General features: G+C 33.8%; 51 protein-coding genes (1 of these 51 running past the window's edge). 31 read left to right on the top strand and 20 right to left on the bottom strand.

Annotated elements, in window-relative coordinates; genetic code table 11:
• The 5 genes from SB689_RS10725 to SB689_RS10705 all read right to left on the bottom strand — a co-directional run.
• Positions 1-676: the 5' portion of a hypothetical protein gene (locus SB689_RS10725; RefSeq protein WP_410692114.1), read on the bottom strand. It extends 593 nt beyond the left edge of the window; the window shows 676 of its 1,269 coding nt (coding positions 1-676); its start codon is at positions 674-676; the stop codon falls past the left edge of the window.
• A 1-nt stretch (position 677) separates the two neighbouring features.
• Positions 678-1,601: a glycosyltransferase family 2 protein gene (locus tag SB689_RS10720; RefSeq protein ID WP_410692113.1), complete on the bottom strand. Its 924-nt coding sequence runs from the start codon at positions 1,599-1,601 to the stop codon at positions 678-680.
• A gap of 196 nt (positions 1,602-1,797) precedes the next feature.
• Positions 1,798-6,504 carry a T9SS type A sorting domain-containing protein gene (locus tag SB689_RS10715; RefSeq protein ID WP_410692112.1) on the bottom strand — a complete coding sequence of 1,569 codons (4,707 nt, stop codon included), beginning with the start codon at positions 6,502-6,504 and terminating at the stop codon, positions 1,798-1,800.
• 14 nt (positions 6,505-6,518) lie between these two features.
• Positions 6,519-6,803 (bottom strand): hypothetical protein, encoded by a 285-nt coding sequence (locus SB689_RS10710; protein ID WP_410692111.1) that lies wholly within the window; start codon positions 6,801-6,803, stop codon positions 6,519-6,521.
• A 480-nt stretch (positions 6,804-7,283) separates the two neighbouring features.
• Positions 7,284-8,420: an EpsG family protein gene (locus SB689_RS10705; protein ID WP_410692110.1), complete on the bottom strand. Its 1,137-nt coding sequence runs from the start codon at positions 8,418-8,420 to the stop codon at positions 7,284-7,286.
• Between the two features lie 219 nt (positions 8,421-8,639).
• Here SB689_RS10705 and SB689_RS10700 point away from each other — a divergent pair, with 219 nt between their 5' ends.
• The 5 genes from SB689_RS10700 to SB689_RS10680 are packed head-to-tail and all read left to right on the top strand — an operon-like array spanning position 8,640 to position 15,270.
• Positions 8,640-12,293, top strand: a complete 3,654-nt coding sequence (locus SB689_RS10700; protein WP_410692109.1) for an MMPL family transporter — start codon at positions 8,640-8,642, stop codon at positions 12,291-12,293.
• A gap of 41 nt (positions 12,294-12,334) precedes the next feature.
• On the top strand, positions 12,335-13,249 hold the full coding sequence (locus SB689_RS10695; protein ID WP_410692108.1) for a dialkylrecorsinol condensing enzyme DarA: 915 nt from the start codon (positions 12,335-12,337) through the stop codon (positions 13,247-13,249).
• Between the two features lies 1 nt (position 13,250).
• Positions 13,251-14,390, top strand: coding sequence for a beta-ketoacyl-ACP synthase III (locus SB689_RS10690; protein ID WP_410692107.1), 1,140 nt, complete (start codon positions 13,251-13,253; stop codon positions 14,388-14,390).
• Positions 14,390-14,821, top strand: a complete 432-nt coding sequence (locus SB689_RS10685; RefSeq protein ID WP_410692106.1) for a hypothetical protein — start codon at positions 14,390-14,392, stop codon at positions 14,819-14,821. The genes SB689_RS10690 and SB689_RS10685 overlap by 1 nt, the downstream gene beginning before the upstream one ends.
• Before the next feature lie 5 nt (positions 14,822-14,826).
• On the top strand, positions 14,827-15,270 hold the full coding sequence (locus SB689_RS10680) for an ABC transporter permease (RefSeq protein WP_410692105.1): 444 nt from the start codon (positions 14,827-14,829) through the stop codon (positions 15,268-15,270).
• Between the two features lie 247 nt (positions 15,271-15,517).
• On the opposite strand, the gene SB689_RS10675 is transcribed toward SB689_RS10680, so the two are convergent.
• On the bottom strand, positions 15,518-18,430 hold the full coding sequence (locus SB689_RS10675; protein WP_410692104.1) for a M16 family metallopeptidase: 2,913 nt from the start codon (positions 18,428-18,430) through the stop codon (positions 15,518-15,520).
• Between the two features lie 249 nt (positions 18,431-18,679).
• Here SB689_RS10675 and SB689_RS10670 point away from each other — a divergent pair, with 249 nt between their 5' ends.
• The 17 genes from SB689_RS10670 (at position 18,680) to SB689_RS10590 (ending at position 31,748) form a co-directional block, all read left to right on the top strand.
• Positions 18,680-19,084, top strand: a complete 405-nt coding sequence (locus SB689_RS10670; RefSeq protein WP_410692102.1) for a hypothetical protein — start codon at positions 18,680-18,682, stop codon at positions 19,082-19,084.
• Positions 19,085-19,140: 56 nt separating this feature from the next.
• Positions 19,141-20,136: a BtrH N-terminal domain-containing protein gene (locus SB689_RS10665; RefSeq protein ID WP_410692101.1), complete on the top strand. Its 996-nt coding sequence runs from the start codon at positions 19,141-19,143 to the stop codon at positions 20,134-20,136.
• A gap of 1 nt (position 20,137) precedes the next feature.
• Positions 20,138-20,893 (top strand): ABC transporter ATP-binding protein, encoded by a 756-nt coding sequence (locus tag SB689_RS10660; protein WP_066754571.1) that lies wholly within the window; start codon positions 20,138-20,140, stop codon positions 20,891-20,893.
• Positions 20,880-22,151: an ABC transporter permease gene (locus SB689_RS10655; RefSeq protein WP_410692100.1), complete on the top strand. Its 1,272-nt coding sequence runs from the start codon at positions 20,880-20,882 to the stop codon at positions 22,149-22,151. Before SB689_RS10660 ends, SB689_RS10655 begins: the two co-directional genes overlap by 14 nt.
• On the top strand, positions 22,126-22,566 hold the full coding sequence (locus SB689_RS10650) for an acyl-CoA thioesterase (RefSeq protein ID WP_072411195.1): 441 nt from the start codon (positions 22,126-22,128) through the stop codon (positions 22,564-22,566). Before SB689_RS10655 ends, SB689_RS10650 begins: the two co-directional genes overlap by 26 nt.
• Positions 22,563-23,732, top strand: coding sequence for a beta-ketoacyl synthase N-terminal-like domain-containing protein (locus SB689_RS10645; protein WP_410692099.1), 1,170 nt, complete (start codon positions 22,563-22,565; stop codon positions 23,730-23,732). The genes SB689_RS10650 and SB689_RS10645 overlap by 4 nt, the downstream gene beginning before the upstream one ends.
• A gap of 4 nt (positions 23,733-23,736) precedes the next feature.
• The gene (locus tag SB689_RS10640; RefSeq protein WP_410692098.1) at positions 23,737-24,276 is read left to right on the top strand and encodes a 3-oxoacyl-ACP synthase; all 540 of its coding nucleotides are present in this window, start codon (positions 23,737-23,739) and stop codon (positions 24,274-24,276) included.
• A gap of 88 nt (positions 24,277-24,364) precedes the next feature.
• Entirely contained in the window at positions 24,365-24,622 is a 258-nt protein-coding gene (locus SB689_RS10635; protein ID WP_072411202.1) for a phosphopantetheine-binding protein, read from the top strand.
• 87 nt (positions 24,623-24,709) lie between these two features.
• The gene (locus tag SB689_RS10630; protein WP_410692097.1) at positions 24,710-25,909 is read left to right on the top strand and encodes a beta-ketoacyl-[acyl-carrier-protein] synthase family protein; all 1,200 of its coding nucleotides are present in this window, start codon (positions 24,710-24,712) and stop codon (positions 25,907-25,909) included.
• Positions 25,906-26,967, top strand: a complete 1,062-nt coding sequence (locus tag SB689_RS10625) for a beta-ketoacyl synthase N-terminal-like domain-containing protein (RefSeq protein WP_410692096.1) — start codon at positions 25,906-25,908, stop codon at positions 26,965-26,967. Before SB689_RS10630 ends, SB689_RS10625 begins: the two co-directional genes overlap by 4 nt.
• 153 nt (positions 26,968-27,120) lie before the next feature.
• The gene (locus tag SB689_RS10620) at positions 27,121-27,876 is read left to right on the top strand and encodes a polysaccharide deacetylase family protein (protein ID WP_410692095.1); all 756 of its coding nucleotides are present in this window, start codon (positions 27,121-27,123) and stop codon (positions 27,874-27,876) included.
• Positions 27,869-28,495 carry a LolA family protein gene (locus tag SB689_RS10615; RefSeq protein WP_410692094.1) on the top strand — a complete coding sequence of 209 codons (627 nt, stop codon included), beginning with the start codon at positions 27,869-27,871 and terminating at the stop codon, positions 28,493-28,495. Before SB689_RS10620 ends, SB689_RS10615 begins: the two co-directional genes overlap by 8 nt.
• Complete coding sequence (locus SB689_RS10610; protein ID WP_410692093.1) at positions 28,461-29,096, top strand: hypothetical protein; 636 nt, start codon at positions 28,461-28,463, stop codon at positions 29,094-29,096. Before SB689_RS10615 ends, SB689_RS10610 begins: the two co-directional genes overlap by 35 nt.
• Positions 29,097-29,104: 8 nt before the next feature.
• A complete protein-coding gene (locus tag SB689_RS10605; protein ID WP_410692092.1) occupies positions 29,105-29,713 on the top strand; it encodes a porin family protein in 609 nt (202 codons plus the stop codon).
• Positions 29,714-29,717: 4 nt separating this feature from the next.
• Complete coding sequence (locus tag SB689_RS10600; RefSeq protein ID WP_410692091.1) at positions 29,718-30,098, top strand: 3-hydroxyacyl-ACP dehydratase; 381 nt, start codon at positions 29,718-29,720, stop codon at positions 30,096-30,098.
• Complete coding sequence (locus tag SB689_RS10595) at positions 30,095-30,571, top strand: hypothetical protein (RefSeq protein ID WP_410692090.1); 477 nt, start codon at positions 30,095-30,097, stop codon at positions 30,569-30,571. Before SB689_RS10600 ends, SB689_RS10595 begins: the two co-directional genes overlap by 4 nt.
• Positions 30,572-30,575: 4 nt before the next feature.
• Positions 30,576-31,748 carry a DUF2062 domain-containing protein gene (locus SB689_RS10590; RefSeq protein WP_410692089.1) on the top strand — a complete coding sequence of 391 codons (1,173 nt, stop codon included), beginning with the start codon at positions 30,576-30,578 and terminating at the stop codon, positions 31,746-31,748.
• 77 nt (positions 31,749-31,825) lie between these two features.
• Here SB689_RS10590 and SB689_RS10585 read toward each other — a convergent pair whose 3' ends face one another.
• The 10 genes from SB689_RS10585 to hutH all read right to left on the bottom strand — a co-directional run bounded on the left by SB689_RS10585 (position 31,826) and on the right by hutH (position 44,112).
• Positions 31,826-33,838, bottom strand: coding sequence for an FG-GAP-like repeat-containing protein (locus tag SB689_RS10585; protein ID WP_410692088.1), 2,013 nt, complete (start codon positions 33,836-33,838; stop codon positions 31,826-31,828).
• Between the two features lie 25 nt (positions 33,839-33,863).
• Positions 33,864-34,955: a hypothetical protein gene (locus SB689_RS10580; protein ID WP_410692087.1), complete on the bottom strand. Its 1,092-nt coding sequence runs from the start codon at positions 34,953-34,955 to the stop codon at positions 33,864-33,866.
• Between the two features lie 259 nt (positions 34,956-35,214).
• The gene (locus tag SB689_RS10575) at positions 35,215-35,580 is read right to left on the bottom strand and encodes a hypothetical protein (protein ID WP_410692086.1); all 366 of its coding nucleotides are present in this window, start codon (positions 35,578-35,580) and stop codon (positions 35,215-35,217) included.
• Positions 35,577-37,232 (bottom strand): C45 family autoproteolytic acyltransferase/hydolase, encoded by a 1,656-nt coding sequence (locus SB689_RS10570; RefSeq protein WP_410692140.1) that lies wholly within the window; start codon positions 37,230-37,232, stop codon positions 35,577-35,579. The genes SB689_RS10575 and SB689_RS10570 overlap by 4 nt, the downstream gene beginning before the upstream one ends.
• Before the next feature lie 103 nt (positions 37,233-37,335).
• Complete coding sequence (locus SB689_RS10565) at positions 37,336-38,871, bottom strand: phytoene desaturase family protein (protein WP_410692085.1); 1,536 nt, start codon at positions 38,869-38,871, stop codon at positions 37,336-37,338.
• Between the two features lie 162 nt (positions 38,872-39,033).
• Positions 39,034-39,918, bottom strand: a complete 885-nt coding sequence (locus tag SB689_RS10560) for a lipid A biosynthesis acyltransferase (RefSeq protein WP_410692083.1) — start codon at positions 39,916-39,918, stop codon at positions 39,034-39,036.
• Between the two features lie 136 nt (positions 39,919-40,054).
• Positions 40,055-40,309 carry an acyl carrier protein gene (locus SB689_RS10555; RefSeq protein ID WP_066759632.1) on the bottom strand — a complete coding sequence of 85 codons (255 nt, stop codon included), beginning with the start codon at positions 40,307-40,309 and terminating at the stop codon, positions 40,055-40,057.
• A 4-nt stretch (positions 40,310-40,313) separates the two neighbouring features.
• Complete coding sequence (locus SB689_RS10550; protein WP_410692082.1) at positions 40,314-41,534, bottom strand: beta-ketoacyl-[acyl-carrier-protein] synthase family protein; 1,221 nt, start codon at positions 41,532-41,534, stop codon at positions 40,314-40,316.
• 88 nt (positions 41,535-41,622) lie between these two features.
• The gene (fabG, locus tag SB689_RS10545) at positions 41,623-42,354 is read right to left on the bottom strand and encodes a 3-oxoacyl-ACP reductase FabG (RefSeq protein ID WP_410692081.1); all 732 of its coding nucleotides are present in this window, start codon (positions 42,352-42,354) and stop codon (positions 41,623-41,625) included.
• 240 nt (positions 42,355-42,594) lie between these two features.
• Positions 42,595-44,112 (bottom strand): HAL/PAL/TAL family ammonia-lyase, encoded by a 1,518-nt coding sequence (gene hutH / locus SB689_RS10540; protein WP_410692080.1) that lies wholly within the window; start codon positions 44,110-44,112, stop codon positions 42,595-42,597.
• A 98-nt stretch (positions 44,113-44,210) separates the two neighbouring features.
• Here hutH and SB689_RS10535 point away from each other — a divergent pair, with 98 nt between their 5' ends.
• On the top strand, positions 44,211-45,461 hold the full coding sequence (locus SB689_RS10535) for an NAD(P)/FAD-dependent oxidoreductase (RefSeq protein WP_410692079.1): 1,251 nt from the start codon (positions 44,211-44,213) through the stop codon (positions 45,459-45,461).
• 33 nt (positions 45,462-45,494) lie between these two features.
• Here SB689_RS10535 and SB689_RS10530 read toward each other — a convergent pair whose 3' ends face one another.
• The 4 genes from SB689_RS10530 to SB689_RS10515 all read right to left on the bottom strand — a co-directional run bounded on the left by SB689_RS10530 (position 45,495) and on the right by SB689_RS10515 (position 50,056).
• A complete protein-coding gene (locus tag SB689_RS10530) occupies positions 45,495-46,106 on the bottom strand; it encodes a hypothetical protein (protein ID WP_410692078.1) in 612 nt (203 codons plus the stop codon).
• Positions 46,107-46,164: 58 nt separating this feature from the next.
• Positions 46,165-46,764 carry a hypothetical protein gene (locus tag SB689_RS10525; RefSeq protein ID WP_410692077.1) on the bottom strand — a complete coding sequence of 200 codons (600 nt, stop codon included), beginning with the start codon at positions 46,762-46,764 and terminating at the stop codon, positions 46,165-46,167.
• A 9-nt stretch (positions 46,765-46,773) separates the two neighbouring features.
• Positions 46,774-48,066, bottom strand: coding sequence for a phenylacetate--CoA ligase family protein (locus SB689_RS10520; protein WP_410692076.1), 1,293 nt, complete (start codon positions 48,064-48,066; stop codon positions 46,774-46,776).
• A gap of 310 nt (positions 48,067-48,376) precedes the next feature.
• The gene (locus SB689_RS10515; RefSeq protein ID WP_410692074.1) at positions 48,377-50,056 is read right to left on the bottom strand and encodes a M23 family metallopeptidase; all 1,680 of its coding nucleotides are present in this window, start codon (positions 50,054-50,056) and stop codon (positions 48,377-48,379) included.
• 324 nt (positions 50,057-50,380) lie between these two features.
• Between SB689_RS10515 and ileS the strand changes: the two genes are divergently transcribed.
• The 8 genes from ileS to SB689_RS10475 all read left to right on the top strand — a co-directional run bounded on the left by ileS (position 50,381) and on the right by SB689_RS10475 (position 57,666).
• Positions 50,381-53,767: an isoleucine--tRNA ligase gene (gene ileS, locus SB689_RS10510; protein WP_410692073.1), complete on the top strand. Its 3,387-nt coding sequence runs from the start codon at positions 50,381-50,383 to the stop codon at positions 53,765-53,767.
• 59 nt (positions 53,768-53,826) lie between these two features.
• Complete coding sequence (locus tag SB689_RS10505; protein WP_066754506.1) at positions 53,827-54,207, top strand: TraR/DksA family transcriptional regulator; 381 nt, start codon at positions 53,827-53,829, stop codon at positions 54,205-54,207.
• 80 nt (positions 54,208-54,287) lie between these two features.
• Complete coding sequence (locus tag SB689_RS10500; RefSeq protein ID WP_410692072.1) at positions 54,288-54,533, top strand: DUF6576 domain-containing protein; 246 nt, start codon at positions 54,288-54,290, stop codon at positions 54,531-54,533.
• Positions 54,534-54,551: 18 nt separating this feature from the next.
• Positions 54,552-54,740: a hypothetical protein gene (locus SB689_RS10495; protein WP_054512790.1), complete on the top strand. Its 189-nt coding sequence runs from the start codon at positions 54,552-54,554 to the stop codon at positions 54,738-54,740.
• On the top strand, positions 54,740-55,378 hold the full coding sequence (locus SB689_RS10490; protein WP_410692071.1) for a lipoprotein signal peptidase: 639 nt from the start codon (positions 54,740-54,742) through the stop codon (positions 55,376-55,378). Before SB689_RS10495 ends, SB689_RS10490 begins: the two co-directional genes overlap by 1 nt.
• 15 nt (positions 55,379-55,393) lie before the next feature.
• Positions 55,394-56,038 (top strand): vancomycin high temperature exclusion protein, encoded by a 645-nt coding sequence (locus SB689_RS10485; RefSeq protein ID WP_410692070.1) that lies wholly within the window; start codon positions 55,394-55,396, stop codon positions 56,036-56,038.
• A 227-nt stretch (positions 56,039-56,265) separates the two neighbouring features.
• Positions 56,266-57,234, top strand: a complete 969-nt coding sequence (gene trpS / locus SB689_RS10480; RefSeq protein WP_410692069.1) for a tryptophan--tRNA ligase — start codon at positions 56,266-56,268, stop codon at positions 57,232-57,234.
• A gap of 69 nt (positions 57,235-57,303) precedes the next feature.
• Positions 57,304-57,666, top strand: coding sequence for a hypothetical protein (locus SB689_RS10475; protein WP_410692068.1), 363 nt, complete (start codon positions 57,304-57,306; stop codon positions 57,664-57,666).
• Positions 57,667-57,671: the final 5 nt, after the last annotated feature.

Below are 57,671 nucleotides of genomic sequence, written 5' to 3'. Positions count from 1 at the left end.
TAAATTCGAATCCCGTGAACCAAAATTTCACAAAAAACAATAGTGAAAATATACTTATATATTTTTTGATGCTATAATCACCTTTATTTTTCTCAAAATAGAAAAGGGAGTAAACAAAAGGCAGGAAATATACCCAATTACACCACCAGGTACTTTTACCGTATAAAAATATCCAGTAATTTGGAAGTATTAGCAGGAAGCTTATAACACATGTTGCTAATCCAAATTTCCTTTTTACCCAAACCAAAATTAAGGTTAACAATACACTTAATGATAAAGAATTCAGCATTCTGAAGATTAAAATCTCGACATTATTATCTAAGCCAAAAATTTTATCAAAAACGCTATATAGTATTGCCTGTCCTCCAATTTGAGACTTGTAAGCCCAATAATAATACTTTTTAGGGTGCTCATTATTCACAAATTTGGCGTAAGATTTCTTACCAGCCAGATTTCTTGAAGAAAAGTCATGATCCGTGTAAAAAATCCCAGTAAAACCTCCATCTTCAAAAATTCCTCCTTGCTGGGAATTCAAAAGTTTCCCGATGATCAACATTTCAGAGACCTCAGCTTTACTATATTCAAATCTCTCTTTTGGAATAAGATGGAATAAGTTGAATTGAATATTACAGAAAAATAAAAAAATGAAAAGAAGATAAATAAATTTATTTTTCATGTCATTTTGTGCTATTAAATCTTACTTTAAAGTTCTTTTTATCAATTATACTAATATTATCCAGAATAAGACCCGTCATAAAAGAAAGCAATGAAACAATGATCAACATTATAGAGAATATAAGAGTTGGAACCTTGTAAACATATTTATATTCAAAATATTCTTTTATAGGCACAACCATAAATAATAGACCAATAACAAATAAAATAGCAGATACTGCCCCGAAAAAAAGAAGCGGCTTGTAGAGTCTTACCAGATTAAAAAATAATTTTATCACCTTAAACCCATCGGTAAAAGTATTCAGTTTTGATACACTTCCTTCCGGACGGTCTCTGTAGTCTATCGAATATTCTTCTATCGCCAACTCATAATTAAGAGAATAGATAGAAAGATCGGTTTCCAGTTCGAATCCTTTTATAGTACTGGCGTAATTTTTTACAAATTTTTTCGAAAAAATTCTATAACCTGATAATATATCTTTTAACTGCGAACCAAAAAACACATTGATAAGGCCTCTTACCAAGTTGTTTCCAAAATTATGAAATGCTCTTTTGTTTTGATTCTTATAACTATTGTTAGAGAGCCTGTCTCCAACCAACATATCGCAGTTATTTTCAGTAAATTGATTTAGCATTTCCTGCACACAATCTACAGGATAAGTATCATCACCATCAATCATGATATAAATATCGGCCTCTATTTCTCTAAACATTTTGAAGACAACATTTGCCTTCCCTTGTTTCTTTTCGTATTGTACAATTGCTCCGGCTTCCTTTGCGATTGCTGCTGTTCCATCCTTTGAATTATTATCATAGACATAAATTTCAGCATTTGGAAGAAAGGTTTTGAAGTCACTTACAACTTTCCCAATGGTTAAAGCCTCATTATAACAGGGAACGAGTACGGCTATTTTAGGAGACTCCATTAGCAAAATAATGTTTTTTGTTGAGGGATTTTCACGGATCCATGCTTTATTCCGCCAAAGATATTTTTTTTCATCATCATTATATTTAATAAATTTTTGGTAAAAATAATAAAAAACTATCGAAAGTTATTTAAATTAATATAAATAAAACTGCCTCATATTATTGAGGCAGTTCATATTTTACAGTATTAAATTATTATTCTTTAATAATCTTTACTACAGTTTCGGCATTATTAATTCTTATTAAATAAACTCCCTGCGTTAAAGAAGACAAATCTGTTTGTTTATTTACAAATTGACCTTGCTTTACAAGTTGTCCAGAAGCATTATAAATCTGATAATAATATTCCTTATCATTAGCATTAATATACAAGATGCTCTTCACAGGATTAGGGAAAACAGTAAGTTTGTTGTTGTCTTTCTGTATTTCTTCTATCTGCTTTTTAGCAAAAGTATTTACAGCCTTACCGGTTGTTTTTTCAGAAACTTCCAAAACACCTGGTTCATATCTTCCTATTTCACCATTTGCACTATTTCTTACTTTTGCGCAACGGCAAGACATGGCTGCTTGCGGATTAAATGCATTTCCTACTGTTAAATTAACATCTCTGTAATTAAATAGCATACCAATAGCCTGTCCTGAGTAGACATCTGTAGGAGATGAAGTCCAAATTCCAGAATAAGCAAATCTCAATTGTACGTTTCCATCATCCACTTTAAATTGTGGAGGTAATTGTTTATCCATTAAATAAAGATCTTTCCCTCCCTCTAAACCACGTATTCCGTTATTAGGGAAATTTCCAATATTATAACGGCTGTTATTAAATATCATACCATAACGGGTAGCTGGAGATGTAGAGATTATTGCTGCAACTCCCGGATATGCCTGAGTTGTTTGAGAATATGCTGCTTGATATCCAACAGTCACTGATGGAGCTATTCCATATTTTCCCTGACCCGGGCTTTGATAACCGTTTTGGTAACCATTATAATACCAAGGATTATTTCCGTGAGAAAAAGGCCATTTAGTATAAAAATAATTTGTTCCTAAATCTGGTTCCTCAGAGTGTGTCGAAGCAGCAAATGTATCTGGTATTCTCCATCCGTCTGGACATGGGTCATAAGGGGATTTTTCTGTAGCATGCCCCCATCTTTCTGTAAATTGCCCGTTTTCATCTGATACCCAATCCCGAACATTTTGGTATGTATTGGATGCATTACCAGCATTACGGTATAAGAAAAATAACGGATTTTTTACTGAATAATCAAGCACTTTCTTAATTTTATCTTTCTTTGAATCTCCTGCTAAAATACCCGAAGAATATTCTGCATATTCTTTTGTGTAATTGGCTGTATAGTTAATATTGTTTATTCCTGTTGTATAAGGTATAACAGCATTCCCATTAGAATCCATGGTTATGGGACCATTTTGCGTACTGATTGGATATCTGCTTAAACCACTATTTTGATTAAGTCCAGCTCCAAAATTATAGTTCGCGCCTGGGTTAAACATAACCGGAATAGGGTCTTTTCTTCCCCACTGATAATGTAACCCTCCTGTATTAGCAATATTAACAACGCTACTATAGCTTCCCGAGCCACCCATAGTATTAGATGGGAACATTTTTAACGCTCCTAAATCCCTATCCATAAACGTAGTTTCCAAGGGTACACCAATACTCATTACAGGTTTTACAAATGCATCATTTACAGATAAAACCCCTCCGTTTCCAAGTGTTTCTGTCTTATAGTTCAACGTATCGATTACTGTTTCAGGCGCCCAAATATGCCAACTCCAAACTATAGGATCCTGATGTTTTCCGCCTACCCATTGGGTTGGAGAATCTCCTAGATGGAAAGCTACAACTGCATTACCATATCTCATATCTCTTAAAGTAACTCTAAGTTTAGACGACTCTTTCGTACCTTCAACTATTTGCACGTTTTCTATTAAATCAGTACTGTTAGTCCATACTACAGAGGCCGACATACGGTTTCCTGTAGGAAATGTCCCATCTTTTCTAATATGCAATTTTTGCATTGCATATGCTTTACTCAAAGGGATATCGATAACACGATCTTTTTCTGAAGCTTTTACAGGCAAGGAACTATTTGTATATTCTATATAACTATTAGGCTCTTTTGTCCATTTTTTTAATGTTTCTAATGAGTATTCTCCATTTTGATTGTCCGTAAAAAAAGTTGTCTCAAAAATTTCAGGCATGTAAGCATTATTAGGATCTTTGATACATCTTACACCGCTAGTCTCATATGCACTTCCATAATGTGAAATAGTATTTAGGCTATATGCTCCAAAATTTGTTGGCCTTTGAGCGTTCCCAGGATCTGAAAGGTACGTTAAAGCTCTAGCACTATACCAAGGTCCCCCTCCAGCAGCAGGTGCTCCAAGTGAGAAAGTGGACGAACTTAACGAACCGTCTGATGAGCCATCCTGATACTTTATTTCAGGTGTTAACATTAATCCTGATACTACACCACTACCATCCTTTAGACTAGCTTGATTAGGATAATATTCATAATTTCCATTAATCGGAATTAATCCTAAATTACGAGTAGAGCCTGTAAAATCGTATCCTAATCCGGGATATATTTTTATCCCTGGAAATTTATCACTTGAAGTTGATGAGCTAGAAGTGAAAGTATCATTATCATTAGCTCCCACGTTACGACCCCAAGGTGACGATTTATTATAATTGGTAGGACTACCTATATTATCATAAAATGATGGAACTCTCCAATTACAAGGACAAGGGTCATAAGGAGACTTCATTGCATAACGTACACTTTCTTCTCCCACTGAATTATCATTCCAGTTACTATACTTTCCTCCTCGAGTATCACCCCAAAGATCCCACGCAACATTCAGTTTAGTATCATCAGTATTATACTCGTTTCTATATTTTTGCTTTGAGAACCATGTTGTACGATTTTGAGGATACCATGAAAAAGGTCCCGTTTGAACCAACATATTCTCACCATTACTGTCTACATACTCCCCTAGTTTTCTGATATATAAAGGAGGAATAATCATGTGAATAGGATTCTGAACAGAATATCGAATATTACCATTAGGAGTGTCAAATCCTGTATTATTTTGAGAATATACGTTTCCTCTATATTTAACAGGCAATATGGACGTAGAACCCGTTAAATAAACAGCTGCCGAACCTCTTACATTTCCTACTTCTCCAGAAATCTCATAAGAACTTCCATCTTTATTAGTAAAAGAAGGGAAAGGATCTTTTCTTCCCCATTGATATTGCAATCCTTGAGATTTGTGCCAATCATTACCTGTAAAGTTTGCATTAGTTGCTCCTAAATTCCTATCCATCCATTTCCAATCTGTTACCAGATTTCCATTTTTATCTTTTTCAAAATCATGATGATAAGTACTTCCACTAATTCTAGGATCATCTGTTACCCAGACGTGCCATGTCCAGTAAACTTTATCATTAACTCTATATGAAACTACTGCATTTCCTTCTTTAAGTTTATTAACTAAAATTTTAATTCTAGCATTTTCACCAACTCCTTCTAATGCAACAGATTTTATTAAACCTGGCTGATCTTCCCAATAAAGTCCGGCTTTAGCTATTCCATTATCTGGAATCTTAGTATAATTACCTTGCTCATCCTTCATAAACTCACCTCCTTTTGCCCACATTTCATAAGCTTTTTTCACAGGTATATAGAGACCATCAACATCAACATTATTACGTTTCTCATCTTTTCCAGTGAAAATATATGTATTTGGAGCCTTAGTCCAGTCTACCACACTATAATCAGATGCAGCTCCATTATTTATTGTAAAACAATGTGGAGCACCTTCGGAAGTGTCATTATAATTAGGAGCATCTCCAAAAACACCTGTATATTTAATGAATTTTGAAATCTCTTTCTCAACATCTTCCATCGATCTAACCGTTTCATATGTATTCTGAAAGCTCTCTACGAAACTGTTTCGTAATGCTCCCATTCCATACAATGTCATTTCAGAAGTATTCTTAACAATTAAGTTTTCAGAACCAGGTCCTCTACGACCATGCCCCTGATCATTCCCATATCCAAAATATGCTGGTCCATAATTACTGTGCGCTGGTACGCTGTAGAAGCTTCCGTCGCTTTTGTAAATTCTAAGCCCGGTTTTCATACTAGATACAATTACAACAGGAGTCTGGTCAGGAATGAATTCAGACAACTTATCATGAATAGTATTAATTAGGGTAAAATATCTACTTTGTGGACTATCAGGATTCCTAAAATCATGGAAACCTGGTCCATTTGGTTCATCAGGCCACTGGCTAAATTTTAGAAGAAACCCGTTTGCTGAAAACTTTCCTGCAAACATATATACCGGATCTGTATAACTGTATAAATATGGGCTTGGATGCCCTGCATTATTATTATAAATAAATTCCGGAGTGCTACCTAAAGTATCATTTACAACTCCTTGATTTAATAATTTTATTGCTTTTACACCGTTTGGATCACTAATTAATGTTGAAGGATTTTTAAGAGAGAATACAACATCATTCTTCTTATTGTCCATTGGTAGAATAGCACTAAGTTTATTCCAAGAATTTGCAGAAGTTACCCTGTCTTTTACCCCTGTAACCTTTCCGTTGGCATCGGTAATTACTGTACCATCTTTTTTGGGTGTTAAAAGAATAGTGTATTCATTTTCATCAAGATCACAATTGGCAGGAGCATAATCCCCTTGTTTATAGTGACTGACGGTTTTATCCCACACAACACTGTTGAAGTTGCTAAGATTGGTATCAGAAGTTAATTCAATTTTTAGATTGTAAGAACTTACTGCTGATGCAGGTAACTCCAAAGTCGCTTTCAGGCTCTCGTTGTACTGATTGTAAGAATAAAGCATTTTACTCCACCCTATCACCCAGTTTCCTTGAGAGTCCTGATACTTTTGATAGATAATTTCACATGGTCACTCATGAATGGCTTTGTGAGTTTACCTTCAATAATAACCAATCCCTTCTGGTTCACATTCTGTGAAACAACAATAAGAGGATCTAAATCATAAGAACTCGGTGGAGTTTTATATTTGGATCCAATAGTTTTCTCATTAAGCTCTGGAACGACAATTGTCCGTGAAAAAGCATGAGACGATGCAATACAAAAGACTGCAGCAAAAATCTTTAATGTCGATTTTTTTTTCATACGTATTGAATTAAAAGTGTTTTTTTTTGAAACTAGAATAATATTTAATCCGCCTAAGAAGACATATAGCATTTTACAGACATGTTATATTCACAACATGAATTAATCCCACTAATGGAAAAAAAGAATTATCCGAAAAATAGTTATTTGAAATTTCTTAAATCAAATATTAGAACTTTGAATAATTTTCATTTGAAATGAAAATACTAGAATGTTGCAATATCGATAATTGCTTAATGCTTGGAAGCATGTGTTGATTTTTCATAATTTGTGCTTTAAAATTTATTGTGTTTTTAATTTGAAATCTTACAAAACAAGATTTCAAATGCAAATATGTGCATTTTTCCAAAAACTCACAATAGGCAGAAGTAAATATAAAAAAATCACATATTCAGATTATTTCCTTGTAATTTTTTATCATATTGTAATTTTTTAGAAAAAATTTTATCCTAAATAAGCGTTTAAAGATCACAAAAGACTTTAAGGAAGCAGGAAGTTTCTGTAAAGCTCCGCCGTAAATCTACCCGCAACAATATTTCTAAAGCTAGAAAAGACTAAAAAGTTAAAAATAACCAATGACATGATAAAGACATATATCGTTGATCTTGTACTTTTGGAAACCACATACATAGAATTGGGAATGATCACAAAACCAAAACCTGTAAATGCTCCAACCAATCTGGAAGAAAAAACAGGGTTATTTCTAAATATAAAATAAAAGCATATTCCAACAAGAGCATAATTCCTATGATACTCATAATATGGGTACTTTTCAACCATTTTAGTGTCAAAGAAAAATAAGAAGAATGTAAGAATGGCAGTCATTACTTCGGGGATACCAATACCTCCATTAAGTCTTTCTGCAGTTTCTTCCATATAAGCATTAAAACCACCAATCACTACACTGTCAGACGCAATACTATCCATAAAACTACCCAAAACACGATACACTTCAAATGGAGACATCACTATAGATACCAGTATTGCACCAAGCATAATTCCCTTATTCACAGGAATACGGGCAACCCAGTACATAGGTAAAAATGCATAACAGACATTATGAACCCCTCCGGCAAGATAAATACACAAAAGGTAATAGAAAAGTTTTTTTTCTTTTATAAATCGTATAGCAAAATATACCATAAATACCCCTAAATTTTGTCGCATCTGTCCACATTCCCCAATAAAAAATCCGGGAATAAACGTAAAAAGGATAAATGTAAATGGGTAAAATGTATTATCTTCTACATATCTTGCCTTGAAAAATATTGCAAAAATTGCAATAACAAGCGTAAGTATATAAAATGGTGCATTGAAAATATTAAGCAAAATCTTATTAACCAATGAGTATAACCACTCTACAGCTACCTGCTGTGGCGGATCTAGGTGGAGTCCTTTCAGGAAAATACTTTCATAACTAAGGGTATCCGTATATACATAAATAGCCCTATAACTTCCATAATCTGCACCGGCATCTCTTAAACCTGCAATAATTATCAAATAACCACATAAAATATATAGGTATTTACTTTCAACTTTACCACGAAATACCTCTTGGTAACTGAAAATAATCAGAAAGAAAAGTGCTATTAGAAAATACGGGTGTAATAAACTCATTATTTTAATCTATGTGTGTGTTAAAACATATAAAAAACCAAGTTTTTACTTGAAAAGTTTTTATTATATTTTTTTTCATCAATTGGGAACTTCTGCAAAAGTAGATTTTTTTTTTATTTCGTCAAGAATATTTATTCATTGTAAGCTAAAACTTTATATATTAAATCTTTTGAACTTATACTTAAAAAATTAAATTTGCAAACTTGATTTCATAATGCAATGCATCGTTTTTTTATATTTTTATATTATCTCATTTCCAGGAACAAAGCGCTTTCAGTATTTATTGCTCTAAGCATTGCCGTGATATGTGGATTTTTCGCCTCAAAAATTAATTTCGAGGAAGATATCAATCAGATAATCCCGAAAAACGAAAAATCTGATCTTACCGCAAAAGTTCTTAAACAACTTAATTTTTCAGACAAAATCATTGTCATCATTGAAAATACGTCTAAAGAAGATAATTTCCAGCTCTCCGAGACTGCCGATACTTTTTTAACTAAAATTGAACCTTTACAAAAATACATTGGCTCTGTTCAGGGAAAAGTAAACGATAATGAAATTTCTGAAACGTTTGATTTCGTCAATCAAAACCTTCCTTTATTTTTAAATGAAAACGATTACAAGGAAATTGAAAGAAAACTTCAAAAGGACAGTATCGCAAAACAGGTAGAAAATAATTATGTGTCACTGGTGTCCCCGACAAGTTTGGTGACTAAAGATTTTATTAAAAAAGATCCGCTTGGCATCACATTTTTAGGAATCAAAAAACTGAACGCTTTAAATATCAGCAAAGATTTCAAACTTGAAGATAATTACATCGTCACCAAAGACGGAAAAAACCTTTTGCTTTTTATTGAACCTAAAAATAAAAGTAACGATACTAAAAATAACGAAACATTTGTCAATCAATTAAATGAAATAAAAGACAACCTCAACAAACAGTTCAAAGGAAAAACTGAGCTTAGTTATTTTGGTTCGCCAGTAATTGCTGTTGCCAATGCTCAACAGATCAAAAAAGACATTCAAAATACGGTCATGATCTCTATGACGGTGCTTTTGATTTTGTTGATTTACTATTTCAGGAATTTCTTTACACCAATTATTGTTTTTCTTCCGACTGTATTTTCTGTTTTATTGGCTTTGTTGATTTTATATTTTACTAAAGACAAAATTTCAGCAATTTCATTAAGTGTCGGTGCCATTTTGATTGGAATTACGATAGATTACGCGCTTCATATTCTCACTCATTACAAGCATAACAATAATATTGAAGAGCTTTACAAAGAAATCACACAACCGATTATATTAAGTAGCGCAACAACTGCCGTTTCGTTTCTATGTTTGGTTTTTGTACGTTCTGAAGCGTTGAAAGATCTCGGACTTTTCGCTGCGATTACCGTTATTTTGTCTTCAATTACAGCATTAATTATCGTTCCTCAACTTTATAAACCTAAAGAAAAGGATGAAAAAGTCAGCACCAATTTTATTGATAGAATCGGTTCGTATCCGTATGAGAAGAATAAGCCTTTAATTATTGGCTGTTCCATCATTATTATTGCCTGTATATTTGGGTTCAGACATGTTGGTTTTAATGAAGATATTGGCGACCTGAATTACATTCCAAAAGATTTAAAAATAAGTGAAGCGAAGTTGGAGAAACTTTCAGACATTACTTCAAAATCTATTTACACAATTTCTTATGGAAATTCTGAGAATGAAGCCTTGTCAAGAAATTCTCAACTTTCTCAATTCCTTGAAAAAGAGAAGAAAGACGGAAAAATTTTAAGCTATAACTCCATTGGAAATGTTGTTTTATCCGAAAAAGATCAACAAAAGAAAATTGAAATCTGGAAAAAATTCTGGGACAACCATAAAAAAGATCAAACTATTTCTGAATTAATTAATAATGGAAACAAATTTGGTTTCAACAGCTCTGCATTTGATCAGTTCAATGATAATTTGAATAAAAACTACTCTACTTTAAGCTTAAAAGACTACGAAAAGATAAAGGCATTACAAATTTCTGAGTTTTTAAGTAATGAAAATGGCTTCTACACTGTTTCTAATGTAGTGAAAGTAGATGAAACCAAAAGAGACGCCTTCATTAAAGATGTTGAAAAAAGTCACGAAGCTTTAGCAATTGACCGTCAGCAGATGAATGAGAACTTTTTAGGTTTACTGAAAAGAGATTTCAACACGTTGATTAATTATTCATTATTAGCCATCGTCTTAACAATCATTGTTTTCTTCAGAAACTTTGAATTAACGGTTCTCACAATGTTCCCAATTGTTTTAACAGGAGTTGTGACCGCAGGAATTCTCTATTTCTTAGGATTAGAATTAAATATTTTCAGCACCGTTGTTTGTACCTTAGTTTTCGGAGTTGGAGACGATTTCAGTATTTTCCTTACGAAAGCCATGCAAAAAGAGCATACGACAGGAAAAAATGAACTTCCAACGTACAGAATTTCAATTATTTTGGCTGTTTTCACAACAATTTTATCCATTGGATCTTTGATTTTCGCAAAACATCCGGCTTTACATTCTTTAGCCTTGGTTGCGCTGATCGGAATGTTCTCCGTAATCATCATCACCTCAACGTTATATCCGTTCTGGTTTAGATTATTAATCACAAACAGACAAAAAAAAGGACTTTCTCCCATTACTTTCAGATTGTTTTTACGTTCTGTGATCTCGTTCTTTTATTACGGTTTAGGCGGACTGTTCTTTTCTTTCTTCGGACATTTCTTCGTGAGAAAAGCAAAAGGAAAAACGTTGAGTACCATTAAAAAATCTATTGCTTTATTTTTAAAATCGGTTTTACATCTTAGTCCGTTTGTAAAGAAAACGGTAATTAAAAATCCGCTTGAAGATTTCAGCAAACCTTCTGTTATTATTGCGAATCATACTTCATTCTTAGATACTTTGGCGCTTGCAATGGCGACGCACAAAATCGTTTATTTAGTGAATGATTGGGTGTATGAATCTCCCGTTTTTGGAAAATTAGTAAAAGCTCTAGGTTTCTTCCCCGTTTCTCAAGGTATCGAAAACGGAATGGAGCAACTTCGAGAAAAAATAAATGAGGGCTATTCTTTAATGGTGTTTCCGGAAGCCGAACGTTCTTATACGAATGATGTAAAAAGATTTCATAAAGGAGCATTTTATATTGCTGAAGAATTTGGTTTGGATGTCGTTCCTGTTTATATCCATGGAAATTCTGAAGTTTTGCCAAAAGGCGACTTCATTATTTACGACGGAAGCATTACCGTAAAAGTTGGTGACAGAATTCATAATGACGATCTTAGTTTTGGTAAAAATTATTCGGAAAGAACGAAAAAAATAAATGCCTATTTCAGAGATGAATTTGCAAAACTGAGAAATGAAATTGAAGATGAAAATTATTTCAAAAAGAAATTATTTTTAAGCTTTTTATACAAAGAAACAGAAGTTGTAGATGAACTGAAAAAAGATTTCAAAACCAATAAATCTGTTTATTTTGAATTGAATAAACACATTCCAAAAGATGCAGTAATTCTACATATAGCAGATGATTTCGGGCAAAAAGATGTTTTATTGACTCTGCAACAAGCAAGCAGAAAAATATTCAGTTTAATTAATGATCATGAAAAACGTGAGATTGCAAAACAGAATTACATTGTAAAGAGAAGAAAGATTAATTATATCAACAATATTTCAGAAATGAATAAAAAAACAAACGTACTTTTAATTTCTGACGAAAATTTTAATCTAAAAGATATTCCCGAGCTTCCGGAAACTATTATTTTAATGAATATTAAAAACTCTTCATTTGAAAATGATAATTACGAGCTTGAATTCAGTTCTGAATCAATAAAAGTATTTAGACATAAATAATAAATATGAAAAGCATATTTTTGTAACCGATAAAAAAACTAATGCAAAAAAATATACTTGTAATCTATTATTCACAAACCGGACAATTGGAGGATATTGTAAAGAATGTCGCCCAACCGTTTGAAAATAATAAAGAAGAATATAATGTTACGTATTATAATATTCAGTTAAAGGAAGATTTTGCTTTTCCTTGGTCGAGTGATGTATTTTTCAATACATTTCCGGAGTCTTATTTACAGATTCCGAGCGAGATACATCCGCCTTCGGAAAATATTCTGAATAAAAAATATGATCTCATTATTTTTGGATATCAGGTTTGGTATTTAACGCCGTCCATTCCTATTATTTCTTTCCTGAAAAGTGGTTACGCAGAAAATATATTGAAAAACACGCCTGTTGTTACCATTTCTGCAACAAGAAATATGTGGATGCTTTCTCAGGAAAAACTGAAGGTTTATTTAAAAGACATGAAAGCCCAGCTTGTAGGAAATATTGCTTTGGTAGACAGACACGATAATTATACAAGTGTATTAACCATTTTACGCTGGCTGACAACCGGACAAAAAGAAAAATCAGGATTGCTTCCCGCAGCCGGAGTTTCAGACGAAGAAATTAAAGGTTCTGTAAAATATGGCGAGGTAATTGAAAGACATTTAAAAAACAATGATCTGAACAATCTTCAACCTGATTTGATCAATAACGGAGCCGTAGAAATCCGTCCTTTTTTGGTAAGAGTAGAAAAGGTAGGAAACAAGATCTTCACCGTTTGGTCTAACCTGATTATCAAGAAAAAAGAAAAACGACCATTGCTGATAAAATTCTTTAAGGTATATTTGATGGCAGCAATCTGGGTAATTTCACCCGTAGTTTTAGTTTTACACCTGTTGACGACCCCTATATTTTGGGTTAAAAGACAGAAACAAAAAAAATATTTACAAGGAATTAATTTAAAATAGAATGTACGACGTATTTATAACAAAAGCCTCAACATATTTACCGAATGAGCCGGTTTCTAATGATGAAATGGAAACGTATCTAGGGTATATAAATGACGCCAAATCAAAAGCTAAGTCATTGATTTTAAGAAACAATAAAATCACAACAAGATATTACGCTTTAGATAAAGAAGGAAATCCTACACATACCAATGCTCAGATCACAGCAAAAGCAATTGAAGGTCTTTTTGATGAAAATTTCAAAAAAGAAGACATGAAATTACTGTCTGTAGGAACAACTTCACCAGACCAGATTCAGCCGTCACACGCTTCTATGGTTCATGGTGAATTAAACATTGGAAAATCTATCGAAATAAATACAGCAACAGGTCTTTGCAACTCAGGAATGAATGCGCTGAACTACGGTTTTCTTTCTGTAAAAGCAGGCGTTCAGGAAGCTGCAGTTTGTGCAGGTTCCGAGAGAATGTCAGCTTGGATGACGGCCGATAAATTCAACCATGAAGCAGAAAATTTAGTCTTATTAGAAGAAAGACCCATCATCGCTTTCAAAAGAGAATTCCTTCGATGGATGCTTTCTGACGGAGCAGGTGCATTTTTATTGGAAAACAAGCCAAGAGAAAATGAAACCAATTTGAAAGTAGAATGGATTGATTTCTATTCTTATGCTCACGAAATCGAAGCCTGTATGTATGCAGGTTGCGAAAAACAGGAAGACGGAACCCTGAAATCTTGGGCAGATTATCCATCTGACGAATGGTTGAAGCAATCTATTTTTGCATTAAAACAAGATACTAAAATTTTAGATAAATATATTTTGGTGAAAGGTGCCGAAAGTTTAAGATCATCTTTCGACAAACATACTTTAGACCCAGATTCTATCGATCATGTTTTAGCTCATATTTCTTCAGGTTACTTTAAAGAAGGACTTAAAGATGAGTTTGCTAAAGTAGGATTGGATTTCCCGTGGGAAAAATGGTACTACAACCTTTCTGAAATAGGAAATATCGGTGCAGGTTCTATCTTCGTTGCTTTAGAACAACTTATGAATTCAGGGAAATTGAAAAAAGGAGAAAAAATACTTCTTTGCGTTCCTGAAAGTGGAAGATTCGCATATTCTTGTGCCTTGTTAACCGTTTGCTAATGGAAAACAAATTACCAACATCTGATCAAAATTTCGTGGAAAGCTTAATTCCGCAACGATCTCCTTTTGTAATGGTGAATGAACTTTCCGAATATTCTGAAAATCACCTTATTTCAGGATTTGAAATAAAGGAGGAAAATATTTTTGTTCAGAACGGAACTTTCCAAGCATCAGGAATAATTGAACATCAGGCTCAAAGCGTTGCTTTACACACCGGCTACAAATATTATCTGCTAGGAAAAGATGCTCCAACAGGATATATTGGTGCCATCAAGTCTTTTGAAGCTGAAGCATTACCTAAAGTCGGAGATCATTTGAAATCGGAAGTTACCATTCTTAATGAAGTAATGGGAGTTACGCTCGTAAATATTATTACGAAACTTAATGATGTTGTGATCGCCAACTCTCAAATGAAAACTGTTGTAAAATAATTTTAATGGAAATCAAGGAAAACGACATCATCAATATTCATCAATTCTTACCTCATCGCGATCCAATGCTGATGGCGGATTATATTTTGGAATTGACCAAAGAAAAAGTGGTGACTTCGTTTGAAATTCTGGAAGACAATATTTTTGTTCATAATAATGAATTTGTTGAAGCCGGTTTAATTGAAAATCTAGCACAAACCTGTTCATCAATCCTCGGACAAAGTTTCTTCGAAAATCCTGAAGCTGATACAAAAGTGATCGGTTTTATTACTAATATCAAGAAAATTGAGGTTTTTGCGTTGCCTAAAGTTGGTGACAAAATTATTTCAAAAGCATCGTTAATTTCTCAATACGAAAATATCTGCAATATCTTTTGTGAGACTTTTAATAATGATGAATTGCTGATCAGAGCTGAAATCAATTTGTTTATTCAGGAAGTAAAATCATAGAAAAATTTACTTTAAATATATAAAAGCTGTACGTTTTGTGCGGCTTTTTTGTTTTTTGTTTGAACCACAGATTTACACAAATTTTCACAGATGATTGAGAATAATAAAGATGTATAAATATTTAAACTCAAAAATAAAATACAAACATCTGTGAAAATTTGTGTAAATCTGTGGTTAATATGAAATGAAAGAAACAAAAAAAGTGAGGCATTTCTACCCCACTTTCAATATCATTTAATCTGAAAAATTAGTATCCGAAAATCTCTTCAAGAGTTACCTCTTTAAATTCTCCCATTTTATTAATAGATTCCATATTCAGGTTTTCTTTTTTCCCGATGATGGCTGTATTGTATTTCAATGGCTTAATATCTGTATCATAGAAATTAGTCAACTGAGGTAAGCTCAATCCTTGAATTTCAGCATAAACATCTTTTCTGATATCATAATCAACGCCTAATTTTTTCAAAGCTAACTGATTAAAGAAAATGCTTGTCCTGTTGATTCTGTTGGATGCAATCTGTTTCAATGCAGAACCTTTAGAATTTTCAAACTGAGCCGGAATTTGTGGCAATTGAGCCATCAAATCGTTCATTGCATTTACTGCTAAAGGTAATTTATTTGCCTGAGTTCCGATGTAGTTTGTAACGTAGTTTGGATGATTGCTTTCAGTTGCGTTTGCATAAGAAACATACGCAGAATAAGCCAACGACTTACTTTCTCTGATCTCCTGGAAAACGATAGAGGACAATCCACGACCGAAATATTCGTTGAAAACATTCGCTTTTCCGAAGTTTCCAAGATTTACGTTGCTGCCTTTTGCTATTTTAGACATTTCCATTTGTACCATGTCGTAGTTGGTAAAATATACTTTTCCTTCAGTCGCAGGTTCAGCATAAACCTTTGCTTTTGCAGGCTGTAAAGTTGTGTTGGCGATGTAAGGTTTAACCGCTTTTTCCAACCCTTTCTGATCTTCTCCGTAAAGGAAAACTTCGTAAGGATATTGATTGATCGTCTTGATTTTTTTCATTAAATCATCAACATTAATGCTCTGCATACGCTCTTTAGAAACAACATCCGCTATTCTTGAATCTTTGCCATACTTCGCGTAATTGCTCAATGCGTTCATGATTCTTGTTTTATCTTTCTTCGCAACGTCTCTAGTTTCCAACATTGTTTTCACTGTTTGGTCATAGATTGCTTTGTCCGCTTTTACGCTGGTCAGCCAGTGATTCATCAGTTCAACTCCTTTTTGCATATTGCTTTCAAGTCCGCTCAATGTGATTACCGTTTGGTCATTTGAAGTTCTGAAACTGTTTGAAATTCCAAGTTTGTAGAATTCCTCTTTCAGCTGTTCAGGTGAATATTTATCTGTTCCCAAATATTCCAAAGCTGTGATCGCAAGAGACAATTCTTTGTCATTATCGGTTCCGAAAGGGAAAATATAATTCACCTGAGCAATTTCGTTGTATTTATTTTTAACGAAACTTACTTTCTTATCTTTAATCTGAGACGTTTGAATTGCTGTTTTATAATCGATAAATTCAGGCTTAATTTCACTCGGTTTTATTGCTAAAACTTCTTTTAAGAAAGGCGATTGCGCATCTCTGTTCAGTTTAATCGGAGTGATTCCCGGGTTTTGTACACGAACCAATTTATCATTAACTCCTTTTTCCTTGTAAACAACCACATAATTATCCTTGAAAAATTCATTCGCAAATTTTACAACATCAGATTTTGAAATCTTTTCATATTCATTAATCTCATCCAATTCCTGCTGCCAGGTTCTTCCGTTGATATAAACATCATAAAGATTGGTCGCTAAACCGTCTGCAGTTTCCCAAGTCTTCATTCTCTGAACTTTCTTGTCGTTCACGATCGCTTTCAGCATCCAATCAGGGAATTGACCTTTTTTAACTAAATCTAATTGATCTAATAATAATTTTTTAGCTTCATCAAAACTTTGTCCGTCTTTCGGAGTTACTGTCAACGCAAAAGAACCATACATTTTAAATGGAGATTCGTAAGCTCCTGCGCCTAATGTTTTTTGTTTTTGATTAATATTAAGATCGATCAAACCTGCGTCCCCTCTGTTGCTTAAAATTTCAGCCACAACGTCTGCTAATCTCGCTTCCTGAGTTCCGTAAGAATCGGTTCTCCAAGCCATTGTCATTCTAGGCGTTGACGGACTTTTTACTGTTCTGGTAACGATTGAAGTCATTGGAGCTTCCGTTACCATTTTTTTCATTGGTAATTCTTTGTATTTGAAAGAACCAAAATACTGATCAACTAATTTTATCGTTTTATCATAATCCAGATCTCCAACCAAAACAACCGCCATATTATTAGGAACATAATACGTGTCAAAATACTTATGAATCGCTACCATTGACGGGCTTTTCAAGTGTTCTGAAGTTCCGATCGTAGTTTGCTGCCCGTTTGGATGTTTTGGGAAAAGGGCTTCCATCAAAGCATAATTTACCAAACGACCGTCGTTATCCTGAGCCCTGTTGTATTCTTCGTAAACCGCCTCCAATTCTGTATGGAAAAGTCTTAAAACCAATTCAGAAAAACGCTCTTTTTCTACTTTAAGCCATTTTTCAAGCTCGTTGGCAGGAATATTATTTTTATAAACCGTTTCATCCAACCAGGTGTGAGCGTTGGTTCCTGTCGCTCCCAAAGATGAAATTGCTTTGTCATATTCATTAGCAATTGCATATTTAGACGCTTCCTGAGAAACCTCATCAATTTTTTTATAAAGTGCTTTTTTCTTTTCAGGATCTTTTTCTGCTTTATGTTGTTCGTAAAGATCTGAGATTTGTTGAAGCAACACTTTTTCTTTCGCCCAATCCTGAGTTCCCAAATGTGAAGTTCCTTTGAAAACCATGTGCTCAAGATAGTGAGCCAATCCCGTATTATCACTCGGATCGTTGTTTGATCCCGTTCTTACAGGAATATAGGTTTGAATTCTTGGTGCATCTTCATTTTTTGCCAGATACACTTTCAATCCGTTCTTTAACGTATAAACTCTTACACCCGACAGATCGTTTTTCACAGTTTCATACGTGTAGCCTTGGCTATCAGTTATTTTTTGAGTGTCAAATTTCTGAGCCATCGCACTCAACATACAAAAGAGCGAGACCGAAATAAAAAATTTCTTCATAGTATTATTTATTTAATCAAATTTCTTTCTAAAATATATTAGTCTGAATTTATCCTATACTTGTTACATATCATTCATCTTCAAATATGATTATTTTGCAATGCTTTTCTTATTAAAACTCACATTACATCATCACAGAATAATATGATTTACATATAATCTATTTTCACTATTTTAGCCGATTGATAAAGTTAATCACAAAACAGGTGAATTTTTTTCATCTGTAATCTAAAACTTAAAAATATTTAGATGAAAAAACAAGACCTTCCTCAAGACGAAAGCAATTTGAAATCGGCAAACATGACCGAGGTTTTGTACGTGACTGATGAAAATAACAATTATACAACGGCAAACAGCATTGGTTGGGATATTAAAAAAGCTGCTTTAGATGAATCTTTAGCGTTGATTAATGAAAGAATAGAAGAAGCCAGACAAGATGTTGTCAATAATATTGCAAGTCCTATTGTTTATTTCATGGAACTGAACAAAATGGATTTACAGGTTCTTGCTTCCTACGCCGGAATATGGCAATGGAGGGTAAAAAGACACGCAAAACCGAAAGTATTTAAGACACTAAGCGAATCCGTACTGAAAAAATATGCCGATGCATTCGGAATTTCAGTGGATGAATTAAAAAATTTCAACGGTAAATAAATAGAAACCTTATAGGTTTTAAAAACCTATAAGGTTTAGTAAAACAAAAGCAACGAATGAAACTTAATTTTGAACACCATCAAACTGCGCATTGCGAAAACGGTGTTGCCTCTAATTTACTAATAAACAAAGGACTAAAACTCAGTGAACCGATGATCTTCGGAATAGGTTCTGGGTTATTTTTCGTGTATTTACCTTTTTTAAAAGTAAATTTTGCGCCTGGTTTTAGTTACAGACCAATGCCGGGAGCTATTTTCAGCAAAGCAGCAAAAAGACTGGGAATTAAAATTAAAAGAGAAAAATTTTCAAATCCTAAAGACGCTCAATTAGCTTTAGAAAAAAACTTAGAAAACAATGTACCGACAGGTTTACAGGTTGGGGTTTTTAACCTTACTTATTTTCCTGAAGAATATAAATTCCATTTCAACGCTCACAATTTGGTCGTTTATGGAAAAGAAGACGGACGATTTTTGATCAGTGATCCTGTGATGGATTACACAACTTCCCTTTCCGAAGCCGAACTGGAAAAAGTAAGATATGCCAAAGGAGCACTTCCTCCTAAAGGTCATATGTACTACCCTACTTACATTCCAGAAAATGTAAATCTGGAAGAAGCCATCAAAAAAGGAATTAAAGATACTTGTAAAAATATGTTAGCTCCCGTTCCACTTATTGGCGTAAAAGCGATGAGATGGGTAGCGAAAAGCATCCCGAAATGGGCAGATAAAAAAGGCACAAAAGTAACCAATCATTATTTGGGTCAATTAATCAGAATGCAGGAGGAAATCGGAACTGGTGGTGGCGGTTTCAGATTTATTTATGGAGCTTTTTTACAGGAAGCTGCCGTAATTCTTAAGAATGATGAACTGAAAGAACTGTCTAAAGAAATTACCGCAATCGGTGATCTTTGGAGAGATTTTGCCGTGGATATTGCAAGAGTTTACAAAAACAGAAACTCAAAAAGCAATATTTATAATGAACTTTCAAAATCGATGCTTCATATTGCTGATCTGGAAGAAGCTTTCTATAAAAAACTGAGAAAAGCAATTTAACGTGGAGAACATCATTGAAATAAAAAACCTGTATAAAAAATACAAGCATGCAGAAGAATTTTCTGTAAATGATATCTCGTTGAATATTAATCAAAACGAAATCTACGGAATTCTGGGACCCAACGGAGCAGGAAAAACAACGTTGATTTCCATGCTTTCGGGGTTGATAAAACCTACTTCAGGAACTTTTAAGATCAACGGACTATCTCCTCAAAAAGATGGTTTTAAATTAAGACAGATCATCGGGATCGTTCCTCAGGAATATGCATTATATCCTACACTTACGGCAAAAGAAAACTTAATGTTCTTCGGTAGTTTATACGGTTTGCCTCATAAAAAATTAAAAATCGCGATTGATGAATCTTTAGAACTTATGGGGTTGTCAAAATTCGCTGATAAAAAAGTAGAACAATTTTCTGGAGGAATGAAGCGTCGTTGCAACCTTATTGCAGGAACCCTTCATAATCCTAAAGTGTTGTTTCTTGATGAACCAACCGTTGGCGTTGATGTTCAGTCTAAAAAAGCAATTATTGATTATCTTTTAGATTTAAATAAAAAAGGAACTTGTATCATTTACACCTCTCATCACCTTTCTGAAGCAGAGGAATTCTGTACAAAAATTGCAATCATTGATCATGGGAAAATCCACGCTGTTGGAACTCCCGAAGAATTGGTAAACAGAGTTGCCAGTGCCGAAAACCTAGAAGATGTTTTCATTTCATTAACCGGAAAAGAATTAAGAGATGTTGTTGTATAAATTGTGGAGAAGTTTCGTTAAGGAAATCCTTTTATTGAAAAGAGATATCGGTGGAATCGTTATAATTTTTGTGATGCCTTTATTGTTGATCATCACGATCACGTTAATTCAGGATTCTACATTTAAAAATCTGGAAGGTTCAAAAATCCCGATTATTTTTATTGATAACGACGAATCCGAAATTTCAAAAAATATAAAACACGAACTCGAAAATGGTAAAACATTCGAGTTAGTAACCAATTACAATGAAAAATCAGCTCAAGACGCCGTTTTTTCGGGTGATTATCAGATGGCCATCGTCATTCCTGAAAATTTAACGAAAGATCTAAATGCAAATATTGATTCTAAGGTTCAGACTATTGTAAGCTCATTTGGAATTGAGGCAGATGCTGCTTCTGCAAAAAAGAATGTTGACATAAAAGCCAAAGACATTCACTTGTATTTTGATCCGGCAACCAATATCGGTTTCAAAAACAATGTAATGAATGCCGTTAATAAAATGGTTTTTGAGATCGAAAACAAAAAGATTTACAAAGCTTTCCAGGATCAATTGGGAACCACTGAAAATCTGGATGAAAATAAAAACTTAATCAGTTTCAAAGAAATTACCCCTACAAAAGGAAAAATGGACATTATACCGAATTCTGTTCAGCATAATGTTCCGGCTTGGGCGCTTTTTGCGATATTTTTTATCGTAGTTCCGCTTTCTATTAATTTAGTTAAGGAAAAAAGTCAAGGAACAAGCGTAAGAGTAAGAGTGAGCCCAACGCCCTATTATATTCATATTTTAGGAAAAACGTGTACCTATTTAATCATCTGTATCATTCAGTTTTTATTGATGGTAGCAGTGGGAATTTACCTTTTCCCTTATATGGATTTACCGCAATTTGATGTGACAGGAAAAATGTTTCATTTAATTATTGTTACCATTTTTGCAGGATTAGCAGCTATTGGATTTGGTGTTTTATTAGGAACACTGGCCGATACTCAGGAACAGTCTGCACCGTTTGGAGCAACTTCTGTGGTTGTTTTGGCAGCAGTCGGAGGAATATGGGTTCCCGTATTCTTAATGCCTGAATTTATGCAGACCGTTGCGAAATTTTCACCCATGAACTGGGGATTGAATGCCTATTACGACATTATTTTAAGAAACAGCGGAATCGCAGGTATAGCAAAAGAATTGGCTTTATTATTTTTATTTTATATTGCCATGGTCACTATTTCAATTTTTTATGAAAGGAAACAAAATGCAGTCTAACGAAAAACCAATCCAATGTACTGAGGAAGTACGAGTACGATTCAATGAGACAGATCCGTTAGGAATTGTTTGGCATGGCCATTACATTGTGTATTTCGAAGACGGAAGAGAAGCTTTCGGCAGACAGCATGGCTTGACTTATCTTGATATTCAAAAAGCAGGATTTGTTACTCCTATCGTAAAAAGCACTTGTGAACATTTTCTTCCCTTAAAATATGGTGAGACGTTCAATATCGTAACAACTTTTGTCAACACTACTGCTGCAAAATTGATTTATAAATACGAACTTTTTAATCAAGACAATAAATTGGTCTGCAGCGGAGAAACCATTCAGGTTTTCTTGGATTCTGACAATAATTTATGTTTGTATAATCCCGAGTTTTTTCAAGCTTGGAAAGATAAAATGGGATTATGAAAAAAGAAGTTTACATCACAGATTACAACTGCGTCACTCCTTTAGGATTTGATGTGGCATCCAATTGGAATGCTTTACTACAAGGAAAATCAGGAGTCGCCAAACATAAAGTGATTGAAAATCAGGAAGCTTTTTATGCTTCTATTATTGATTCTGAAAAGTTGGAAGAAGAATTTAATAAGTTCTTCGACTCCGCTCAGAATGACAACACGAATTTCACAAGACTTGAAAAAATGTTTTTGTTAAGCTTAAAACCTTTGGTGGAAAGACATAACATTACAGAAGAAACGGCTTTTATTTTATCAACCACAAAAGGAAATATCAGTTTATTAAAAAATCAAGTGACTATACCGGAAGGTGCATATCTTTCAAGTTTAGCACAAAAAATCGCTAACTTTTTCGGATTTAAAACAAAACCCATTGTTGTTTCCAATGCCTGCGTTTCAGGGGCAATGGCGATTGCTGTTGCTAAAAATATGATTCAGGCAGGAAGATATAAAGATGCGTTTGTCGTGGCTGGAGATGAGATCTCAGAATTTGTGATTTCAGGATTTAATTCTTTTCAGGCTATCGGAAGCGAACCTTGCCAACCTTACGATAAAAACCGCAGCGGAATCAATATTGGTGAAGCTACAGCAGCAGCTTTTATTACAAGTCATTGCGAGGAACGAAGTGACGAAGCAATCTCAAACGAAAAATTTAGTTTTAAAATTTCAGGAGACTCAGCCATCAACGATGCGAATCACATTTCCGGTCCTTCAAGAACAGGAGACGGATTGTATGCAAGCATCAAAAATGCAATGACAGAAGCGAATGTTTCAGCAGAACAAATCAATTTTATTTCTGCTCACGGAACAGCAACAATATACAACGACGAAATGGAGGCCATCGCTTTCAACAGAATGGAATTACAAAATGTTCCTCTCAACAGCATGAAAGGTTTTTACGGACACTGTTTAGGAGCATCAGGTTTATTGGAAAGTATTATTTCTATGGAAAGTGCCCTTCACAATACCTTAATTTCAACTAAAAACTTTGAAGAAATGGGGGTTTCCCAACCTTTACATATTATTAAAGAAAACCAACCTGCGGAAATCAAATATATTTTGAAAACGGCTTCAGGTTTTGGAGGGTGTAATGCAGCAATTGTTTTAGAAAAATGTTAACACGATGAAGAAAACAGACATTTGCACCATAGAAAACTCAAAAATAACCGTCAACGAACAAGTTATTTTCGAAAGTCAATCTGAAGTATTCTCAGAATTTGCCAAAGAAGCTTATAAAAGTTTAGAATTGAATTATCCTAAATTTCATAAAATGGATAACTTAAGCAAACTTGCTTTTCTGGCCTCCGAAATGATTTTAAAAGACGGAGATCATAGCAAAACAGCAATTGTTTTGGCCAACAAATCATCAAGTTTAGATACTGATTTTAAGTATCAGGAAAGCATCAACTCTCAGGACAATTTCTTCCCGAGCCCGGCTGTTTTTGTGTACACATTGCCCAATATTTGTGTGGGTGAAATTAGCATCAAACATAAAATGCAGACAGAGAATGCTTTTTTTGTTTTGGATGAATTTGATGAAAAATTTTTAAATGATTACTCAGAACAGATCTTACAGTCTGGAAAGGCTGAAAAGGTACTCTGTGGTTGGGTAGAACTATATCAGGAAAATTACAAAGCTTTTGTATATTTGCTAACGAACTAATATAATAATTTAAACAATATAACAATGTAGCAATAATTTGCAGCCATCCATTGGTACACTGCTCAATTGATACATTAAAATAATTTTTATGGAAAACTTACAAACTGAATTGAAGCACAAAATTATCGAAGTACTTAACCTTGAAGACGTTTCTGTAGAAGAAATCAAAGATACTGATCCGTTATTCGGAGGAGGTTTAGGATTAGATTCTATTGACGCTTTAGAGTTGATCGTTCTTCTTGACAAAGATTATGGAATAAAATTAGCCGATCCTAAAAAAGGAAAGGAAATTTTCCAATCTATCGATACGATGGCAAAATTCATCGAAGAAAACAGAACAAAATAAATTATTGAATCTAGCAATGTATCAGTTTAACAATGTAACAATATTGATAAACGGTTAAATTGATACACTGTTACATTATAAGATAAAATGAGTCAAAAAATTGCCATAACAGGAATGGGCATCATTTCTTCCATCGGTAACAATGTGGAAGAAAATTTTATTTCGTTAAAAACCGGAAAACACGGAATTTCAGACATACAATTGTTTGAAACCCGCCACACTGGAAATATTAAAACTGGCGAGATAAAATTATCTAATGAAGAATTGGTACAAAAACTTCAGCTTAATGAAGATAATAATGTAACAAGAACCGCTTTATTAGGCATGGTTGCTGCAAAAGAAGCGGTAGAAAGTGCCGGAATATCAGATATTAACGGCTATAAAACTGGTTTGATTTCTTCAACAAGCGTTGGTGGAATGGATATCACCGAAAAATATTTCTACACTTACGAAGACTTTCCTGAAAAGCAAAAATATATCGACTCTCATGATGCGGGAAATTCATCATTAGCTATTGCGGATTATTTAGGTCTGAAAGGTATGGTTTCTACCATCAGTACAGCTTGTTCGTCTGCTGCCAACGCGATTATGATGGGCGCAAAGCTTATTAAAAATGGAGTTTTAGACCGCGTGATTGTTGGTGGAACAGATTCTCTTTCAAAATTTACATTGAATGGATTTAGTACCCTAATGATTCTTACCGATTCTTATAATACGCCTTTCGACAATGACAGAAAAGGATTAAACCTTGGAGAAGCAGCCGCTTTTCTGGTATTGGAATCTGATGAAGTTGTTAAAAAAGAAAATAAAAAAGTACTCGGATATCTTTCCGGCTATGGAAATGCCAACGATGCCCACCACCAAACCGCTTCTTCGGAAAATGGACAAGGCGCTTATTTAGCCATGGAAAAAGCATTAAAGTTTTCAGGTTTACAGAAAGAAAACATCGATTATATCAACGCTCACGGAACAGCAACTCCCAATAATGATTTATCGGAAGGAATTGCGATGATCAGACTCTTTGGTGAAAATCAAGTTCCGGAATTCAGTTCTACAAAAGCGTTTACAGGTCATACTTTGGCAGCGGCGGCGGGAATTGAAGCCATCTATTCATTGTTGGCAATTCAAAATAATATCATTTTTCCAACTCTTAATTTTAAAACGAAGATGGAAGAATTTGATTTAACTCCCGTTACCGAATTGAAAGAGAAGAATATCGATCATGTACTTTCTAACTCATTTGGGTTTGGAGGAAATTGTTCAACCCTAATTTTCTCAAAATTATGAGTGCAGTTTATATCAACAGTGCAGCCTGCATCTCGGTTCAGGACACTTTAAATGAAAATTTCATCCAAAATCTTACGCCTGAAAATTCAGTACAGATTGTAAAAGCTATTGAACCTAATTACAAAGAATTCATTCCGCCCGCAATGAGCAGAAGAATGTCTAAAACGGTAAAAATGAGTTCAGTTGCTTCAAAATACGCTTTAAAAGAAGCCGGAATTGAAAACCCTGATGCGATTATTGTCGGAACAGGAATGGGATGTTCCCAGGATTCTGAAAAGTTTTTAAAAAATGTGATTGATAATAATGAAGAGTTTCTAACTCCTACTTATTTTATTCAATCCACTCACAATACCGTTGCAGGGCAAATTGCTTTAGCATTACAATGCCACGCTTACAATTTCACGTATGTGAATACTTCTTCGTCTTTAGAATTCTCCATGTTAGATGCTAAACTTCAAATCAATGATGGTGAAGCTGATAATGTTTTGGTGGGTTCAACAGACGAACAAACCGACAGAACAATGGAATTGTATAAATTAAACAAAACCATTAAAAAAGAAGAAAATCTTCCCGTTGATTATTTAAACTCAACAACAGAAGGAGTTATCTGGGGGGAAGGTTCAAGTTTTTTTGTTTTAGGAAAAGAGAAAACTAAAAGTTCTTACGCTCAATTAAAAGACATTAAAATCAACAATAGATTAGAACAAGATGAAATTCAAAACTTTATCGAAGACTTTTTAACTAAGAATAATCTTATCTTTGAAGAAATTGATGCCGTAATTTTAGGTTTCAGTGGAGATTCTAAATCGGATGTTTATTATACTAAAGCAATGGATTTATTTCCAAATTCAGCGTTGTTATATTACAAGCATTTAAGTGGAGAATTCAATACAGCAAGTGGTTTCTCAACATTTATGGCTTGTCATATTCTGAAAAACCAGCAGATTCCGGAAGTGATGATGATTAATGATGTGAAAAAAGATGGCATTAAAACTGTTCTTTTATATAATCATTTGGGAGGAAGTGATCATAGTTTGGTTTTGTTGGAAAGAGCTTAGTTTTACCGTATAGAATTAAGACAATCTGTTTGTCATTCAGAGCGAAACGAAGTGGAGCGTGGAATCTATTACGCATTTGGGATTGCTTCGTCATTTCATTCCTCGCAATGACACCAAGAAAATTTTAAACCAAAAACTCAAAATAATAAAAAGATGAAACACTACCTATTTATCCTATTTTATCTTTTCTGCAATGTATTTATTTATGCATTTCACGGGTCATTTTGGGTGTATCTGTTTTGTTTTTTACTTTTTTCGGCGGTGGTTGTTTGGGGATCTTTTGATATTGAATTAAGGTATTTTGTCAATAGTTTGACGCATAAAAGAACGAAAATCAAGGAAGTTGCTTTGACTTTTGATGATGGTCCGACTGAGTTTACCCCGAAATTTTTAGATCTATTAAAAGAAAATCAGATAAAGGCAACCTTTTTCTGCATCGGAAAACAGATTGAAAAATATCCCGAAACTTTCCAACGAATTATTGCAGAAGGTCACACGATTGGAAATCACACCTTATCTCACTCCAATAACACAGGATTTCTGTCTACCTCAAAAATGATTGAGGAAATTGAAAAGTGTGATGAAATTATTTCTAAAATTGGAAGTATTAAAACCAATTTATACCGTCCTCCTTTTGGCGTTACCAATCCAAATATTGCTAAAGCGATCAAACAAACTCACAAAAAAAGCATTGGCTGGAATGTCCGTTCTTTAGATACAATCACAGACAACGAAAAAACAATTTATAAACGAGTTACAAAAAACCTAAAGAAAGGAAGCATTATTCTTCTTCACGACACTTCAGAAAAGACGTATAATGTGTTGAAAGATTTATTGCTATTTTTGAAGGATAAAAAATATTCAACTTTTACGGTTGATACTGTTATTAAAAATCAAAAAAATGATTAAAAATATTGCTTTCGGAGCATTTTTATTAGTTTCAAGTTTCTTTTTTGCTCAAAATACAGCAATGACAGGAGCTGAAGCAAAAGCTTTTGTGACCAAAGTTTCATCTGAAACAAAAGAGATCAAAACATTACAAAGTGATTTTACCCAAACCAAAAAGATGGATTTTTTGGATAAAAACATTGTGACCTACGGAAGAATGTCTTTAAAAACACCCAACATTTTAAGCTGGAAATATACAAAACCTTATCAATACAGCATTATCTTTAAGGACAATAAAATTTTCATTAATGATCAGGGCAAAAAATCTTCTGTCGATGCAAAGAGTAAAACCTTTGAAAAGATAAATAAACTGATTGTAGGAAGTTCAAACGGACAAATGTTTAATGATCCTGAATTTTCCGTAGCCTATTTGAAAAATGCAAATTACAACATCGCAAAATTTACTCCGAAATCTGCTCAACTATTGAAATACATTAAGCAAATTGAATTGAGTTTTCCTAAAGGTCAATCAACAGTTTCTCAAGTGAATATGACAGAAGCTTCGGGAGATACTACGAATATTGTTTTTAAAAATACAAAGATCAATGCGCCGATTTCTGCTTCAGAATTTTCTTTATAGCCTGATTTTTCTGCTGTTTGTTTCGTGTAAAACATACAGACTGACAGACGTAAAATCCGTTTCAAATTCAGAGAAAACAGTTGAAAATTTATACTTTTCTTCGAATGAAGATTATGTTTATAAATGTCAGATGGATATTTATAAAAACCATGTAAGCGGAATTTTAATTATTAAAAAATTGAATGACGCGACACACCGTGTCGTATTAACCTCTGATTTTGGAAATAAATTAATTGATTTTGAGATTTCAGGAGAAAATTTTAAGCTTAATTATGTTTTAGCAGACTTAGATAAAAAGATTGTCATTAATTTTTTAAAGAATGATTTTCAGCAATTGTTAAAACAGAAATATCCTGTTAGTGAAAGTTTTGAGAATGAAAAATCGAAAATTTACCTCTCAAAATTGGATAAGAAACAATATTATTTGTTCTTCAATAAAGAAAATGGATTATTGAATCAGATCATTTATGCTAAAAATAATAAGGAAAAAATCGATTTCACTTTTGAGGCAAAAAAACATATCTTCGCGGATAGTTTGAATCTTCAACATAAAGATTTCAAGATCAATATAAAACTATTTCAAATAACCGAAACTGAATAACTTTTAACATGAAAAAATTACCTTTTCTGTTTATTTTCCTCATATCAAGCTTGTCTTTTGCACAGGTTACATTTACGCCAGGAATAAGAGGTGGGGCAAATTTTGCAAAATTCACAGAAACTGACGGTGGCATTTACAATTGGTTTGAAGCAAGTGATGATTATTGGGCAGGTGAAGAAAAAGTACAAACTCAGTACATTACAGATTTTTATGTAGGCGTATTCGGTACTATAAGATTTTCTAAACTCTATGCTTTGCAGCCGGAGATCAATTATTCCAGACAGGGAACAATAATGAAGACAAGCACTCAGGAAGTAAAATCTGAGCTTTCTTATATTTCGCTTCAGGCAGTAAATAAATTTTATTTGAAGAAATTTAACTTACATGCCGGACTAAGTATCGATCTTTTAATTAGCGACAAAAATTTTGATCCTTACAATAAAAAAACTACCGACCTTGGAATTTTAGTTGGAGCAGGTTACGATATTACTAAGAATTTCGGTATCGAAGCAAGATTTAAAAAAGGAATGATTTCCCAGATAAAAACAACAAGTGAAGATCATACAAATCTACTTTTCCAGGCGGGCGTTTACTATACATTTAACATGAAAAAATAATTTTATGCAGACTATTCTTACAGACTTTTACACTTTACAATCATCCGAAAAAGAAGAAAACGGACGTTTCATTGCGAATATCAATTTAAATAAAGATCATGATATTTTTAACGGACATTTTCCGGGAAATCCTGTAACTCCGGGAGTTTGCATGATGCAAATCGTAAAGGAACTGACTGAAGAATTTACAGGAACACAATTATTTTTAAAATCTGCTTCGAATGTAAAATTCATGGCGATCATCAATCCATTTGAAACACCAGATCTAACTCTACAATTAGATATTACTGAAACCGAAGATGAAGTTAAAGTAAAGAATACCACTTCTTTTGGCGAGACTATTGCATTAAAAATGTCAGTAAACTATAAAAAATTGACATCATGAAATTGATTTTCTCATTCATTACCGCTTTTATTTTATTCTTTCAAACAGATTTGGAAGCATTACGAAATAGCTATGCAAAAGCCAATCAATCCAACGAAAATACACAGGCATTTATTAATACTGCTGAAAAACAGACGGGTTCGGATGCTGTAACCAGCGGATATAAAGCTGCAGCGAAGATCATGGAAGCGAAAATTGCTAAGCAAAACAGAAAATCTCTCGTAAAGACCGGAGCAGTAAGTCTTGAAAGCATTATTAAATCCAATCCTAACAATATTGAATTAAGACTGATAAGATTAAGCGTTCAGGAAAATATTCCCAAAATTGTAGGGTACAGAGGAGGTCTGAAAGATGATAAAGCATTCATTTTAAGTAACTACAGCAAGCAAAATGCAGCTATGAAAAATTATATTAAAAAGTTTGCGTTACAGTCCAAAACCATGTCTGATACTGAAAAAGCATCATTAAAATAAAACAATGACCCTTCCTGAAGTACAAAATGCAATTTTTGAAAAGAAGATCTGCATTTTAATACCTACTTACAACAACGAGAAAACTCTGAAAAGGGTGATTGATGGTGTTTTAGATTATACCGAAAGTATCATTGTGATTAATGATGGTTCTACGGACTCCACACCTCACATTCTCGGTCAATATCCTCAAATTACAACCGTCTCTCTGCCTGAGAATAAAGGGAAAGGAAATGGACTTAAAATAGGTTTCAGAAAGGCAAAAGAGCTTAATTTTGATTACGCAATAACGATTGATTCTGACGGACAGCATTATCCCGATGACATTCCGGTTTTTGTGGAAGCTTTATTGAATGAAGATCAAGACATTTTACTGATTGGAAACCGAAATATGTCGCAAGACGGAATTCCAAAGAAAAGCAGTTTCGGAAATCGTTTTTCTAATTTCTGGTTTTGGTTTGAAACCGGAATTAAGCTTGAGGATACCCAATCTGGTTATCGTTTATACCCTTTACATAAAATTCCAAAAAAATATTTTACTCCAAAATTTGAGTTCGAAATTGAAATTATTGTAAGAACAGCCTGGAGACACGTTCCTGTAAAAAATGTTCCTATAAAAGTGTTGTATGATCCTGCGGAAAGGGTTTCTCATTTCAGACCGTTCAAAGATTTTACGAGAATCAGTATTTTAAATACTATTTTGGTAACGATTACTTTACTTTATATTATTCCGAGAAACTTTATTAATAATTTTAGAAAGAAAAGCTTTAAAAGATTCATTAAAGAAGATGTTTTAGAAAGTGACGGAAGCAACCGTACAAAGGCCTTTTCCATTGCTCTTGGGGTTTTTATAGGATTTTCTCCGTTGTGGGGATTTCATACTTTATTAACCATTTCCTTGGCCGTTCTTTTTAAACTGAACAAAGTCTTGGCTTTTGTAGCTTCCAACGTGAGTTTGCCGCCGTTTATTCCTTTTATTATTGCCGCTTCCTTATTTTTAGGATCTCCTTTTGTACATGGCGACAGTAATATTTTAAGCAGTGAACTTAATTTTGAATTGATTAAAAATAATCTTCTTCAATACGTAATCGGAAGCACCATTTTGGCCACTACAATGTCTATTATTTTAGGGATAGGTACTTTCCTCTTTTTGAATAAAGTGAGTCCTGAGAATAATTAATTCTAATCTTTTTTAAATAAAAACTGCAAAGCCTTTCGACCTTGCAGTGAGTTATGAAGAATAAAATAAATTATGTTTTATTTTTTTGTTAGTTTCTGAGAATATGTTTTTCCATTTTTATCTGTCAAAACAAGCATATAAATCCCTGAATTTAATTGTTTGATAGATATTGAGTTTCTTTCAACCTTTGTTTGTAGAATCATTCTACCTGTCATTTCATATACTTTTGCTTCCGTTGGAGTAAAATCATTTTTAGATTTAAAATTGATGATATCATCACTCGGATTTGGATAAATGGTGAATATTTCCTGAGTAGTCTGAACTTCTCTAGTATTCAAGAATGATCCTTCCACAACATTTAATGTCGTGTTTGGTGTTACATTATAAATCGTATCAACAATACCTGAAGGCCATTTTATGATCACTTTTGTAATTGCCGTTGCCTGACCGATTCCGAAATGAGCATTCAGTGTACTCATATTTCCGAATCCTGTTCCGCTCTGTACATCTCGGATTTGTTTTCCCCAAGCTCCATAAATTTCAACTCTTGCTCCGATTCCGTTTCTGTTACTTTGAGTTCCTTTTAATGTCACTTTTAGCCATTTATTGGTATTTCCTGCATTCATCAGGATGGTATTTCCATTCTGAATATCAAGAAATCCATCATTATTTAGGTCTCCAATAGGGCGTTTCGTTGCATTTACATTATAAGTACTGGCGTTCGGGGTAAAAGTAAAATCACCATTTCCAAACATGATTGTATTTCCTGCGCCTAAGACATCCAGAAATCCATCATTATCAAAATCATATGAAATATATTCTCTGCTTAAAGTATTTACGATGTCATAACCGGAACCTGTGGATTTATCAGTAAATGTGCCGTCTCCATTATTCTTCATCACTTTACTCAGACCATTAGTTGTTGAATTGATTCCTATCAAAGCATCCATCCAACCGTCATTATTAAAATCTCCCCAAGCTGCAGACCATGTCTGGGTAGGATTCGCCATATTCGCCGCAAGAGCCACGTTGGTGAAAGTTCCATTTCCGTTATTTCTGTGAAGTTCATCTATATTTCCTCCGGGGCCGGAACCGCCTCCGCTACATTTTGCGATGTATAAGTCCATGTCACCATCGTTATCATAATCAATCCAGATAGAACCATAGTTTCCTCCGGAAGGGAAATCTCCCATTCCTCCCTGATTGTGGTTCATATTTGTTCCATCATTCATGTAATACCTGTTCGGAGCGTTATCATCACAAATGAAAGCATCCAATTTTCCATCATTATTGATATCTATAAAATTAGTTCTTTGAACTAAAAAAGATTGCGGTTTTCTATCGGTAGTAAAAGCTGTTCCGTCACCATTAGCTTTTACAAAAGCAATCCCGCTTCCCGATCCATACACCAGATCATTAAAACCGTTATTGTCATAATCTCCGGCTGCAATGCTCCATGAAGGCAATATAATGGAGCTAGGAATTGTATACGTAACATCATTGAATCCACCTCCCTGTTTTTGATACGAGATAACGATTTGAGTATTATTTACAACAGAAACGATATCATCTAAATAATCTCCGTTCATATCTACCACACAGTTATTGTAGCTACCGGCTACCGTAACTGGCTGAGAAGTAAATGAAAGTCGATTGATAACCGGAGCTGATTCAATTACATTAAAATTAAACCCTAAACTAGACCACCTGTTGTCGAACACCACATAATAAGTATTTCCTGCAACTGCTCCAAAGCTAACCTGTGAAGAAGTCCCGGAAGAGTCATCATTTGCTGCCACGCACGCTAATGCTCCACAACTTCCTGAATATACCATCACTCTTGTATCTACATTTTGCCCTGCTACTACCGAAGAAACAGTAACAGTCTTATTGGCAGTAGCTGTGTATTTGTACCATACCGCTGCTGATCCGAGAGTTCCCAAATTACAAACTGTGGATGGTGGCGTTCCTGTAACTGCAGGTGCTGTATATGTTCCTACCGTAAGATTTACTGCAGAAGCACAAGTAAGTTGTGCTATTCCCCATGTTATATTAGATAATAAAACAAAAAAGGATAATTTTTTTCTCATATTCTTTCAGTTTGGTTATTCGTTTTTAAGGACAGTTTTGGTTAAGAGAATTAATCCATTGCTTTAAGAGTTCCACTCCTTCATCATGTACGATCGTTCTTCCCAACAAAGGCATTCTGTTGCTCTCATCTACAGAATTAAGTCTAAAGCTCATCACCGATTTATTATGATTTCCCGGTGTTATAATCTTCTCTAATGAAGGACCTTGCGGTTCATCTGCCAACACACAAACTCCCATATTGGTTAGATTTGTTGTTTGGCTAAAACTCAATCGTATAGCACGATAATCACAACGTGCATTCTGTTGATGGCAATGTGCACAGTTGATGTCTAAATAAGACCGCAATCGTATATCTACAGGCTTGCTGGCATCTTTATAATTAACTGTAGAAACAATATTTGAAGGGTAGCTTAAAAGATAACCTTCATCCACCAATTTTTGCAATTGATTTTTCACTCCTCCTTCGTAGCTGTATGCTGTATTAAGATTTTGAGGTTTTACACCGATGGGAACCGGCTTGTTGTCTAATTTATGACAGGCATAGCATTCTGATTCTGAGGGAATTCTGTAATCAATATTCATGACTTCATTATTCTCTTTTTTGAAAGTTAAGTTTTTAGAACTTCCACTTGTAAAATCTGTTCCGGTAACCAGATTGGCTTCTGTCTGTTCGTCATTCCACATGTATTCCGCAAAAATCCAACCCGTTGATTTTCTAATCATTAATCGCGTTTCCAGTATTTTGGTGGTATTGTTAGGCTGTACTGTATTGTAATAAAAGCTTTTTATTAAAACAGTTCCTACAGGGAAATTTAGTGTTTTATCATCTGCATCAAAAGTTGCTTTTACGCCTTGTGGCATCCAGATAAATCTCTTTTTAAGAGCATAATCGGTAAACAGTGAACTTGCAGGTTCATAAGGAATTACCTTGCTTGACGGCGTCATATTTTTTAATTCACCAGTAAAAAAAGCATAGGTTGATAATTTAGCGTATGGAACCGCATTGATTTCAAAATTAACAAAAGAACTCTCTACCTCTACACCTTCCATCTTCTCGTCTTTACAGGAAAACAGCATTAATAAAAATATAAGAGATAAAAAATAGTTTTTTCTCATTCGTTTCATGGTTTTAAGGAAACGAATATAAATAATAAACTAACTACACACCAAATGTTTTTACATTAAAAAAGTAAAATCAATTAAAATAATAAAACAAAATAAACAATTAAAGATTAATTATTCAATAAAAACGCCATAAACACTTACAAAAACACAAATACCATTCACTAAATAATAAATAAAAATTAAACAAAAGACATAAGGCTATTTTCTATTATTACTAATAAATATTTTATTAAAATTTTAGCAATTAAAATTATTTATAAACAACATCTGAGAACAACAAAAGTGTTGTAAAAACAGTAATAAATATTGAAATAATCACCAAAACCAACTGTACTGTAAAAGTTTCTTTCTTGTGATTTTCATCTTTATTCTCAAAAGTAAAATTGATCTTACCCGGATCTTTGATGATTCGCCAAATAAACAATAAAATGATAAGATTTAATATAATTGGAGAAAAAAGGAATAATTTGCTTCCAGATCCGCCTGTCGTTTTTCCGTAACCTTGAATAGGAATAATTTCCGGAATTGAACTGTATTTGCTCCCCAAATACACAGAATAACAAACAATTATAATAAAAGGGATGGAAAATAAATACCGTATACTTTTGGGAATCATTTTAATTTTTTTAGTGTTTTCTTCAAATATTCCTCAACATTTTCTTTATCCGGAACGGTTGTAATTTCCTTTTTCAGCGCTTTTTCAAATTGAATTTTTGCTTTAGAATATTCTTTTTTATTGAAATAATACTTTCCTGCCTGATAATATAAGAACCAAAAATCAGGGTTTAAAGATTGATAATTATTGATAAATTCATCAGAAAGATTTTTCGTTTTATCATCAATCGCATCTTCAATCTGAGAACTTATTTTTTTATATTCTTCGTAATTTTTGTACTCTTGAGAATCAATAAAAGGATCTTTAGCAATATTTAAATTTGACTTTGCAAATTCACCGCTTTTTAATCTTTTATCTGAAAAAATTTCATTTAAATCATAACATACAAATTCTCCCAACTGATAAGGATTCGCAGAAACCCAAACCAATTTTTTCTGAGGCGAAAAAATCACGGCATGATGCGCCAGTAACTGATTGATTGCCTTTTCATTTCCATAACCTATCTTCTCCCCTTTTAAGCCCGATTTATCTCTTAAAATAGAAGCCATTTTCTCAGGATTCAACTTTTTATTTTTCTCTAAAAGTTCCTGAAGTTTTTCGTAACGATATTCAGAATGGCTTTCTATAATATGTTTCTGGTTTCTTTTATCATCTTTATAAGCATCAGATTGAAAATGATTTGTACAAAAAACTCGACTTGTATTTTCTACTTTATAAACTCCGAAATTATCCGGTGAAACCTCAATAATGACTGCATTTTTATCGTTTGCGCTTCCAACCAAAATAGATTCGGAAACAAAAACCTTCCTCTTTTTTGCAATGGCAATAGCTTCATCGATGTTTGTTGCATATTGTAAAATTTCTCGTGTTACTAAAGAAATAGGAGTTTTTGCAGTCAAAGGAATTTTAGATTTTCCAGCATTGATTGTCACCGTAATCCCTTCTTTATTCATCCCCGAAACCACGCCAACCATTCCCGGCCAACTTACTGACATGTAAGAAATTCCTTGCTCAGGCTCTACGAATTCTATCAATTTATTTTTAGCAAAATCGTCTCCAACATAAAAATCAAAATTTCGGCCGATCAATAAATCTCCATCTTCCGTATTTTCGTTCCAAACCGCGAGAGAAGTACAGCCAACCACCATCAAATCCTGCATCGCGTGACCAATATCGTGAGCACCGTGCAAGTATAAACTTCTCAGATATTTAGGTGCAATAAAGTTGTATTTATCTGATGCATATTGAGATAATCCAAATAATTCTGCCTGATAATCCTCTCTTACATTCAAGTACATTTTTCGGTTGTACCATTTTAAAAAGCCTCTCAATAATTTTTGCTTAAACTTCGATGGAACAAAACCTTCTACCTTTGAAAAGAAAATTTCTTCCTGTTTTTGCATTAAATTTTGAGTCAATGCTCCATTGTTATAGCCTAACTGTAAAGGGTTTCCTTTAATATATAATTCCCAAAGCTGTTGTTTATTTTTGGTTAAATAATTTTGATTAAAATTAAAAGTTGAGTCGTTAATTTTATTGACTTTCGGAATTTCTAATGAATATTGTTTTACGTCGGGAACGTGTTTTATTGATTTTCTGACACCGCAAGATGTGAGATTGAGGATAAGGCTGAAGCTGAAAAACAATAAGATTAAAACTCTGTCATTTCGACGGAAGGAGAAATCTATTCCAAATTGTTTAGATTCTTCACTCCACTTCGTTCCGTTCTGAATGACAGTACGCCATATTCTATTTTTATTCACTTTTATTCTTATTAATCATTTGTGTCAAACGCTCATCAATAAGCTCTTTTCCTAAGATTTCAGCACATGTATTGAAAGCTCCAATTGTACAGCCCAAAATTCCGTGCATGTTAACAGATTGCCCTGTGAGAAAGAGATTATTGATTTTTGTCCTTGGCGAAACCATTGTTTTTAAAGGATTTTCCGAGCTTTTTATATATCCGTACATATTTCCCTCGAAACTTCCGATGTAGTCACGGTAAGATAACGGAGAAGATGTGTACACTTTTTTTATGGATTGTCGCAAATCTGGAATTTTCTTTTCCAATGCATCAATCATTTTCTCCGCTTTTTCAAGCTTGAATTTTTCATATTGTTGTCCTCTCTCCTCTTCATCAGCAACCGTATTAAACGTATTTTGCCAATTTTTAACTTCATCAAAATCCATGTAAGAAATTGCCGTTAAACTTTCAGCAAACTCAGGATAATGTTTTGATTCCGTTGAAGAAAGCATATATGTTTCCGGCCAGTTTTCTTTTTTATATTGATAGGCATTCCAAACCAGATCTTCCGAAGAATAATGGTACAAATTATAGTTGAAATTTGAGATTGAATGTGGTTTTAAGACCAAATAAACACTAAAACATGAAGAAACAGGCTCCCAACTCAAAACCCTGTTTAAAAAGGATTTTTTCAACCTTTCTTCACCAATGAGTTTAATAGTTGAACGAATTTCAATATTTGAAATAATTTGTTTCGCAAAATATTCTTTTCCTTCTTTGGTTTTTACACCATTTAAAACTCCATTTTCATTGAAAGTCACTGTAGAAACTTCGGAATGTTTGTGAATTTCGGCTCCGCTTTCTCTTAATTTTTTAATTAATAATTTTGAGATCTGGCTTCCTCCTTTTACGCATTTGTAAGCACTTTGAATGTAAGAATTCACCGTTAAAGCATGAACGTAAAACGGAACGTTCTCCGAATCTCCTGCGTAGAGAAAATTTGAACCCAATAAAACTGACTGTAATTTTTTATCTGAAGTAATCGATTCAATGAATCTTTTTGTATTTAAATGGAGAATTTCTTCATTATAATTGTTGCTTCCCACAACATTATATCTCGGAAATTGATTGCAAACTCTCTGTATTTCTTCACAATAATTTTCAAGATTTTCTTTTTCATCCGGAAAATATTGAGATAATTGTTCAACAAAATTTTCATAACCTTGAGCATGAGGATATTCGATTTCGTCATCACCGAAAGTTATTTTATCATACCCGTCTTCATCCATTTTCTGAAGATCTAGATCATCCATAATTCCTAAATAAGAAAAGAATTGATGAAGATTTTGCCCTTTTGATAGTCCGCCCAAATAATGAACTCCGGTGTCGAAAATCAGTTTGTCGCGTGAAAATGTCTGTAGATTTCCGCCATATTGGTTATTTTTCTCCAAGATACAGACTTTCAGACCTTCTTTCGCCAGAATTAGAGCCGAAACAAGGCCTCCCAATCCGCTACCGATAATCAATATGTCGTATGTTTTTTTCAAGGAGATTAATTTTTCATCAGCCTTGTCAAGGTTTTGAACCTTGACAAGGCTTTTTTAACGTTGAATTGTTTGCAGCCCGACTTGAGCGGAAATCCTTTTTTTGCGAAAGCAAAAAAAGATTGGGAGCGGAAGGCGGAAAAGCTGCCCTAAAAATATTGAAAATTAATCAATATCATCCCAAAAATCAAAGTAATTGAACCATTGAAGAGGATATTTTTTGATCATGGACTCTAAATTTTGAGTATAAGAGTTTAAAAGTCCCTGCGCATCTCGTTTTTTAACTTGCTGAGCGACCCTTGCATACAAATGATAATGAAGATTTTTTTCCTTCATAACATACACGTATACAACCGGAACTCCCAATCGAGAAGCAATAAGGAAAGGACCTGCCGGAAATTTCGCGCTTTTTCCAAGAAGATCTCCCTCAAGGAATTTTGAACCTTCGAAATAACGGTCGCCTGTAAAACAGATCAACTCATTTTTAGACAAGGCTTCATTGATGTCGAAAATATGCGACATATCTTCTTTTACATAAATGAATTTGATATTGCTTTTTTTAACAGTAACGCTTTCAAGATATTCTTTTATCACTGTAACTTCCTGATCTGTTGTGACTAAATTAATCTGACAATCAAAATCAATATCAGCGAAAAAGTGTTCTGCAATTTCAAAATTTCCGATGTGAGCGCTGATGAGAACTCCACCTTTTTTTTCTGCTAAAAGGTTTTTGAGGTTTTCAACACCGTCAAATTCGTAAGTGTATTTTTCTCTTAATCCTGCTGAAATAGCTGTTTTATCAATCAAAACTGTTCCGAAAGTGAAATAACTTTTAAATAATGAAATTTTAGTTTTCCAAAATCCGTAATTCAATCTTTTTTGAAAGTAATAAGTGAAGTATTTGTTGCTGTTTTTTTCGAACAAAAAGTAGTATAAAGCAACAAAATAAAGTACAAAATATGAACTTCTGATCCCGATATTTCTAATACACCAGACGAAAATTCTGTAGCCCAGAATTGTGCCTTTAGATTTACCTTTCCATTTGTTCATAATTTATTCTTGTTCTTAACGCAAAGTCGCAAAGATTTTTTAATATAATGCTGTTTTTAAGTTCGCAAGGGCGTTTCACTCAGCAAAGACAATATATTCCGTTAAAATTTAATAGAAAATAAAGTTTAATCGATAATTAAGCGTTTTTTTCAGTGATTTTGTTTTGAATAGTCGAATAAAAATCGTCAAAAGTGACCATTTTCTTGAAGTCTGCTTCCCCTAATTTCACTCCGAAATTAGATTCAATCACTACAACCATATCGATATAATCTAAGCTGTCTAAGCCTAAAGTTGTTTTTAAGTTTGCTTCATTGCTGATTTCATCGCCGTCTACCTCGAATTCATTAACCAAAAAGTCGTTGACAATCGCAACAATTTTTTCCCTTTCCATGTTTTTATTCAAATTTTTTAACAATTAGTGCCGAATTTGTTCCCCCAAATCCAAAAGAATTCGACAAAAATACGTCAATTTTTTGACTTTTTGTTTCGGCGATCAAATTTATCTTTTTTGCCTCATCATCAGGGTTTTCCAAGTTGATATTTGGTGCTACGAAATCATTTTGCATCATCAGAATTGAGTAAATAACTTCACTTGCACCTGCCATCCAACATTCATGTCCCGTCATGGATTTTGTAGAACTTACAGGAACTTCACTTCCGAAAATTTCATAGATCGCTTTTGCTTCATTCGCGTCTCCGATTGGTGTAGAAGTCGCGTGAGCATTAATATAATCAATATCTTTTACCTGTAAACCAGATTGTTGCAAAGCTCTATTCATTGCTAAAGCCGGGCCGTCAACATTTGGAGTCGAGATATGTCCGCCATTTGAAGAAAAGCCATATCCAACGATTTCAGCCAGAATATTTGCCCCTCTTTTCTGTGCAGATTCTAAGCTTTCAACAATTAAAGAAGCTGCCCCACCACTTGGAATTAAGCCGTCTCTATCTTTATCAAAAGGTCTTGATGCTTTTGTTGGTTCATCTTCTCTTACCGAAAAAACACCCAACCCATCAAAACTCGCCATTGAATATTTATTGGTTTCCTGAGCACCTCCACAAACGATCATATCCTGCATTCCGCTCCTAATCATCATATAAGCTAATCCTAATGAATGAGATCCGCTGGCACAAGCTGCACTAATGGTCAAATTAATTCCTCTTAATTTAAATATTGTAGAAAGGTTCATGGTAACCGTAGAATTCATTGATTTGAATATCGCTCCTGAACCCATTAAAGTCGTATCTTTTTTCTCTCTTGCAATGTCGATTGATTCCACAACTGCCTGAGAAACACTATCATTCCCGTACAAAATTCCAACTTCGTTATTATCTAAGAAGTCCTGATCTATGCCTGCCTGCTGTAACGCATTAAGTGTGGCTACATAAGCGTACTCACTTTCTTCGCCCATGCTTATACGCTGACGTCTGTTTAAAAGACTTTTCAAATCCGGTTTTGGAACCACGCCCGTAAGGCCTGATCTGAAACCAAATTCTTTTCTTTCGTCCACTAAAACAATACCGGATTTTCCTTGATACAGGGAATCTTTCACTTCTTCCAGAGAAGTTCCGATGCAAGAATAAATTCCCATTCCGGTAATTACAACCCTATTTTCCATCTTTATAAATTTAACAATGTATCAGTTTAGCAATGTAACAATAATTGGTACACTGGTAAATTGTCATATTGCTACATTATTTTATTATTTATGAATAAATTCCACCATTAATATTGATCACCTCTCCTGTAATGTACGAAGATTTTCTCGAAGCTAAGAATGCAACAAGATCTGCAACTTCCTCAGCTTCACCAAATCGGTTGGCTGGAATCATTGCTTTCAATTCATTTTCATTAAAATCCTGTGTCATATCTGTTCGGATGAATCCCGGTGCGACTGCATTTACGGTGATATTTCTTTTTGCAACTTCTTGTGCAAGAGCTTTTGTAGCTCCGACAACAGCTCCTTTTGCTGCAGAATAATTCGTCTGCCCAGCCGTTCCTTTTACTCCGGAAACAGAAACCATATTGATAATCCTGCCGTATTTATTACGCAACAATTTTTGAATAAAGAAATTTGTGACGTTGAAGAATCCATTTAAACTCGTGTTAATCACTGAGTTCCAGTCTTCACTCTGCATCCACATGAATAACCCATCTCTTGTGATTCCGGCGTTATTGACAATTACCTCAACTATTGAATCGGCATTTTTTTCCTGCCACTCACCAAGAATGCTCAGCGTTTCTTCCGCATTTCCTACATCGAATTTCAGAATTTCTCCTGTAGATCCCAGTTCTTCTACTTTAGCTAAAGTTTCCTTTGCTGCAGCTTCGTTTGAAGTGTAGTTGATTAAGATATGATAGTTTTTTTCTTCTGCCAGTTTTATACAGATTGCTCTTCCTATTCCTCTAGAGCCTCCTGTTACAATTGCACATTTCATGGGTTGTTGTTTTTTACCAGATTATGGTTTTATATTTCCATAGGTTTTACCTACGGCTGTTATTGTTGAACCCTTCGGGTTTTCCTTAAACTGTTTATTTTTTTAAATATTGCTTCACTTCCTCTAAATATGGATACATAACCATATCATCTGAGAACGCTGGAATCATCACTTTTATATTTTCCATAGGTTACACCTACGGCTATTATTGTTGAACCCTTCGGGTTCTCCTCAAACTGCTTATTTTTTTAAATATTGTTTCACTTTCTCCAAATATGGATACATTACCATATCATCTGAGAACGCTGGAATGATCTTTCTTATTTCATCGTATAACTCTTTTGTTGATGATGAAACTTTATCTTTAAAATCAAGATATTCAATTGCCTGAACAATTGTGATTGCTTCAATCGCCAATACTTCGAAAGCATTTTCAATTACCTTTCTGCAAATCACCGCAGCGTTGGTTCCCATGCTCACAATATCCTGATTATCATTGTTATTAGGAATACTGTGAACGTACATAGAATTCGATAACATCTGACTTTCAGCTGTTGTAGAAGTCGCTGTGAACTGAACGCCCTGCATTCCGAAATTAAACCCTAATTTACCTAAATTTACAAAAGGAGGCAAAATTTCGTTGATTTTTGAGTTTAAAAGATAATTTAATTGTCTTTCTGCCAACATTGTTAGTTTTGTTACCACAATTTTAAGTTTATCCATTTCCAGAGAAATATAATCTCCGTGGAAATTTCCACCGTGATAAACATGCTGACCTTCAACGTCTATAATTGGATTATCATTTGCTGAATTGATCTCATTTTCAAGAACTTTCTCCGTGTATTCTAATGTATCTAAAACAGGTCCTAAAATCTGCGGAACACATCTTAAAGAATAATATTCCTGAACCTTTTCCTTGAAAACCTTTTCCTGCTCTTCGAAATGAGTATATAAGTGATCTTCTCTTTTTCTAATTAATTTACTGTCAGATAAATGCGCACGCATTCTTTCTGCAATTTTTTGCTGACCTGCGTGAAGTTTTGTTCCGTTTAAAGCTTCCGATAAATGATCATCGTAAGCCTGAACGATTTCATTGATTGCACAAGATAATTTAATAGAAATTTCAGTTAATTGATTGGCTTTGTATGCATTCACAATGCCGATTCCCGACATCACGGAAGTTCCGTTCATTAAAGCAAGACCTTCACGGATCTCCACTTTTATTGGCTCCAATCCTTCAATTTCAAAAACTTCTTTTGTGGATTTTCTTTCACCTTTATAGAAAACTTCGCCTTCACCGATTAAAACCAAAGCCAAGTGCGCTAATTGGACTAAATCGCCACTTGCGCCTACTCCGCCGTGTTCGAAAATCAACGGTGTAACATCTCTGTTAATTAATTCTTTAAGTAAATTGACTACCGAATGATGAACACCAGAATTTCCAAGTGACAAAGTATTTAATCTTGCCAACATGCAGGCTTTCACTTCCTGTGGCGGAAGAGCATTTCCAATACCTGAAGAGTGGCTTCTGATTAAATTATATTGTAGCTGGTGGGTATCTTCATCACTGATTTTAAATTGAGCCATTGGCCCAAAACCAGTATTGACACCGTATATCACTTTATTCCTAGAAAATTCTTTCAAAAACTGAAAACTCGCATCCACTCTGGCTAAAAGTGTATCATCCAGTTCTATTTTTTCATTATTTACGACGATATTCTGAAAATCTTTCAGTTCTAAAAAGTTATTTATTTTCATCAATTAAAAGTAATAATAGATAATTTTATAAAATATTAATTAATTGTCACTAATTTTGCGGCAAAGATATAAGTTATTATTAAAATAAAAAATCAAAGATGAGCAAAGAATTTGTTGATGTTCTCGTAATCGGTGCTGGACCATCCGGATGCGTATCTTCTTCATACTTAAAGAAGAACAATATCAACGTAAAAGTTGTCGAAAAAACAAAATTTCCGAGATTGGTTGTTGGCGAAAGCTTAATTCCGAGAGTGATGGATCATTTTGATGAAGCGGGACTTTTTCCTGCCTTAGATAAAATGGGCTTCGAGAAAAAATTGGGAGCGCGTTTTTTGAGAGGTGACGAAGTTTGCATCTTTGATTTCAGTGATAAATTCGGAGAGGGCTGGGACTGGACTTGGCAGGTTCCAAGAGCGGATTTTGATAATACTTTAGCCCAAGAAGTCATCAATAAAGGAATCGACCTTGAATTTGAAACGGAAGTTGTGGGCATTGAATTTAACGGAACAGATTCTATCACAACCGTAAAAAATAAAGACGGAGAAACGAAGGAAATTCATGCAAAATTTGTAATCGACTCCAGCGGTTACGGAAGAGTTTTACCTAGACTTTTAGATTTAGAAAAACCTTCAAAATTGTCTCCGCACTCAGCGATTTTTGCTCATGTTGAAGATATTAACAGAGAGGAAGGCGTTGAAGGAACATTAATTTCATTTGATATTATAGAAACCGAAGTCTGGCTTTGGGTAATTCCTTTTTCGAATGGAAATACGAGTGTAGGAATTGTTGGTCCAACTGAATATATTGACAAATTATCCGAAAACGGAGACGCTGCAGAAGCATTAAGAAAAGCAATTTCTCTTTCGGATTATTATGTAAAACGTTTCGGAAATGTAGATTTTCTTTTTGAACCAAGACATTTGAAAGACTATTCTTGTTCGGTGAAAAAATTATTCGGAGACGGATTTGCGTTGACAGGAAATGCTTCAGAATTCCTTGACCCTGTTTTCTCATCAGGAATGGCTTTTGCAACGGAAGGGGGAATGACTGCCGCAAAACTGGCATTAAGACAGCTGAATGGCGAAAAAGTTGACTGGCAAACAGAATTCGCAGATTATATTTTATATGGCGTTGATGTCTTCACGACTTATGTGAAAGAATGGTACACCGGAAATCTTCAGGAATTATTCTTCCATCAACCGGAGAACCCTGATGTTAAGAAGAAAATTTGCGCGGTTTTGGCAGGATATGTCTGGAATAAAGAAAATCCTTTCGTGAAGAAACACGATACAGTAATAAAAAATCTTGCGAACCTCATCAAAATGGAGAAGCAACAAGAACAATCATAAAAAAGCGGTCTGAAAATTTTCAGACCGCTTTTTTTATTTTAAAGCTTTTTTGATATATTTTCCAATATATTTTCCAATTGCTTCATACGCCGCAGCAATCCTTCCGTATTCCATAACAAATTCTTTATTATTTACGTATTTATCAAATTTATTAAGTTCAATTACAGCCAAAACTTTTGATGGATTATCTGTTTCTATAAGTTTTACTGTTCCTGTAATTTCAGCCGTCATTCCAACCATTCCTCCATGCCAGCCTGGATAAATCCATTTTGCATCTAGTAATAAAGTATATTTTGCAGAACTTCCTTTTTTAAAAACAATATTTTTATATCCTTTATTTAATCCTTTTGCAAAATAGTCTACATAATATTCATCTTTATATTTTTGCCATTCACCATTCCATTTTTGCCATCCATCTTCTCCTCTTTTAGGATTGGCCAAAAGATCTCTTTTTCTGTTTTCAAGATATTGAGTTTCTGTATAATTTTCTTTCATTAATGTTACATTGTCAAATTTCAATTCTACATTTACTTCTGTTTGATCTTTTAAAGTAACAAAATTCCCGGCAGTAATTCTAAGCTTCTGATCCTGAGCATTAACAATCATAGTAACACTCATAATGAGCATTAGAAATAATTTTTTCATAGTTTATAATTTTTAATTTAAAGTTTGCAATTATAGAATTTCACTTAATAACTTATTGTTATTTTTTAGTGTAATGTTCAACTTTTAAAGCGAGCATTTTAGATGTTTTTGCATAACATTCTGCAATTCGGTCGTTGTTGTTTGGAATTCCTATCACATTGTCTCCGATTGCTTTTATTCCTTCAACAACCATCAAAATATTTGTAGGATTATCGGTTTCTACGAAGGTCATTCGAGTATTCAACTGAGCCGGATCATTCATTATTCCACCAAACCAGCCTTGATATATCCAAGTCGGCTCGACGATTAAGGTGTATTTTGTTTTGTCAAATTTTGTAGAGGCTTCAATTTTTGTATTTTTATTCCATGAAGCTAAAAATTTATCCTGAAAAGTTTTATCTTTTGAATATTCCCAATCTGCTTTCCATTTTTCAGCTTCTTCTTTGCCACCAGCTTTCTCAATATCTTCCATTCTATCGGCAATATATTGTTGTTCACTAATCTTTTTTTTGGCAAAAGTTACCCCTTCAAATTTGAAAATAACTTTAACGAATTTTTGATCTTTTAAAAAATTATAATCTCCAGAAATCACTTTTACCCTTTGAGCCATTAAGCTTGTGGAAAGCGCTATTAACAATAGAAATAAAGTTTTTTTCATGTTTGTTTTTTATCTTAAATCTATAAATGTAATCGGCTTTCTGCTGTTTGGATTAAAAACTGTTTTAGACAAAATATCAAAATCTATAATCTCGATTTTCGGACTTACCCTCAATTTTGCGCGGAAATGATCTCTCACTTCATTCACGAAGTTTTCAGATTCGCTGTTTGTGCTTATTTTAATGATAATTTCATCCAACCCGATTTCATTCGACTGAATAACGATCTGATAACACAAAATAGTATTAAAATCATTCAAAATATCATTCATCGCAGGCGGATACAATGTTGTTCCTTTATATTTGATCATCTGCTGTTTTCTTCCAACAACAGGGCCGAGTCTCATTGTATTTCTTCCACATTTGCAAGGTTCATAATGTGCTTTTACAATATCTCCGGTTTTAAACCTCAACAACGGTAGCGCTTCTACGCCTAAAGTTGTGATCGTCAATTCTCCGCTTTCTCCTTCCTGAACAACATTTCCAGCGTCATCAAGAATTTCTGTGATGATTAATTCAGGATGTTGATGCCCTCCGATTTGATGCTCGCATTCAGTAAAGGCCGTGCTCATCTCTGTGGAAGCATAGGTTGAAAATAACTTAATATTCCACTTTTCCTTGATCTTTTGTGAAAGAATATTATCCGTAAAATCCTGATTTTTGATGCTTTCTCCAATGCAAACCGCACCATAAACGCTGGACTTTTTATAATCGATTCCATGTTTTTCGGCATAATCTATCATTTTTAATAGAAATGACGGAACGGTGATCAGATATTTTGGTTTGTATCTAAAAATAGAATCCCATTGAAGTTCGGGAATTCCAGGACCCATGCGAACAACACTCGCCCCCATTTTTCTTAATCCTAAAAAATAGGCAAGACCAGCCATGAATCTTTTATCAATTGTTGTAATCATCTGTACAACATCACCTTTTTGGATTCCAGCACAAACAAATGAAATAGCTTCATTATAAGCCAGTCTTTCTAAATCGTTGTCTGATAACCCGAAAGTTACGGGATCACCCAATGTTCCTGAAGTTGTACTGTAATCCACAATTTTATCGGGAGTAATACAGAAAAAGTCATCGTTATTCTGCTGAATATCGTTTTTTGTCGTTGTGGGGATCTTTTGCAAATCTTCTAACGTCTGAATATCAGCAATATTGATATTGTTTTCTTTGAATAATTTTTGATAAAAAGGTGAATTATTCTCAAGATAAGTCAGAAGTTCATGAAGTTTTTGCTCCTGAAACTTTTTTATTTCCTGAATGTTCGATTTTTCAATTGATGGATAGAATTCCAATGGTTTTTATTTTAAGTGACAAATTTATTTAATTAAAATTAAAAGATTGTGCCATCTGAAATTTTAACCACAGATTTGCACAAATTTTCACAGATGATTGGGTTTTATCTAGTTTTAAAAATTAATTTAAACGCAAAGATTTTATTAAACTCTTTTTATATTTTTCAGAAAGCAAAGGCAAATAAGTTTGCTTCGCGAAGCTTGAAAATACCGCTTTATCAAATCAACTTGTTGATTCTTCTTTGCTCACTTAAAACTATTTGTAATCCAAATTAAAAACTTTGCGTTGAAAAAAATATCACAAAACTAATTATCTTGAAAAAGTAAAAGTCTGTATATTTGTATTTCCAGCCGTATTGATTGTCGTCACTTTCAAGGTATGAGAACCTGAACCTTTCGGGCATTTTTCATCAAAAATGTAGACAAAATCATCTTTTACACGAGCAAAACGAAGCCATTTACCGTCTAGCTCTGCACGGAAAAATTCGATATCACCAATTTTTGTTGTTCCTTTTAATCGTAAAGAACCAACTATCACGATTGCTCCATCTTTCCAATTTGAAGAAACAGATGGTAAACTATTATCGAGTAACAATCTTGCTGTTCCTAATCTGTTGAATTGCCCTTCAGCCCAATCACCATACCATTTTGCTTTGATGATATTTTTATCACTTCCGTAATTGAGTTCTATTACGGTTTTTTCTTTTTCTTCGTTGGTTAATTTTCTGTTGGATTTAATTTTTAATGTATAATTATCGTGAATTGGAATGTATGGGCTATTTAAAACAATTGAATTTGAAACCGTTTCTGTATCTGGTTTTTCATACATGTTGAAATTTACAGCATCGTAAACTGCATTTTTGCTCAAATTAATTTCTGCATTTTCGGTTTTAATTGTTTTTGATTCATTGGGAACAACTGTTTTATTATTTGATAAAACTTTTTCTGACAGATTACTCAATTGAACTTTTGTTGTTAATCGGCTTGTATTTCCGTTAACATCTTTTAAAATTATTTCAATATTGTGAATTTCGTTGTCCTGAAGATTGACAATTCCATCTGATCCTGAGCTATAGTTTTCCAATTTCATTCCAGCCAAAGTTGACAAATGTTGAATACTCATTTTATCTTTAACAAACTTTGTATAATCTACACAACCATTGATATATCGCGTATTATCGTAATGTACTTTATCAATTTTAAAACTGTAAACCAATTTCCCATCCATCAATAATTCTGCATCATAAATTCCCAGATTAAAACCTTGATTGGCTTTATCCACAGCTTTTATCGCAAAACTTATCTGAGGAGAATTTACCTGAACAATATTTGAAGTGTAAACATTTCCGGCTTTTTTTACAGCAACTCCATTGGCTGCCGGTTCATAAGTGCTGAAACGTCTATCATACCAATACAAACCGCTGATGATTGGTGCAATTCCATCAGGAATATTAAAACCGAAAAGCAAAGGATTAATACATTCTTCCGTTTTTGTATCCCTGATTTCAAAATGCAAATGTGGTCCTGCAGAACCTCCTGTATTTCCGCTTAAAGCAATCAATCGTCCTTTCGTCACAGGAAACTGCTTGGGAGAAAAACTGATATCTTGTTCCCATTTTTCATCTTTGTATTGTTGATTTTTTACGAATTCATCTAGCTTGTCGAAATATTTATTCAAGTGAGCATAAACCGTTGTGTAACCATTCGGATGAGTTACATAAACGGCATTTCCGAAACCATATCGTTCAACTTTTATTCGACTTATATAACCGTCTGCCGCCGCAGCCACAGATAAATTTTCTTGGCTATTAGTTCGAATATCCAATCCCATATGAAAATGATTAGAGCGAACGGCTCCGAAATTAGCAGCCAAATTGATGGAAATATTTAAAGGATTCCGAAAATAATTTTGAGGGTAGTTATTCTGAGCTTGAGTCATCATGCCGATAAAAAAACAGACAATGAATATCATTCGGTAAAAGGCTTTCATACAAATGGTTTTAAGTGGTATTTTAAAATTACGAAATTTTGTTTTTATTTCCCACAGATTTCACGGATTTTCACAGATGATTGTGTTTATTATCTTAGTTTGATCCTTGTCAAGGTTTAAAACCTTGACAAGGATTACAATTGACGTTTTCTTTAAAAAAATGACACCTACATCTACATTATCTGTGGAAGAAAATCATCCCAACATTTATATTTCTGAAACAGAACTTTTTAATACAAACTATCAAAATAAAACATATATTATAAACCGACAAATTTTAGTAAATTTGCCAACTTAATTAATCAACGATATTGAGATATTACAATGAGCCAATTTAAAGAATACAAAAACCTTAACCTTATTGACGTAGCAGAGAATGTAGCGGAATTTTGGAAACAAAATAAAACCTTCAATAAAAGTGTTGAGATTCGTGAGGGGCAACCTGAGTTTGTTTTTTATGAAGGTCCGCCTTCAGCAAACGGTATGCCCGGAATTCACCACGTTATGGCTAGAGCATTAAAGGATATTTTCTGTCGTTATCAAACTCAAAACGGGAAACAGGTTTTCCGTAAGGCGGGTTGGGATACACACGGACTTCCTGTGGAGCTAGGCGTAGAAAAAGAATTAGGAATCACTAAAGAAGATATTGGCTCAAAAATTTCTATTGAAGATTACAATAAAGCTTGTCGTGAAGCGGTAATGCGCTACACCGATGTTTGGAATAACCTTACCGAGAAAATCGGATATTGGGTAGACCTTGAAGATCCGTATATCACGTATAAGTCAAAATATATGGAGACGGTTTGGTGGTTGTTGAAACAGTTGTATGATAAAGGATTATTATACAAAGGTTACACGATCCAGCCTTATTCACCGAAAGCAGGAACCGGACTTTCTTCGCACGAAGTAAATCAACCGGGAGCTTATCGTGATGTTTCTGATACAACAGTTGTTGCACAATTCAAGACACTTCCTGATACATTACCTTCATTCTTACAAGGTTTTGGAGATGTACATTTCTTAGCTTGGACGACAACTCCTTGGACGTTGCCTTCGAATACTGCTTTAACTGTCGGTCCAAAAATCGATTATGTTTTAGTAAAAACTTTCAATCAATATACTTTTGAGCCTATCAATATTGTTTTGGCTAAAGCTTTGGTTGGAAAACAATTTGCAAAAAAATATGCTGAAGGAACAGATGAGGATTTTGCAAATTACACTTCAGAAAGCAAAGTTATTCCTTATCAAATCTTAGCAGAATTCAAAGGTATTGATTTGGTTGGAATTAAATATGAGCAATTATTACCGTACGCTTTACCTTATCAAAACCCGGAAAATGCTTTCAGAGTAATTTCAGGAGACTTTGTTACGACAGAGGACGGAACAGGTATCGTTCATACGGCACCGACTTTTGGTGCTGATGATGCGAAAGTAGCGAAAGAAGCGACCCCTGAAGTTCCGCCAATGTTGATTTTAAATGAAAACGGAAATCCGGTTCCTTTAGTAGATTTACAAGGAAAATTTACTTCGCAAATGGGAGATTTTGCTGGTAAATATGTTAAAAACGAATATTACGATGCAGGAACAGCACCTGAAAAATCTGTTGATGTTGAAATTGCTATTCGTTTAAAAGAAGAAAATAAAGCTTTTAAAGTTGAAAAATATGTTCACAGTTATCCACACAGTTGGAGAACAGATGAACCTCTTTTATATTATCCATTGGATTCATGGTTTGTGAAAATGACTGCTGTAAAAGACAGATTAGTAGATTTAAACAAAGGAATCAACTGGAAGCCAAAATCAACCGGAGAAGGACGTTTCGGCAATTGGTTAGAAAATGTAAACGACTGGAACCTTTCTCGTTCAAGATATTGGGGAATTCCGTTGCCAATCTGGAGAACTGAAGATTTGAAAGAAGAAATCATCATTGGTTCTGTAGAAGAATTATACAACGAGATCGAAAAATCTATCCAAGCAGGATTGATGACAGAAAACCCGTTCAAAGGTTTTGAGATCGGAAATATGTCTGAAGAAAATTATTCTTTGGTTGATCTACACAAAAATATCGTTGATAAAATTGTTTTGGTTTCAGAATCAGGAAAAGCGATGAACCGTGAGAGCGACTTGATCGACGTTTGGTTCGATTCAGGTTCTATGCCTTATGCGCAGCTGCATTATCCTTTTGAGAATAAAGAATTAATTGACAATCATAAAGCATTCCCTGCAGATTTCATCGCGGAAGGAGTTGACCAAACTCGTGGTTGGTTCTATACGCTTCATGCGATCGGAACAGCGGTTTTTGACTCAGTTGCTTATAAAAATGTAATGAGTAACGGACTTGTTTTGGATAAAAACGGGGTAAAAATGTCAAAATCCAAAGGAAATGGAATTGATCCGTTTGAAACATTAGCCGTTTACGGACCTGATGCTACACGCTGGTACATGGTTTCTAATGCGAATCCTTGGGAAAACCTAAAATTCGATATCGAAGGAATTGATGAAACGAGAAGAAAATTCTTCGGGACGCTTTACAATACGTATTCATTCTTTGCTTTGTATGCAAATGTTGACGGATTTAATTATTCTGAAAAAGACGTTGAAAACAGACCTGAAATCGACAGATGGATTTTGTCTGAATTAAACTTATTAATAAAAGAAGTTAAGGCATTCTACGAAGATTACGAACCGACAAGAGTAGCAAGAGTCATCAATACTTTTGTAAATGATAACTTGAGTAACTGGTACGTAAGACTATGCAGAAGACGTTTCTGGAAAGGAGATTATTCGGATGATAAAATCTCGGCTTACCAGACTTTATATACTTGTCTGGAAACTGTTGCCAAATTATCTGCGCCGATCGCTCCGTTCTTTATGGATCAGCTGTATCAGGATTTAAATAAAGTAACAGGAAAGGAAAACGCGGAATCTATTCACTTAACAGATTTCCCTGTTGCTGATGAAAGTTTAATTGATCAGGATTTGGTTGAAAAAACGCACTTAGCACAAAATATTACGAGTATGGTTTTCTCTTTAAGAAAAAAAGAAAACATGAAAGTTCGTCAACCATTACAAAAAGTATTGATTCCTGTTTTAGACAAGAAAACTGAAGAGCAGATCTTAGCGGTTTCAGAGTTAATAAAACAAGAAGTAAATGTTAAAGAATTACAGTTAATAAATGCCGAAGAAGCATCACATTTAATTGTAAAACAGATAAAACCAAACTTTAAAACCTTAGGTTCGAGACTTGGAAAAGATATGAAAGTAGTTGGAGGAGAGATTGCAAATCTTACTGCAGAACAAATTTCAGGTTTAGAAAAAGAAGGAAAAATAGACGTTCAAGGTTACGAAATTACCCTTTCTGATGTTGAAATTTCAACAAAAGATATTCCGGGATGGACAGTAACTTCTGACGGGAAAACAACTGTGGCATTAGATTTGACGCTAACAGATGAGTTAAAATCTGAAGGGATTGCAAGAGAATTTATCAACAGAATTCAAAACCTTAGAAAAGAGCAGAATTTTGAATTAACAGACAGAATAAACATCTTTGTGGAAGAAAATTCACCTTTCTTAAATGATATTAAGAAAAATGAAGAATATATTTCATCCGAGGTCTTGTCAAATAAAATAGAAATTGTATCTTCACTTCCAAATTTTAACGAAATCGAAATAGATGAGGTTAAATTTAAGATAAATGTTGAAAAAAATTAACATATAGTTATTGTTTTTCAAATTCCATTTCATAATTTTATTAAAAAAGAGAAAAGAACATGTCAGACGAAAGAGTAAGATATAATGATTCTGATTTACAAGAGTTTAAAGCGATCATTAAAGAAAAAATAGAGAAAGCTGAAAGGGATTTGCAGCTGATCAGAGAAAGCTTCATCAACGACCAGAATAATGGGACAGATGATACTTCTCCAACATTCAAAGCTTTTGAAGAAGGAGCTGAAACATTGAGTAAAGAACAAAACTCTATTTTGGCAGGAAGACAGGAGAAATTTGTACGCGATCTTAAGAATGCTTTAATCAGAATTGAGAATAAAACGTACGGTGTTTGCCGAGTAACAGGAAAGCTGATTCCTAAAGAAAGATTATTGGCAGTTCCTCATGCTACTTTAAGCATCGAAGCGAAAAATATGCAGAAATAACCGTAAGGTTTGTAAAATAAATTTGGGTTTATATCGTATTTCATGAAATACTTTATAAACCTAATTTTTAATTTATATCCATGAACGAATTATTAATTTTAGGGGTCATTCTTATTGTAGTTTTAGGATTTTTTAATAGAGATTGGATCAAAAACAGGTTCTTTCCCGAAAAACACAGAAACTATACAATTGATGATGAATTTAATTCCAATAAACGCGACAGGGAAATAGAAATTGACCACCTTTTAAGCAAAATGGGCAAAAATGGAGTCAATGATTTGTCTGCTAAAGACAGAAAAAGATTAGACGAATTGTCTAAAAAGTAAATATTTAAATTAAGAAAAATGGAGTCTATAATAGTACACACTAAAAATGCAATGGAATTGAATGCGCTGAAAAGTGTTTTAAAAGATATGAACATCGAGTTCGAAAAATTCCATACGAAGATGCATCACAACACTAAGACGATTAAGAAAGTGATTGGTAAGAAAAACGAGAAAATCGGAAAACCTTATAAACCAAAAGGATTGTAATGAAGAAGATTGCGCTTATCACATTTCTTATTTTATTAATAGATCAGGCTTCGAAAATTTATGTAAAAACGCATTTCAATCTAGATGATAGCGTTTCCGTTTTACCTGGTTTCAAACTTACTTTTGTAGAAAATCCGGGAATGGCTTACGGACTTCATTTTGGTGGAGTTATCGGTAAATATTTCCTTGTTATCTTAAGAGTATTCTTGATTGGAGGTATGGTTTATATGTTCAAAAAGTGGTTACAACAAGGAGCATCCAACTATCTTATTATCCCAATGGCAGTTATTTTCGCAGGAGCAATAGGAAATCTTATAGACGGCATGTTTTACGGATTAATTTTCGACAGCGGAACTGTATACGACCCAAGTATAGACAGATGGATTGGCTATGGAGGAATTTCTAAGCTAGTGCCTATCGGACAAGGTTATTCTACATTCATGAGAGGTTGTGTAGTTGATATGCTTCACTTCCCTTTGGTAGACTGGAACGTTCCTGAAAGTGTTCCATTAATTGGAGGAAAACACCTTGAATTTTTCAAATATATTTTCAATGTTGCAGATTCAGCTATTACGGTAGGAGCAGTTTTATTACTGGTTTTCAGAAAAAAAGCTTTCCCGAATGGTCTGGAATTTTAAAAGATTTTACACTCGATGAAAAAACTAATAAAAACTACATTTAAAATATTCCTGCTTCTTATTGTTGCAGGATTTATTTTTATCGCTTGGGCGAATTACAGCATCAAAAAAGAAAGTGACGCGTCTGTATCCTATAATATTGCTGATGTTCCCGAAACAAAAACAGCTTTACTTTTAGGAACAAGTAAAAATTTAAACAGCGGACTTCCCAACGCTTACTTCTACAATAGAATACAAGCTGCGATAGATTTGTACAAAAGCGGAAAGATCAAATATATTATCGTAAGCGGAGATAACAGCACGAAAGATTATAACGAACCTGAAGATATGTTATTGACCTTAATGAAATATGGAATTCCACAAGACAGGATTTTCTTGGATCATGCAGGTTTCAGAACATTGGATTCTGTTGTTAGGGCTAAAGAAATATTTGGACAGACAAAACTGGTTATTATTTCACAAAAGTTTCACAACGAAAGAGCTGTGTTTTTAGCCAAGAAAAATGGAATTGAAGCTTACGGCTACAATGCTAAAGATGTTAATAAATATGCGGGTTTTAAAACTAATATGAGAGAATATCTCGCTAAAGCAAAAGCATATTGGGATCTTATTTTTGGAGTTGAACCGAAATTTGGAGGAGAGAAGATTTTGATCCCTTAATTTTCTTTATTTTCCCACAGATTACACAAATTTTCACAGATGATTGTGTTTACGTAAGATTTAAGTTTTGGCTAAAGCCAATGGATTATTCGTTTATGAAAGCGGACTAAAGTCCGCTCCTATTGATATTTTCCAACACTAGAATAAATATCTGTGTAGATCTGTGTAATCTGTGGGAGAAATCCATAAATTTGCAATTCATTAATTTTTATAAATAATTTAAACAAATGTCAAGAATTCTTACCGGCATACAAGCCACCGGAACACCACACCTTGGAAACTTGTTGGGTGCAATTATTCCTGCTATTGAGCTATCAAAACAGGAAGGAAACGAATCATTTTTATTCATCGCGAATCTACATTCATTAACGCAGATAAAAGACGCGAAAGAATTGAAACAAAACACCTACGAAATAGCTGCGGCTTGGCTTGCTTGTGGACTAGATACCGAAAAAACATTCTTTTACAGACAGAGTGACATCCCTGAAACCTGTGAACTATCTTGGCATTTATCATGTTTTTTTCCTTATCAGAGATTGACTTTGGCGCATTCATTTAAAGATAAAGCAGACAGATTGCAGGACGTAAACGCAGGTTTGTTTACCTACCCTATTTTGATGGCTGCCGATATTTTATTGTATGATGCAGAGATTGTACCTGTAGGAAAAGATCAGCTTCAGCATTTGGAAATTGCCCGTGATGTAGCTTCGAGATTTAATAATCAGATGGGTGAAGTTTTTGTTTTGCCTCAATCTGAACTTCAGGAAGACACAAAATATGTTCCGGGAGTTGACGGACACAAAATGTCTAAATCAAGAGGAAACATCATTAATATTTTCTTACCTGAAAAGGAATTGAAAAAACAGATGATGAGCATTGAGTCAGATTCAAAATCATTAGAAGAGCCTAAAGATCCGGAAACAGATAAAACATTTGCGATTTATCAATTGGTTGCAACGCCTGAACAAACCGAAGAATTAAGAGCTAAATATTTAGCTGGAAATTTCGGTTACGGACACGCAAAAAAAGAACTTTTAGATTTGATTTTAGTAAGATTTGAGAAAGAAAGAGAGTTATTCTCTTATTACATAAATAATCTTGATGAATTAGAAACAAAACTTCAGGAAGGTGCAGGGAAAACAAGAGTGATTGCTACTGAAACGATTAAAAGAGTAAGAGAAAGTTTAGGAATTTAATTCAAACTTTTTTAAATATAAGAAAGCCTTTCATGTTGAAAGGCTTTTGTTTTTTGTAATTTTATCTTAATGAAAAACATTTGGTTAATAAGTCTTCTTGCTTTAATTTCATGCAATAAAGAACCTCGTTACATCAATATAAAAGATGAATTAATTTATAAGAATAAAAATGATTTATTCTTAAAGCATACCATAATTCTTATAAGCAGAAATCCAAAAGATTCAGGGAAGGTAAATCGTTTTTTTGATCGCGTTCTGTATAAAGACAAAGTTCTTGCTTTAAAAGATTTTATTGATGTAAAAACCTTTCATGAAGTTAAAAACAATTATAAAGACAGGTTTATAGAAAGTGTATATGAAGATTCTAAGTATCAGTACATTTTTAGGGATCATCCCGCTTCATCTCCTAATATTTTAATTCAAGAAAAATAAATTGC

The sequence above is a fragment of the Chryseobacterium sp. SIMBA_038 genome (assembly GCF_046535115.1).
In the GTDB taxonomy this organism is placed as follows: domain Bacteria; phylum Bacteroidota; class Bacteroidia; order Flavobacteriales; family Weeksellaceae; genus Chryseobacterium.
This window is presented reverse-complemented; position numbering and strand designations above follow the sequence as displayed.

Coding starts and splice junctions, on each gene's coding strand:
- SB689_RS10720 (WP_410692113.1), bottom strand. CDS start 1,601: ATGGAGTCTCCTAAAATAGCCGTACTCGTTCCCTGTTATAATGAGGCT.
- SB689_RS10715 (WP_410692112.1), bottom strand. CDS start 6,504: ATGCTTTATTCTTACAATCAGTACAACGAGAGCCTGAAAGCGACTTTG.
- SB689_RS10710 (WP_410692111.1), bottom strand. CDS start 6,803: ATGAAAAAAAAATCGACATTAAAGATTTTTGCTGCAGTCTTTTGTATT.
- SB689_RS10705 (WP_410692110.1), bottom strand. CDS start 8,420: ATGAGTTTATTACACCCGTATTTTCTAATAGCACTTTTCTTTCTGATT.
- SB689_RS10700 (WP_410692109.1), top strand. CDS start 8,640: ATGCATCGTTTTTTTATATTTTTATATTATCTCATTTCCAGGAACAAA.
- SB689_RS10695 (WP_410692108.1), top strand. CDS start 12,335: ATGCAAAAAAATATACTTGTAATCTATTATTCACAAACCGGACAATTG.
- SB689_RS10690 (WP_410692107.1), top strand. CDS start 13,251: ATGTACGACGTATTTATAACAAAAGCCTCAACATATTTACCGAATGAG.
- SB689_RS10685 (WP_410692106.1), top strand. CDS start 14,390: ATGGAAAACAAATTACCAACATCTGATCAAAATTTCGTGGAAAGCTTA.
- SB689_RS10680 (WP_410692105.1), top strand. CDS start 14,827: ATGGAAATCAAGGAAAACGACATCATCAATATTCATCAATTCTTACCT.
- SB689_RS10675 (WP_410692104.1), bottom strand. CDS start 18,430: ATGAAGAAATTTTTTATTTCGGTCTCGCTCTTTTGTATGTTGAGTGCG.
- SB689_RS10670 (WP_410692102.1), top strand. CDS start 18,680: ATGAAAAAACAAGACCTTCCTCAAGACGAAAGCAATTTGAAATCGGCA.
- SB689_RS10665 (WP_410692101.1), top strand. CDS start 19,141: ATGAAACTTAATTTTGAACACCATCAAACTGCGCATTGCGAAAACGGT.
- SB689_RS10655 (WP_410692100.1), top strand. CDS start 20,880: ATGTTGTTGTATAAATTGTGGAGAAGTTTCGTTAAGGAAATCCTTTTA.
- SB689_RS10650 (WP_072411195.1), top strand. CDS start 22,126: ATGAAAGGAAACAAAATGCAGTCTAACGAAAAACCAATCCAATGTACT.
- SB689_RS10645 (WP_410692099.1), top strand. CDS start 22,563: ATGAAAAAAGAAGTTTACATCACAGATTACAACTGCGTCACTCCTTTA.
- SB689_RS10640 (WP_410692098.1), top strand. CDS start 23,737: ATGAAGAAAACAGACATTTGCACCATAGAAAACTCAAAAATAACCGTC.
- SB689_RS10635 (WP_072411202.1), top strand. CDS start 24,365: ATGGAAAACTTACAAACTGAATTGAAGCACAAAATTATCGAAGTACTT.
- SB689_RS10630 (WP_410692097.1), top strand. CDS start 24,710: ATGAGTCAAAAAATTGCCATAACAGGAATGGGCATCATTTCTTCCATC.
- SB689_RS10625 (WP_410692096.1), top strand. CDS start 25,906: ATGAGTGCAGTTTATATCAACAGTGCAGCCTGCATCTCGGTTCAGGAC.
- SB689_RS10620 (WP_410692095.1), top strand. CDS start 27,121: ATGAAACACTACCTATTTATCCTATTTTATCTTTTCTGCAATGTATTT.
- SB689_RS10615 (WP_410692094.1), top strand. CDS start 27,869: ATGATTAAAAATATTGCTTTCGGAGCATTTTTATTAGTTTCAAGTTTC.
- SB689_RS10610 (WP_410692093.1), top strand. CDS start 28,461: ATGCGCCGATTTCTGCTTCAGAATTTTCTTTATAGCCTGATTTTTCTG.
- SB689_RS10605 (WP_410692092.1), top strand. CDS start 29,105: ATGAAAAAATTACCTTTTCTGTTTATTTTCCTCATATCAAGCTTGTCT.
- SB689_RS10600 (WP_410692091.1), top strand. CDS start 29,718: ATGCAGACTATTCTTACAGACTTTTACACTTTACAATCATCCGAAAAA.
- SB689_RS10595 (WP_410692090.1), top strand. CDS start 30,095: ATGAAATTGATTTTCTCATTCATTACCGCTTTTATTTTATTCTTTCAA.
- SB689_RS10590 (WP_410692089.1), top strand. CDS start 30,576: ATGACCCTTCCTGAAGTACAAAATGCAATTTTTGAAAAGAAGATCTGC.
- SB689_RS10585 (WP_410692088.1), bottom strand. CDS start 33,838: ATGAGAAAAAAATTATCCTTTTTTGTTTTATTATCTAATATAACATGG.
- SB689_RS10580 (WP_410692087.1), bottom strand. CDS start 34,955: ATGAGAAAAAACTATTTTTTATCTCTTATATTTTTATTAATGCTGTTT.
- SB689_RS10575 (WP_410692086.1), bottom strand. CDS start 35,580: ATGATTCCCAAAAGTATACGGTATTTATTTTCCATCCCTTTTATTATA.
- SB689_RS10560 (WP_410692083.1), bottom strand. CDS start 39,918: ATGAACAAATGGAAAGGTAAATCTAAAGGCACAATTCTGGGCTACAGA.
- SB689_RS10555 (WP_066759632.1), bottom strand. CDS start 40,309: ATGGAAAGGGAAAAAATTGTTGCGATTGTCAACGACTTTTTGGTTAAT.
- SB689_RS10550 (WP_410692082.1), bottom strand. CDS start 41,534: ATGGAAAATAGGGTTGTAATTACCGGAATGGGAATTTATTCTTGCATC.
- fabG (WP_410692081.1), bottom strand. CDS start 42,354: ATGAAATGTGCAATTGTAACAGGAGGCTCTAGAGGAATAGGAAGAGCA.
- hutH (WP_410692080.1), bottom strand. CDS start 44,112: ATGAAAATAAATAACTTTTTAGAACTGAAAGATTTTCAGAATATCGTC.
- SB689_RS10535 (WP_410692079.1), top strand. CDS start 44,211: ATGAGCAAAGAATTTGTTGATGTTCTCGTAATCGGTGCTGGACCATCC.
- SB689_RS10530 (WP_410692078.1), bottom strand. CDS start 46,106: ATGAAAAAATTATTTCTAATGCTCATTATGAGTGTTACTATGATTGTT.
- SB689_RS10525 (WP_410692077.1), bottom strand. CDS start 46,764: ATGAAAAAAACTTTATTTCTATTGTTAATAGCGCTTTCCACAAGCTTA.
- SB689_RS10515 (WP_410692074.1), bottom strand. CDS start 50,056: ATGAAAGCCTTTTACCGAATGATATTCATTGTCTGTTTTTTTATCGGC.
- ileS (WP_410692073.1), top strand. CDS start 50,381: ATGAGCCAATTTAAAGAATACAAAAACCTTAACCTTATTGACGTAGCA.
- SB689_RS10505 (WP_066754506.1), top strand. CDS start 53,827: ATGTCAGACGAAAGAGTAAGATATAATGATTCTGATTTACAAGAGTTT.
- SB689_RS10500 (WP_410692072.1), top strand. CDS start 54,288: ATGAACGAATTATTAATTTTAGGGGTCATTCTTATTGTAGTTTTAGGA.
- SB689_RS10495 (WP_054512790.1), top strand. CDS start 54,552: ATGGAGTCTATAATAGTACACACTAAAAATGCAATGGAATTGAATGCG.
- SB689_RS10490 (WP_410692071.1), top strand. CDS start 54,740: ATGAAGAAGATTGCGCTTATCACATTTCTTATTTTATTAATAGATCAG.
- SB689_RS10485 (WP_410692070.1), top strand. CDS start 55,394: ATGAAAAAACTAATAAAAACTACATTTAAAATATTCCTGCTTCTTATT.
- trpS (WP_410692069.1), top strand. CDS start 56,266: ATGTCAAGAATTCTTACCGGCATACAAGCCACCGGAACACCACACCTT.
- SB689_RS10475 (WP_410692068.1), top strand. CDS start 57,304: ATGAAAAACATTTGGTTAATAAGTCTTCTTGCTTTAATTTCATGCAAT.